Annotated in this window: 49 protein-coding genes and 7 pseudogenes (2 of these 56 running past the window's edge); 28 read left to right on the top strand and 28 right to left on the bottom strand. The window is 69.0% G+C overall.

Going from position 1 to position 55,860, the window contains the following annotated elements; genetic code table 11:
- A protein-coding gene (locus tag LRS10_RS22710; protein ID WP_257839438.1) for a hypothetical protein crosses the window boundary here: on the bottom strand, positions 1-29 show its 5' end (the start). The gene continues 1,471 nt to the left of window position 1, outside the view; 29 of the gene's 1,500 nt are visible here — the first part of the coding sequence; it begins with the start codon at positions 27-29; its stop codon lies off the left edge, out of view.
- Positions 30-278: 249 nt separating this feature from the next.
- On the opposite strand from LRS10_RS22710, the gene LRS10_RS22705 reads away from it, so the two are divergent.
- Positions 279-1,781, top strand: coding sequence for a phosphomannomutase/phosphoglucomutase (locus LRS10_RS22705; protein ID WP_257839437.1), 1,503 nt, complete (start codon positions 279-281; stop codon positions 1,779-1,781).
- Between the two features lie 115 nt (positions 1,782-1,896).
- Entirely contained in the window at positions 1,897-2,400 is a 504-nt protein-coding gene (locus tag LRS10_RS25510; protein WP_374571311.1) for a BLUF domain-containing protein, read from the top strand.
- Here LRS10_RS25510 and LRS10_RS22700 read toward each other — a convergent pair.
- Positions 2,296-4,059: a bifunctional diguanylate cyclase/phosphodiesterase gene (locus LRS10_RS22700; protein WP_257839436.1), complete on the bottom strand. Its 1,764-nt coding sequence runs from the start codon at positions 4,057-4,059 to the stop codon at positions 2,296-2,298. The two genes, LRS10_RS25510 and LRS10_RS22700, sit on opposite strands and share 105 nt — an antisense overlap.
- Before the next feature lie 553 nt (positions 4,060-4,612).
- On the opposite strand from LRS10_RS22700, the pseudogene LRS10_RS25505 reads away from it, so the two are divergent.
- From LRS10_RS25505 to LRS10_RS22655, 12 genes and pseudogenes are all read left to right on the top strand, one after another.
- Positions 4,613-4,987 (top strand): annotated as a pseudogene (locus tag LRS10_RS25505) (PAS domain-containing protein); the annotation flags it as partial.
- 77 nt (positions 4,988-5,064) lie between these two features.
- Entirely contained in the window at positions 5,065-7,116 is a 2,052-nt protein-coding gene (locus tag LRS10_RS22695; protein ID WP_257839435.1) for a PAS domain S-box protein, read from the top strand.
- A complete protein-coding gene (locus LRS10_RS22690) occupies positions 7,013-7,471 on the top strand; it encodes a response regulator (RefSeq protein ID WP_374571409.1) in 459 nt (152 codons plus the stop codon). Before LRS10_RS22695 ends, LRS10_RS22690 begins: the two co-directional genes overlap by 104 nt.
- Positions 7,472-9,327: 1,856 nt before the next feature.
- Positions 9,328-9,978: a RadC family protein gene (locus LRS10_RS22685; RefSeq protein ID WP_257839433.1), complete on the top strand. Its 651-nt coding sequence runs from the start codon at positions 9,328-9,330 to the stop codon at positions 9,976-9,978.
- On the top strand, positions 9,975-10,889 hold the full coding sequence (locus LRS10_RS22680; RefSeq protein WP_257839432.1) for a toprim domain-containing protein: 915 nt from the start codon (positions 9,975-9,977) through the stop codon (positions 10,887-10,889). The genes LRS10_RS22685 and LRS10_RS22680 overlap by 4 nt, the downstream gene beginning before the upstream one ends.
- Positions 10,795-11,478, top strand: a pseudogene (locus LRS10_RS25500) (GcrA family cell cycle regulator); the annotation flags it as partial. The gene LRS10_RS22680 and the pseudogene LRS10_RS25500, both read left to right, overlap by 95 nt.
- Positions 11,408-11,833: a GcrA family cell cycle regulator gene (locus LRS10_RS25495; RefSeq protein ID WP_374571304.1), complete on the top strand. Its 426-nt coding sequence runs from the start codon at positions 11,408-11,410 to the stop codon at positions 11,831-11,833. The pseudogene LRS10_RS25500 and the gene LRS10_RS25495, both read left to right, overlap by 71 nt.
- A 191-nt stretch (positions 11,834-12,024) precedes the next feature.
- Positions 12,025-12,975, top strand: a complete 951-nt coding sequence (locus tag LRS10_RS22670) for a DUF2493 domain-containing protein (protein ID WP_257839430.1) — start codon at positions 12,025-12,027, stop codon at positions 12,973-12,975.
- A gap of 179 nt (positions 12,976-13,154) precedes the next feature.
- Complete coding sequence (locus tag LRS10_RS22665) at positions 13,155-13,790, top strand: GntR family transcriptional regulator (RefSeq protein WP_257839429.1); 636 nt, start codon at positions 13,155-13,157, stop codon at positions 13,788-13,790.
- An 81-nt stretch (positions 13,791-13,871) separates the two neighbouring features.
- Positions 13,872-13,997: a hypothetical protein gene (locus tag LRS10_RS22660; protein WP_257839428.1), complete on the top strand. Its 126-nt coding sequence runs from the start codon at positions 13,872-13,874 to the stop codon at positions 13,995-13,997.
- A 489-nt stretch (positions 13,998-14,486) separates the two neighbouring features.
- On the top strand, positions 14,487-14,687 hold the full coding sequence (locus tag LRS10_RS25490; RefSeq protein ID WP_374571406.1) for a lasso peptide biosynthesis B2 protein: 201 nt from the start codon (positions 14,487-14,489) through the stop codon (positions 14,685-14,687).
- Positions 14,677-16,464, top strand: coding sequence for an asparagine synthase-related protein (locus LRS10_RS22655; RefSeq protein WP_374571403.1), 1,788 nt, complete (start codon positions 14,677-14,679; stop codon positions 16,462-16,464). Before LRS10_RS25490 ends, LRS10_RS22655 begins: the two co-directional genes overlap by 11 nt.
- On the opposite strand, the gene LRS10_RS22650 is transcribed toward LRS10_RS22655, so the two are convergent.
- The 8 genes and pseudogenes from LRS10_RS22650 to LRS10_RS22625 form a co-directional block, all read right to left on the bottom strand.
- Entirely contained in the window at positions 16,361-17,134 is a 774-nt protein-coding gene (locus LRS10_RS22650; protein WP_257839426.1) for a S9 family peptidase, read from the bottom strand. The two genes, LRS10_RS22655 and LRS10_RS22650, sit on opposite strands and share 104 nt — an antisense overlap.
- 163 nt (positions 17,135-17,297) lie before the next feature.
- The gene (locus LRS10_RS22645; protein ID WP_257839425.1) at positions 17,298-18,830 is read right to left on the bottom strand and encodes a hypothetical protein; all 1,533 of its coding nucleotides are present in this window, start codon (positions 18,828-18,830) and stop codon (positions 17,298-17,300) included.
- Positions 18,830-21,235, bottom strand: coding sequence for a TonB-dependent receptor domain-containing protein (locus LRS10_RS22640; protein WP_257839424.1), 2,406 nt, complete (start codon positions 21,233-21,235; stop codon positions 18,830-18,832). Before LRS10_RS22640 ends, LRS10_RS22645 begins: the two co-directional genes overlap by 1 nt.
- A pseudogene (locus tag LRS10_RS25485) lies at positions 21,201-21,608 on the bottom strand (TonB-dependent receptor); the annotation flags it as partial. The pseudogene LRS10_RS25485 and the gene LRS10_RS22640, both read right to left, overlap by 35 nt.
- Before the next feature lie 432 nt (positions 21,609-22,040).
- Positions 22,041-23,039 (bottom strand): FecR domain-containing protein, encoded by a 999-nt coding sequence (locus LRS10_RS22635; protein ID WP_257839423.1) that lies wholly within the window; start codon positions 23,037-23,039, stop codon positions 22,041-22,043.
- 11 nt (positions 23,040-23,050) lie between these two features.
- A complete protein-coding gene (locus LRS10_RS25480; RefSeq protein WP_374571400.1) occupies positions 23,051-23,155 on the bottom strand; it encodes a sigma factor-like helix-turn-helix DNA-binding protein in 105 nt (34 codons plus the stop codon).
- A gap of 14 nt (positions 23,156-23,169) precedes the next feature.
- Positions 23,170-23,556 (bottom strand): RNA polymerase sigma factor, encoded by a 387-nt coding sequence (locus tag LRS10_RS22630; RefSeq protein WP_257839422.1) that lies wholly within the window; start codon positions 23,554-23,556, stop codon positions 23,170-23,172.
- Positions 23,557-24,065: 509 nt separating this feature from the next.
- Positions 24,066-24,380, bottom strand: coding sequence for a DUF736 domain-containing protein (locus LRS10_RS22625; RefSeq protein ID WP_257839421.1), 315 nt, complete (start codon positions 24,378-24,380; stop codon positions 24,066-24,068).
- Positions 24,381-24,742: 362 nt separating this feature from the next.
- Between LRS10_RS22625 and LRS10_RS22620 the strand changes: the two genes are divergently transcribed.
- From LRS10_RS22620 to LRS10_RS22595, 6 genes are all read left to right on the top strand, one after another.
- Positions 24,743-24,883 carry a hypothetical protein gene (locus LRS10_RS22620; RefSeq protein WP_257839420.1) on the top strand — a complete coding sequence of 47 codons (141 nt, stop codon included), beginning with the start codon at positions 24,743-24,745 and terminating at the stop codon, positions 24,881-24,883.
- Positions 24,884-24,917: 34 nt separating this feature from the next.
- Complete coding sequence (locus tag LRS10_RS22615; RefSeq protein ID WP_257839419.1) at positions 24,918-25,238, top strand: hypothetical protein; 321 nt, start codon at positions 24,918-24,920, stop codon at positions 25,236-25,238.
- Positions 25,239-26,156: 918 nt separating this feature from the next.
- Positions 26,157-26,663 (top strand): ImmA/IrrE family metallo-endopeptidase, encoded by a 507-nt coding sequence (locus tag LRS10_RS22610; RefSeq protein WP_257839418.1) that lies wholly within the window; start codon positions 26,157-26,159, stop codon positions 26,661-26,663.
- Between the two features lie 848 nt (positions 26,664-27,511).
- A complete protein-coding gene (locus LRS10_RS22605; protein ID WP_257839417.1) occupies positions 27,512-27,826 on the top strand; it encodes a DUF736 domain-containing protein in 315 nt (104 codons plus the stop codon).
- A 737-nt stretch (positions 27,827-28,563) separates the two neighbouring features.
- Positions 28,564-29,088: a MobC family plasmid mobilization relaxosome protein gene (locus LRS10_RS22600; protein ID WP_257839416.1), complete on the top strand. Its 525-nt coding sequence runs from the start codon at positions 28,564-28,566 to the stop codon at positions 29,086-29,088.
- Complete coding sequence (locus LRS10_RS22595; protein ID WP_257839415.1) at positions 29,082-30,104, top strand: relaxase/mobilization nuclease domain-containing protein; 1,023 nt, start codon at positions 29,082-29,084, stop codon at positions 30,102-30,104. The genes LRS10_RS22600 and LRS10_RS22595 overlap by 7 nt, the downstream gene beginning before the upstream one ends.
- A gap of 39 nt (positions 30,105-30,143) precedes the next feature.
- Here LRS10_RS22595 and LRS10_RS22590 read toward each other — a convergent pair whose 3' ends face one another.
- On the bottom strand, positions 30,144-30,389 hold the full coding sequence (locus LRS10_RS22590) for a hypothetical protein (RefSeq protein ID WP_257839414.1): 246 nt from the start codon (positions 30,387-30,389) through the stop codon (positions 30,144-30,146).
- A gap of 263 nt (positions 30,390-30,652) precedes the next feature.
- On the opposite strand from LRS10_RS22590, the gene LRS10_RS22585 reads away from it, so the two are divergent.
- A complete protein-coding gene (locus tag LRS10_RS22585) occupies positions 30,653-31,555 on the top strand; it encodes an AraC family transcriptional regulator (protein ID WP_257839413.1) in 903 nt (300 codons plus the stop codon).
- 133 nt (positions 31,556-31,688) lie between these two features.
- Here LRS10_RS22585 and LRS10_RS22580 read toward each other — a convergent pair whose 3' ends face one another.
- Both LRS10_RS22580 and LRS10_RS25475 read right to left on the bottom strand, forming a co-directional pair.
- Positions 31,689-32,630 carry a hypothetical protein gene (locus tag LRS10_RS22580; protein WP_257839412.1) on the bottom strand — a complete coding sequence of 314 codons (942 nt, stop codon included), beginning with the start codon at positions 32,628-32,630 and terminating at the stop codon, positions 31,689-31,691.
- An 82-nt stretch (positions 32,631-32,712) separates the two neighbouring features.
- Positions 32,713-33,344 (bottom strand): annotated as a pseudogene (locus LRS10_RS25475) (serine hydrolase domain-containing protein); the annotation flags it as partial.
- On the opposite strand from LRS10_RS25475, the gene LRS10_RS22575 reads away from it, so the two are divergent.
- Positions 33,314-33,574, top strand: a complete 261-nt coding sequence (locus LRS10_RS22575) for a hypothetical protein (RefSeq protein ID WP_257839411.1) — start codon at positions 33,314-33,316, stop codon at positions 33,572-33,574. The pseudogene LRS10_RS25475 and the gene LRS10_RS22575 sit on opposite strands and share 31 nt — an antisense overlap.
- Positions 33,575-33,738: 164 nt before the next feature.
- On the opposite strand, the gene LRS10_RS22570 is transcribed toward LRS10_RS22575, so the two are convergent.
- The 13 genes and pseudogenes from LRS10_RS22570 to LRS10_RS22515 form a co-directional block, all read right to left on the bottom strand.
- Entirely contained in the window at positions 33,739-34,338 is a 600-nt protein-coding gene (locus LRS10_RS22570) for an LPD7 domain-containing protein (protein ID WP_257839410.1), read from the bottom strand.
- Entirely contained in the window at positions 34,328-35,437 is a 1,110-nt protein-coding gene (locus tag LRS10_RS22565) for a type IV secretory system conjugative DNA transfer family protein (RefSeq protein WP_257839409.1), read from the bottom strand. Before LRS10_RS22565 ends, LRS10_RS22570 begins: the two co-directional genes overlap by 11 nt.
- 31 nt (positions 35,438-35,468) lie before the next feature.
- Positions 35,469-36,176, bottom strand: a pseudogene (locus LRS10_RS25470) (type IV secretory system conjugative DNA transfer family protein); the annotation flags it as partial.
- Positions 36,177-36,215: 39 nt separating this feature from the next.
- Entirely contained in the window at positions 36,216-37,145 is a 930-nt protein-coding gene (virB11, locus tag LRS10_RS22560) for a P-type DNA transfer ATPase VirB11 (RefSeq protein WP_257839408.1), read from the bottom strand.
- Entirely contained in the window at positions 37,142-38,236 is a 1,095-nt protein-coding gene (locus LRS10_RS22555) for a TrbI/VirB10 family protein (protein WP_257839407.1), read from the bottom strand. The genes virB11 and LRS10_RS22555 overlap by 4 nt, the downstream gene beginning before the upstream one ends.
- On the bottom strand, positions 38,233-39,096 hold the full coding sequence (gene virB9, locus LRS10_RS22550) for a P-type conjugative transfer protein VirB9 (protein WP_257839406.1): 864 nt from the start codon (positions 39,094-39,096) through the stop codon (positions 38,233-38,235). The genes LRS10_RS22555 and virB9 overlap by 4 nt, the downstream gene beginning before the upstream one ends.
- The gene (locus tag LRS10_RS22545; RefSeq protein WP_257839405.1) at positions 39,093-39,773 is read right to left on the bottom strand and encodes a virB8 family protein; all 681 of its coding nucleotides are present in this window, start codon (positions 39,771-39,773) and stop codon (positions 39,093-39,095) included. Before LRS10_RS22545 ends, virB9 begins: the two co-directional genes overlap by 4 nt.
- Positions 39,774-39,960: 187 nt before the next feature.
- Positions 39,961-40,899 (bottom strand): type IV secretion system protein, encoded by a 939-nt coding sequence (locus LRS10_RS22540; protein WP_257839404.1) that lies wholly within the window; start codon positions 40,897-40,899, stop codon positions 39,961-39,963.
- A gap of 224 nt (positions 40,900-41,123) precedes the next feature.
- Positions 41,124-41,825: a type IV secretion system protein gene (locus tag LRS10_RS22535; protein WP_257839403.1), complete on the bottom strand. Its 702-nt coding sequence runs from the start codon at positions 41,823-41,825 to the stop codon at positions 41,124-41,126.
- Positions 41,822-44,203: a VirB4 family type IV secretion/conjugal transfer ATPase gene (locus LRS10_RS22530; protein WP_257839402.1), complete on the bottom strand. Its 2,382-nt coding sequence runs from the start codon at positions 44,201-44,203 to the stop codon at positions 41,822-41,824. Before LRS10_RS22530 ends, LRS10_RS22535 begins: the two co-directional genes overlap by 4 nt.
- Positions 44,196-44,534: a type IV secretion system protein VirB3 gene (locus tag LRS10_RS22525; protein ID WP_257839401.1), complete on the bottom strand. Its 339-nt coding sequence runs from the start codon at positions 44,532-44,534 to the stop codon at positions 44,196-44,198. The genes LRS10_RS22530 and LRS10_RS22525 overlap by 8 nt, the downstream gene beginning before the upstream one ends.
- A pseudogene (locus LRS10_RS22520) lies at positions 44,534-44,764 on the bottom strand (TrbC/VirB2 family protein); the annotation flags it as partial. The pseudogene LRS10_RS22520 and the gene LRS10_RS22525, both read right to left, overlap by 1 nt.
- A 69-nt stretch (positions 44,765-44,833) precedes the next feature.
- Positions 44,834-45,421 (bottom strand): lytic transglycosylase domain-containing protein, encoded by a 588-nt coding sequence (locus LRS10_RS22515; RefSeq protein ID WP_257839399.1) that lies wholly within the window; start codon positions 45,419-45,421, stop codon positions 44,834-44,836.
- 230 nt (positions 45,422-45,651) lie between these two features.
- On the opposite strand from LRS10_RS22515, the gene LRS10_RS22510 reads away from it, so the two are divergent.
- Positions 45,652-45,939 carry a helix-turn-helix transcriptional regulator gene (locus LRS10_RS22510; protein ID WP_257839398.1) on the top strand — a complete coding sequence of 96 codons (288 nt, stop codon included), beginning with the start codon at positions 45,652-45,654 and terminating at the stop codon, positions 45,937-45,939.
- Between the two features lie 9 nt (positions 45,940-45,948).
- On the opposite strand, the gene LRS10_RS22505 is transcribed toward LRS10_RS22510, so the two are convergent.
- Positions 45,949-46,425 (bottom strand): XRE family transcriptional regulator, encoded by a 477-nt coding sequence (locus tag LRS10_RS22505; protein ID WP_257839397.1) that lies wholly within the window; start codon positions 46,423-46,425, stop codon positions 45,949-45,951.
- Between the two features lie 652 nt (positions 46,426-47,077).
- Between LRS10_RS22505 and LRS10_RS22500 the strand changes: the two are divergent.
- Positions 47,078-48,174, top strand: a pseudogene (locus LRS10_RS22500) (NAD(P)/FAD-dependent oxidoreductase).
- Between the two features lie 28 nt (positions 48,175-48,202).
- On the opposite strand, the gene LRS10_RS22495 reads toward LRS10_RS22500, so the two are convergent.
- A complete protein-coding gene (locus LRS10_RS22495; RefSeq protein ID WP_257839396.1) occupies positions 48,203-49,546 on the bottom strand; it encodes a lipopolysaccharide biosynthesis protein in 1,344 nt (447 codons plus the stop codon).
- A 2,126-nt stretch (positions 49,547-51,672) separates the two neighbouring features.
- On the opposite strand from LRS10_RS22495, the gene LRS10_RS22490 reads away from it, so the two are divergent.
- The 4 genes in view from LRS10_RS22490 to LRS10_RS22475 are tightly spaced (at most 47 nt apart) and all read left to right on the top strand, a layout consistent with a single transcriptional unit that may run on beyond the window.
- Complete coding sequence (locus tag LRS10_RS22490; RefSeq protein WP_257839395.1) at positions 51,673-53,769, top strand: hypothetical protein; 2,097 nt, start codon at positions 51,673-51,675, stop codon at positions 53,767-53,769.
- A gap of 47 nt (positions 53,770-53,816) precedes the next feature.
- Positions 53,817-54,506: a polysaccharide biosynthesis/export family protein gene (locus tag LRS10_RS22485; protein ID WP_257839394.1), complete on the top strand. Its 690-nt coding sequence runs from the start codon at positions 53,817-53,819 to the stop codon at positions 54,504-54,506.
- Positions 54,503-55,264, top strand: a complete 762-nt coding sequence (locus tag LRS10_RS22480; protein ID WP_308238035.1) for a WecB/TagA/CpsF family glycosyltransferase — start codon at positions 54,503-54,505, stop codon at positions 55,262-55,264. Before LRS10_RS22485 ends, LRS10_RS22480 begins: the two co-directional genes overlap by 4 nt.
- Positions 55,261-55,860, top strand: the start of a protein-coding gene (locus tag LRS10_RS22475; protein WP_257839393.1) for a hypothetical protein. It continues 687 nt past the right edge of the window; the window shows 600 of its 1,287 coding nt (coding positions 1-600); it begins with the start codon at positions 55,261-55,263; the stop codon falls past the right edge of the window. The genes LRS10_RS22480 and LRS10_RS22475 overlap by 4 nt, the downstream gene beginning before the upstream one ends.

Genomic DNA, 55,860 nt, shown 5'->3' with positions numbered 1-55,860 from the left:
GCCCCCAACGCGCACAATGCGACCGACAAGTCGTCTAACGCTCGGCGCCTGGGCTCTGAAGCAATCATGATCGTAGGCGAGCCGCTGGTTGCGCGGCGTCGTAGCGTGTGACGTGTGCGGGCATCTGGCGAGCCTAGCCAGCATCAGACGCTTGTCTATCGTGCACCTGATGCGGATCGCAAACCATCGCGCGCCAACCCTGCGAGCGCGATAGACCTTCCGTGTGGACGCGACGTACAAGGTCACGCCTCAAGTCGCCTTAGCTTGCCGGAGCGCCGATGCTGCCTGCCCCTCGCGCCGACCTTGTCCCGAATACCTTCGATTACGAAATGCAGCCGCTGGTGAAGGCCACCGGCTTCCGGGAGTACGATGCGCGCTGGCTGTTCGGCCCCGAGATCAATCTGCTGGGCGTGCAGGCGCTGGGCCTGGGCCTCGGGACCTATATCCAGGAGCTGGGCCAGAAGCGGATCGTCGTCGGTCATGACTTCCGCGCCTATTCGCTGTCGATCAAGCAGGCGCTGACCATCGGCCTGGTGGCCGCGGGCTGCGAGGTGCTGGACGTCGGCCTCTCGGTCTCGCCGATGGCCTACTTCGCCCAGTTCGACCTGGACGCGCCGTGCGTCGCCATGGTCACCGCCAGCCACAACGAGAACGGCTGGACCGGCGTGAAGATGGGCGCCCAGAAGCCGCTGACCTTCGGACCCGACGAGATGGGCCGGCTGAAGGAGATCGTGCTGAAGGGGGAATGGGTCCAGCGCCCCGGCGGCTCGGTGGAGCACGTGCCGGGCGTGGCCGAGCGCTACATCGCCGATGCGGCCAGCCGGGCCAACCTGACGCGGCCGCTCAAGGTGATCGCCGCCTGCGGCAACGGCACGGCCGGGGCGTTCGCGCCCGAGGCCCTGCGCCGGATGGGCGTGGCGACCGTGATCGAGATGGACTGCGATCTCGACTTCACCTTCCCGAAGTACAATCCGAACCCGGAAGACAGCGTGATGCTGCACGCGATGGCCGACGCGGTGCGCAAGTACGGCGCCGACGTGGCCCTGGGCTTCGACGGCGACGGGGACCGCTGCGGCGTTGTGGACGACGAGGGCGAGGAGATCTTCGCCGACAAGATCGGGCTGATGCTGGCGCGCGACCTGTCGGCCCTGCACAAGGACGCCACCTTCATCGTCGACGTGAAGTCGACCGGCCTGTTCGCCACCGACGAGGTGCTGAAGGCCAATGGCGCCAAGACGGTCTACTGGAAGACCGGCCACAGCTACATCAAGCGCAAAACCGCCGAGCTGGGCGCGCTGGCCGGGTTCGAGAAGAGCGGCCACTTCTTCTTCAACCCGCCGATCGGCCGCGGCTACGACGACGGCCTGGTCGCGGCGGCCGCCATCCTGTCGATGCTGGACCGCAACCCGGGCAAGAAGCTCTCGGATCTGAAAAAGGCCCTGCCCGTCGCCTATACCTCGCTGACCATGAGCCCGCATTGCGCCGACGAGGAGAAGTACGGCGTCGTCGACGACGTGGTGCGCGAATACACCGACTTCGCCAACGCCGGCGGCACGATCCTGGGCCGCAAGATCACCGACCTGGTCACCGTGAACGGCGTGCGCGTCGCGCTCGAGGACGGCTCCTGGGTCCTGGTCCGCGCCTCGTCGAACAAGCCGGAACTCGTAGTGGTGGTCGAAAGCACCCAGTCCGACGACGACATGCGCCGGCTGTTCCGCGAGGAGGTGAAGCCGCGCCTCGCGAAACGGTCACAGGTGGGCGCCTACAACCAGGAAATCTGATCCCGGCGGCGAGGGCGCGCGACGCTCGCGGCCGTCTTCGCGCGCTCAAGCATCAGCGACGCTTCGCAGCTGATTCCCGTGTTGCGATGCGGAGACCTCGCAACAGGACGTTCCGATGGCCGACAACCTGTGCTACCGCAGCCGCGACGTGACCCTGAGCCATCTCGTCTATGTGAGCATCAGCCGCCTGGAGACGCAGGCCACCACCAGGGCCTTGGAAGCTTTGGTGAGCGAGGCGGCTGCGCGGAATAGGGCGCACGGCATTACCGGGGCGCTCCTGCTCGCGGGCGGAAGGTTCCTGCAGTACCTTGAAGGACCGCAGCCCAATCTTCTGAGATTGATGCAGGCGATACGACGCGACCCGCGGCACGAGGACGTGCAAATCCTGCGGTTTGGCGAGAGCGCGTCCCGCCGGTTTCCAGCCTGGTCCCTCGCCTACGCGGGGAATTCGCCGACCGCCCAACGCGTCCTGACGCTGGCGGCCGACGACGGGGCGGCTCATGGCCGAGACTGGTCAGACGACCTCGTTGGCCTCCTGGAGGACTGTGCCGATTTCCAGAGCATCGATGTCCCAGCGAAACCGGGCTTGAGCAAGTTCGTTCGCGGACGTCTCACTTAGAGGTTCGGCGAAGAGAAAGCCCTGAGCGAAACGGTATCCCTTTCGCTTGAGGGCGCGGGCATGTTCCTTCGTTTCGACGCCCTCGCTAAACGCGCGCAGACCCAAGCCGTGTGCGATGGCGCCCACGGCCCGGGCGATGACGTGCGTTTCAGGCTCGGCGCTGAAGTGCGACACGAAGCTCCGATCAAGCTTCAGGCCGTCGAAAGGAAAAGCCCGAAGGTAAGTGAGCGAGGCGAACCCTGTCCCGAAATCGTCCAGAAGGATGCGGACGCCGAGCTCCCTCAAAGAATCGAGTTGCGCTGAAGCGCTGTCGTTCGCGGCCAGGGGCACCGTCTCGGTGATCTCGATGTGCAAGCGCTCTGCGGCCAGTCCGGAGGCTTGCAGCGCCGCTTCAATAACCGAGCGAAGCTGGCCGGAGCGAAACTGGACGCTCGACACGTTCACCGACAGAAACATCTCCGGCGGCCAGGCTGCGGCCGCGGCGCAGCTGGTCCGCAGAACGAGCTCGCCAATCTGCTCGATCTCGCCGGTTTCCTCTGCGAGCTCAATCAGCTCCGTAAGCGGCGCCGAGCTGAGTTGCTTGTCCCTGCAGCGCAAAAGAGCTTCGAATCCTGCGACGTAACCGCTCTGGAGGTCTACAATAGGCTGATACGCCACGTAGAAGAGCCGTCTCAGGAGGGCGCGTTTGAGCGCAACCTTGAGCCGCCAGCGCCTCGCGATCGAGTCCGCCATGCCCTGATCGAAGATCCGGAAGGTGTTGCGGCCCTCTGTCTTGGCCCGATAGAGCGCCACATCGGCTGAACGGATCAACTCCTCGGCATCTACGGCTTGACGCGACGCTAACGTGACTCCGACGCTGGCGCCTAAGAGGATCTGCGCGCCATCGACGACGAATGGCCGCCTGAATTGAGCCAGAAGTGCTTCAGAGAGCGCTTCAACATCCGCCCTGGCCTCAATCGGCCGGAAGATCCCAAACTCGTCACCGCCGAACCGGCAGGCCGCTCCGTCGGCGCAAAACTTGCGGAGCCGCCGTCCAACCTTCTGTAGAAGCTGGTCGCCAGATCGATGGCCTAGGGTGTCGTTGACGTCCTTGAAACCATCGAGGTCAACATAGAAAAGCGCCAACAATCGAGGCTCGGCCGCGGCCAGTTCCGCCGACAGGCGCTCCAGGAACGCAGCTCTGTTTCCGAGCCCGGTCAGGGCGTCAACGCGTACCGCTCGGGTCAACCGGTTGAGGGAGCGGCGGCTTTCTGTCTCTCGCGCGTGTTCTGCGGTGACATCTCGGCTGAAGAGCACAACGTTCGAGCCGGCGGGGCAGGCTCGCACCTCGATCCATCGATCTGACCAAGGCAGATGCACCTTGAGCCTACGTTCCACAGCGGCCCCGAGAGAGCGCTCGATCCACGGGAAAAACCCGATCCTCCCACCCTCTGGCAGGAGAGAGGCCAGCAACTGCCCTTCTTCGAGAGAATTCGGCGCAACCTGTTGTTGCGCGACACTGTTATAGTACGTGAGCTTGCCACCGTGATCGATGACCATGATCCCATCGGTCGCGCTGTCCACGATTGTGCGCAGCGTCTGTAGCTCAGCGCTTTGTTCGGCGTCCGTCCATTGAGGATCTAAGGCCGCGTTGGCGCCAAGGCTGACTGGGATACTCACAAATGAACAGCGTCTACTGGCGACCGAGCTGCGTCAATCGCTAAGCGTGACGAGGGATGCGGCGTTTCGCGTCGTGTCGCTGCGGGATGAACGGGCGAGCGTGCAGGCGCGCGCCGAGCGGCGGCATAAGGCTCGCCGTCCGCGCCAGCGGTGAACGCCCGCTCGATGTCAATGCAATGGACGTCATGCCTGCCGGTCGAAGGGCTACAGCAGCAGGTCATCGCGCGTTCGTGCAGACAGAAGGGCGGCGATCCGCAGTGGGAGGCGATCATCGTGCCGGAAGTTGCGTCGAGGGCGGCCGTCTCCGAGATTGACCGCGCCGTCACCCAGCGCGCGAGCCGAGCGACTCAACGCTCTTCCACCGGCGAAACGGGCGCGCCTCGGGTCTCAATCTGATGTGTCGCGTCTCTCCTGAGGCCCCTAAGGCGGGACGCCGGTGATCGACGGTGTTCCGCACCGCTCCGCCCATCGTTCTGCCCGACGTCAGGCCCCCGCCCCGTTAGAGGGGGCGAGCAGATCAGCGAAACATGACGCCTAACCTCAGCCGGCCATCATGCAGCGCTTCCCTGCCGGGGCTTGCCAGCCTCAGCGCTCGCTGGCCGCCATCCTTGAGACCGGGAACCTAAGGTCAAGCTCTGCGCTACAGCGCTACGGAGGGGTGATGTCCAAGGCAGCGGGGGAGCTCATCGCGGCTGCGGCCGGCGAGGAAACGGCGCCGGTCAGCCCGGGCCCGGAGCAGCTGGCGCTCTTCATCGAAGGCGCGCCGGCGGCGATCGCCATGTTCGACCGCGAGATGCGCTACCTCGCGGCCTCCCGTCGGATGATTACGGACCTGCGCCTGCCGGCTGACACCCAGCTGATCGGGCGATCGCACTACGACGTCTTCCCTGACGTCCCCGCCACGTGGCGGGATATCCACGCCCGCGTGCTCGCGGGGAAACGCTGTCCGCCGCTGAGGACGCCTTCGAGCGGGCGGACGGCTCCACGGACTGGATCCGGTGGGAGATGCGGCCTTGGCATGAGCCAGACGGCGCCGTGGGCGGCGCCATGCTGTTCTCGGAAGTCATCACCGGCGAGGTGGAGGCGCGGCGCGCCCGCGAACGCACCGAAGCCGAGCTCGCCCAGAGCGAGGCCCGGTTTCGCGCAGCCGTGCAGGCGGTTCACGGCGTCCTCTGGACCAATGACCCGGAGGGGCGGATGGTCGGCGAGCAGCCCGGATGGGCGGCTCTGACGGGCCAGAGCCGAGAAGACTACGAAGGGTTTGGCTGGTCGAAGGCGGTCCATCCCGAGGACGCCGAACCGACGGTGGAGGCCTGGCTCGCCGCCGTCCGGGAGCGACGGCCGTTCATCTTCGAGCACCGGCTGAAACGCGCCGACGGGGCCTGGCGTCGTTTCGCCATCCGAGCCGTGCCCGTGCTCGACAGGGACGGAGACATCCAGGAGTGGGTCGGGGTCCACACGGATGTGACGGCCGAGCGAGACGCAGAGGCGCGACTGCAGGAGAGCGAAGCGCGCCTTCGAGCCGTTTTCGAAGCCGTGCCGGTCGGCCTCGTGATCGCCGAGGCTCCGACCGGCCGCATCGTCGGCGGCAATCGACAGGTGGAAGAGGTGTTCGGCCACTCAGTTCTGCCATCGCCGGACATCGACAGCTACCGCGACTGGGTCAGCCATCATGCTGACGGGGGCCGTGTGCTAGGCGAGGAGTATCCGCTATCGCGCGCGCTGCGGGGCGAGGCCGAGCGGCCTCGACTGGACGTCCTCTACGAGCGCGGGGACGGCCGCCAGGCCTGGGTTCGTCTCGTGGCGTCGCCGATCCGCAACGAGTTCTCGGACATCACCGGCGCGGTCGTCGCCTGTCTGGACATCGACGGGGAACGACGGGCCCGGGAGGCCTTGGCCCGCCTCAACCAGTCCTTGGAGGCGGAGGTCGCCGAGCGCACCGAGGACCGGGATCGGATGTGGCGGCTCACGACCGACCTCATGCTGGTTGCGGGCCTGGACGCCAGCATCCAGGCGGTCAATCCGCGGTGGTCGACTTTGCTGGGGTGGCGAGAAGAGGAGCTGATCGGCGCGGAGTTCATGAGCTTCGTGCACCCGGACGATCGTGAGGCGACTCTGGCGGAAGTCGGGCGACTGGCGGAAGGGGCGACCACGTTCCGGTTCGAGAACCGCTATCGTGCGCGAGACGGCGATTATCGGTGGATCTCCTGGATCGCGGTGCCTTCGGAAGGCCTAATCCACGCCGCGGGACGTGACGTCACGGAGGAGAAGGCGGCGGCGGCCGAGCTCGCCCGGGCCCAGGACGCGCTTCGGCAAAGCCAGAAGCTGGAAAGCATGGGGCAGCTCACCGGCGGCGTGGCGCACGACTTCAACAACCTGCTGACGCCGATCATCGGCAGCCTGGACATGCTGCAGCGTCGTGGCCTCGGCGGAGAACGCGAGCGGCGGCTCATGGACGGCGCGCTGCAATCCGCGGAACGCGCCAAGGTCCTGGTGCAGCGGCTGCTGGCCTTCGCGCGGCGCCAACCGTTGCAGGCCGTCCCCGTGCACCTAGGTCCAGTCATCGAAGGCATGGCGGATCTCATCAGCAGCACCTCGGGTCCGCAGATCCGCGTGACCTTCGACGTCGAGCCGGGCCTGCCTCCGGTGATGGCTGACCGCAATCAATTGGAAATGGCGATCCTGAACCTGGCGGTGAACGCCCGAGACGCCATGCCTCATGGCGGGCGCCTGACGCTAAGCGCGGAGGCGGCGACGGTCACCCGCCCCGAGAAGGACGAGCCTCGTCCCGGGCGCTACGTCCGGCTGCGGGTCGCCGACACCGGCCACGGCATGGATGAGGAAACCCTGGCCCGCGCCGTCCGAGCCGTTCTTCAGCACCAAGGGCCTGGGTCAGGGCACGGGCCTCGGCCTGTCCATGGTGCACGGCCTGGCGGCGCAGCTCGGTGGCGCGCTGACGCTGCGGAGTCGTCCGGACGCGGGCGCCGCCGTCGACCTCTGGCTTCCCGTGACGGCCGAGCGCGAACCGGTCGAGGACGGTACGGCTCTGGAGGCTGAAAGCCCCGGGGCCGGGGTCGTGCTGCTCGTCGACGACGAGGAGATCGTGCGCATGACGACGGCCGAGATGCTCTCCGAGCTCGGCTACACGGTCGTCCAGGCGGCGAGCGCGGAGGAGGCCTTGGCGCGCATCACAGGCGGTCTTCGTTTCGATGCGCTCGTCACGGACCACCTCATGCCTGGCAAGACCGGAGCCGAGCTGGCGGACGAGGTCCGCGCGCTTTCGCCGACCGTGCGTGTGCTGGTGATCTCTGGATATGCGCAGGAAGCGGGACTTCCGGCTCACATCCCGCGCCTGACGAAGCCATTCCGGCGGCGCGAGCTCGCCGCAGCTCTAATGGATGAGAGAACCTAGCGCGCGCGCTCACCGCTGGCGGACCGATAGTGAGGAACGGTGCGGCCCCGGGGGGCGTTGTCGGCTACGGGCGCCATGAATGTCGCAGGTCAGGGGATTCGGCTGCCCAGCAGCGGTGCGCGTTCTCTTCACCGACACCACTGCCCGTAGCGCCGGACCGTGGGATCGCTACTGCGAGCAAAAGCACGACCTGTGCCTTTACCTAGGACGCGGCATCAGCACCTTAAGCCGGCTGAGCTCCAGGGATCCTCGTCTCGCCGTCATCCGAATTGCTGCCATGGCAAGGTTGCGACGACGGTCAAGGTTGGTCCCGCCCCCCCACGCACAGCAGCCCTGTTTATTCATGGCCTATGCCAGGTTCACGCCCGCGTCGTCGCCCCGTCTAGCCAGGCCCGTTCGCTCGGACACTCCCGCCGTGCTGCGCCTCTAGCGCTCGTAGATGAGTGAAGTAGGTCCTGATTTGCTCGGCCTCCGCCTCGGTCAGCTGAACCTTCCACATCTGCCGTGGCGGCCGAAGGAGAACGCCCTCGACGTACTCCGGATGATCCCTGGCGATTTCGGCGAAGGTCGGGGCGTCCGGTCGGACGCTTTCCGATCCATCTGGCGTCGCATTGTGACATTCTGCGCAGACGCGTTGCACGACTTCCGGCGCCGCGACGGCAGTTGCTGTCGGCGCAGCCACACGTGGCGTCGTGGCCTGAGTTTCCAGCTTTGGCTCACACCCGGCGAGTACTCCGGCCAGGGCGATCGCGCCAAGCCATGCGGAGCGGTGGGCGTAGGTCTTCAAGCGCGTCCCCCGTCGGTTGCGAAATGATGCAGCGAATAGCGTGGAAGAGCGGTTCTGCAAGCGGTAGGCGCAGATTGACGCTACAATTTAGACGCCGTCCCCGTTGCGGCCCTCCCCCCATGCAAGGGGCGCCGTCCGCAGCTGAACCTTTCAGCTGCCGGGCGCTCTTGAGCCTAGCGGCCACGAACCGGCCCGTTGCTCGCAAGCCGCAGCGTCACTTGCTATGAGGCGTGAGTCTACAAACCTCGCCTCAGAACTGCGCTCCGCATTCGTGCAGGCAGCGCGGGCCCGTGAGAGAGCCTCGCCCATGACGCCAGCTCTGAAGACCTGCCCCAATCCCTGGTGCCGAAACAGCGATCCGGTGCTCCATAGCGGCGGCGCGGGACTCCGCTTCAAGTGCAAGACCTGCGGTGTTCACCCGCCGGGTTGGAGTTCCTGCCGATCCGAAGCGATCGACGCCTGGAACAACCGAGACCCGCTGGCGCAATGACGAGCGCTAGGTTGAGGCAGCCGTGCGAGCTTCTGCCTCAGACGCAAGGCTCACCGGCGTTCTGCCGGCTTGGGCGGCGCTGACGTGCACCGCCGCGTCTTCTCGGCGAAGGTCGACGAGCATCGTTCCCCGCCGCTGAGACAGCGGCCCTCAATTGCGCTGCGTAATATCCGTGCGGGTCCTGTCCAAGCCGTGGTCTAGCCTCAGCGTGTGATCACCGCGATCCCAGGCTGATGCGCCGGGGCGCGCTGCCAGCCACCTTTCGTCAAACCTCGCCCGACGAGGCGAGCCGGAGAGGCGGGCTCGACATAGCCCTGAACATCGCCCGGCTCAGGCGCGAGGCCGAGCACGCGGACATCGCAGCAGCCCTGCCGCCTGCGGTTCGAAGATCTCTGATCCGAGTTTCCAGCCGCAAGATTCCTTGGGCTGGACGCGGGAGAACGCCTTCCCCTAAGGCCGAGCCTGAGTCTCGGCCGACCCCTGTGAGCGGGCGCCGCCCCCGCCACGCCCCTGGGGGAGCAGGAGGAAGGCGAGGCGGTTTGACCCCACTTAGGGGGTTGTCGCCCGGAGGGCTCGATCATGCCCCGCAACCCAACCCCGAAGGCTGCCGAGGCGCTCGCGCGGCTGATCGCCTCCGGCCCGCTTGCCGTCGACGATCGCGAGGCGCTGCAGCTTGGCGCCGGCGTGAGCCCCAGCCAGGCCGCCGCGCTTATCGAGCGGTTCGGCTCCTTCCCTGAAACACTCGGCGCTTCGGCGGCGGAGCTTGAGCGTCTCGCGCCGAGGCCTCAAGCCGCACGCATTGTGCTGATGCACGACGTGGCGGCGCGCCTGCTCCGAGCGCCCTTGCGGGCGCGCCCCATGCTCAGCGGCTGGGACGCCGTGGAAGACCACCTGCGCGCGGCCCTGGCCGGCCGCGCCCGGGCCGAGCTGCGAATCCTGTTCCTCGACGGGCGTAATCGGCTGATCCGCGACGAAGTTATGGCGCGAGGGACGGTCGATCATGTGCCCGTCTATCCGCGGGAGATCGTCGGCCGGGCGCTGGAGCTCAACGCCTCCGCGTTGGTGTTGGCCACGAACCACCCCGGCGGCTTGCCGACGCCATCTGAGACCGAGGTTGAGGTGACGCGGCAGGTGGTCGCGGCAGGCCGCGTCCTGCAGATCGCGGTGCACGACCACTACCTGATCGCCGGCGACCAGGTGGCGAGCTTCCGCGCCCTGGGGCTGCTATGAGCGGGCCCCCAACCCTGGCCGCCATCGTGCGCGCGCTGGGCGGCGAGCTCTACGCCGGCGGTCGGCGCGCCAGCGTGCCGGGCCCCGGCCACAGCCCCGCGGACCGCTCGGTGTCGTTGCTGCTGAGCGGCGATCGGGTCGTGGTCCACAGCTTCGCCGGCGAGGACTGGCGCGTTGTGCTCGCCGACCTGGAGAGCCGCGGTCTCGTCGATCGCACAGGCCGGCTGATCGGATCTGCGACGGGCGGGCCGGCGCCGCCCTTGATCCCACTCGGGCGAAGGCTGGCGGCGGCGCGCCAGCTCTGGTCCGAGGCGCGGCCTTTGGCCGGCACCCTGTCAGCCCGACACCTCGCCCTACGCGCGGTGCGGCCGCCGTCGGAGGGGCTGCGGCATCATCCGGCCGCGCCGATGGCGATCTACGCGGAGGCGGGCGACCGCCGGCCGGCGCTGCTGGCCGCCATTCGCCGGCCGGATGGCGAACTTGCCGGCGTGGAGGTCACCTATCTCGCCGCAGACGGCGGTCGGGCGCGGGTCCGCCTGCCGCGCAAGACCGTGGGTCTCCGCCCTGCGGGGTCCGCCGTGCGCCTGGCGCCCGCCGGGCCGCGGCTGCTCGTGGGGGAGGGCGTCTTCACCTGTCTGTCGGCGGCCGAGGTCTTTGACCTGCCGGCGTGGGCGCTGCTCACCGCCGACAACCTGCGAAGCTGGCGGCCGCCGTCGGAGGTCGACTTCGTCCTGGTGGCCGGCGACCGGGGCCAGGTCGGTGAGACCGCAGCCTTCGAGCTGTCTGCCCGGCTGGCCGCGTTAGGCGTCCGCTCGAATGTGCGTCTGCCGCCGGCGCCCTTCGGGGACTGGAACGAGGCGAGGGCCCTGGGCGCGGGAGGGGAAGGGACGGTCGGCAATAGCCGAGGCTGATCGGGTCCGAGGTCGCAACCGACCCGAGCGACGCGATGGCAAACTGTTCCGGCGCAGAAGTGTGTGCGCTCCCCTGAGCGGCTTGGCTTCGGACGGCCGAGGCGTTCAGGATGCTTGTCGGTTGTCCCGCTGGCCGGGGTCGCCCGGGCCGAAGCCTCCTTCCTCACTGCCGAGCAGCGCCTCGCCCGCGGACCGCCGGATGTCGTGCGGAATGCGGCTCCGGTTCTCGCGCCGTCGATGCCGCAACGCACCCGGACGTCGGAAGCCGGTCTTCGTGGCGGCGCGTGGGCGGCCCCCGCTGAGCGCCGCTGGAGGTGGAGCGAGGGCCGCGGGGATGGGCCGCGGTGCGGGGACCTCGGCCGGGAGACCTACCATGACCTCACGTTCCGACGCCGCCGCCGGGCGGCGCGGGGGCTGGCCGCCTGCGGCGGTCGAAACCCTGAAGTCCTTGTGGCTGGCCGGCGATCTGTCGGCCGCCGACATCGCGCGCCGTTTCGGCGTGACCCGCAACGCCGTCCTTGGCAAGGTTCATCGGCTGGGGCTCTCCGGCCAGCGCCCGCGCGGCCCGAAGGCCGCCGGGTCTAGGGGCTCCGCCCGATCGGCCTTTGAGCGCCGATGGACAGGCGCGACGCTCCATCCGGCGGAACGCGTGCGCGACGATCCCTTGGCAGGAGCCGCGTTCGGAGACCCGGCCCGGTTGTGCGCCTGCCTCTGGCGCGCACCCCGACCGGGCCGAGCCTGGCCCCGGACTGGCGGCGACCCTCGACCAGCTGCCGCCCGGCGCCTGTCGCTGGCCGATCGGCGATCCGAAGGCGGCCGACTTCAGCTTCTGCGGTCGTCCCGCCGGCGTTCTGAGCTACTGCCCGTTCCACTGGCGTCGGGCGCACGCGCCGCCGAGTTCGTCGCGGTTCCGGCGGAGGAGAGCGTCTCCCGGACGGTCTTAGAGGCTGCCTGGGGTGAGGGGGCAGCGGGGGGCGCCTGTCGCAGGGGATGAGGAGGGTGGCTGAAGCTTCGCCGGACGCGGGACACGGCGCGCAAGGGTTCGCTGACGCCGCCTGCGGCGCCCTTGCCCGCCGCTCCGCCCCGGCGCGGGTCGCGCGAGCCTCGGCTCATCCCTTCATTCAGGAGCCCCCCCATGCGCCCCTCGCCCACCTACTTCAACGCCGCCGAGCTGGACGCCTTCGACGCCTTGACCGCCGCCCTCCAGGACCCTCGTCCGCATCCAACCGAGCCGCAGCTTCGGCAGCTCGGCCAAGCCCTGGCCAACGAACTGCTCGACACCTTGCTCGGCACGGCGCTGGAAGACCATGTCGAGACGATCTGCGAGACCTTCATCGGCGGCCTGCATGCCGCAGTTCAGCGCCTGGACCGGCAGGCCGACCGTGAGCGCGAGGCGCTCGCCGCCCTGCTCCGGGACTTCGACGGCAGCGAGGTGGCCGACGTCGACCTGCAGGAGGCCAAACAGCGGGCGGACGCCCTTGACGTGGCGGTGGCGGCGGTGGAACGCGTCCGCGACGCAGCCGCCGCCGTCTATGCCAGCGCCACAGGCGAGGTCTGGAGCCCCTGGCGCGGCTCCGTCCGCGGCGGGACTGAGACGGCCGCCCAGGCCGACGCGCGATCGGCCCTGCGCGCCCTCGAAGCCCGGCGTCGTGGGGCGGCTGAGCCCGGCGACTTCGTCGTCGCCTTCCGAGCATCTCCCCGGAGCGATGCGCCGGAGGACGCCTGCCGCATCTTCGACGCCCTCAACTGGGCCCGCGCCGAGTGGCCCCAGATGAGCCTCGCGCTGACCGGCGCCAAGGGCGGCGAGCGCATCGCGCGTCGCTGGGCGCAGCAGAACCGGGTCAAGCTGATCCTGGCCAGGCCCGACTTCGATCGCCACGGGCGCTCCGCCCCGTTCCGCGCCAACGACCAAATGATGGCGCTGCAACCGGTCTGCGTGCTGGTGCTCCCCGAAAGCCTTGGCGCGGCGGCCTCGGCCAAGGCCCCGCCGTTCGGGCCCGCCCTTAACCTGGCGGAGCTTGCCCGGCGGCGCGGCGTGCGATGCCTGCGCGTCGCCGCCAAGCCTCTCAGCGCGCCGGCCGTCTGAAGACGGGCGGGCGGCGGCGTCCAAGACGGCGCGCCGCCCGCCATTCCCTGGCGTACATTGTGAATATTGATGGGCGCCCCCGGCGGCCCGGGCCGGGAGTGGAAATATCGCCCTTGTCAGCGATATGGCGCAGTCCGCCTCCTTCCGCATCGCGCCTGTTGAGGTCAGCGGAGCAAGTGATGGCCGAGCCCCAGGCCGAACCCTTCCATATGGCGTTGGCATACCTCCGCGATCGTCTGCAGTCAGGCGACTACCGACCGGGCGCGCGCATCATCGCCGTCGACCTGGCGGACGAGTTGCGACTCAGCACCACCCCGGTCAGGGAGGCGCTATCGCGTCTAGCCGGCGAGGGGCTGGTGGAGGATCGCAGGGGGCAGGGCTACTTTGTCCGGCTGCTGAGCGCTGCGGACATTGCAGATCTGTACCGCATGAGCTTGGCCCATCTGCTCATCGCCCACGAGCCGCGGCGCACGGCCCGGACGATCGGGGCCGCGTCACACCCCACGGCGGAGGCGGTCGAACGGGCGCCCGTGTCGGCGATCGAGGAGCTCTTCCGGCGATGGGTGCTGCTCACCGGGAGCCGGATGCTCGTCTCCGCCTTCAGGGTCCTGCAGGTCCAGCTCGGGCCGGTCCGGCGGCTGGAAGCTCGCGCGCTCAGCGACCTCTCCGGAGAGGCGGCTCGCCTGATCGAAGCCGATGGTGCGTCCCGCAGCGATCGATTGACCCTCCTGCGGCAGTTCCATGGCTTGCGCATCCGAGAGGCGGAGCGGCTCGCCGCCCTTTTGGAAGCGGACGGTCGGGCCGCGCCTGAATAGAGCGAATATAGTTTGAATGCACACACCTTAGGTTGTGAACTCAACCGGTCGCCACCTCGCGACAAGAGGAAGGAGATCACCATGACCAAGCTGTTCAACCTGCGGAGCTTCCGTGTTCTGCGCATGGGCGGCGCCAAGGCGTCGACGTACGGCGAACTGGACGGCAACGCCGTTGAGATCGACGACCGTCTGTATTTCAAGCCCTGAATGGACGCGGCGCCGGCTTCGCGGCCGGTGCCCGTTCTTGCCCATGGCGCCCGTGGTGCGATCCGATGTGCATGCCGCCCTGCTCGGCGACGACGTCGTTCTTCTCGACGTCGGCGGCGACGCCTACCTCTGCCTGCCAGGCCTCGCCGGCGCTTGGCGCGAGGGCGTGACGAGCGACGGCCAGGTGCGGGCGGTAGAACTCGAAGCGGCCCTGGCGGCCGCCGGCCTCCTGTCGGCGACGCCGGCGTCTCAAGGGCGCAGACCGCTCCTGCCGTCGCCGACCGTCGCCCGGCTTGGCGGGCGGGAGGCGCATCTGTCGGTTCCCGAGGCTTGGGCCCTGGCCGGCGCCTTGTGGGACGTTTTCTGGCGCTACCGTGGGCGCCGTCTTGCGCAGGTCCTGCGCTTCGCCGCCGATCGCCGCGGCGTTCCGGCCCACGCCGACATCCACGAGATCTCCCGGCTTAGCGCCGCCTTCGAGCGCTTGGCGGTCTGGCTCCCCTTCCGGCCAAATGCCTCGTCCGAAGCTTCGCCCTTCTGTGTTTCCTGCGGCGCTGCGGGCATGACGCCGCCTGGTGCTTTGGTGTCAGCACCTGGCCCTTCGCCGCCCATTGCTGGCTGCAAGTGGGCGAGGTCGCCCTCGACGACCATCCGGATCAACTCGCGGCCTACACGCCCATCCATGTCGTCTGAGGGTCCCGAGTACCTGGCCTTCGCTTGGCCGGCGGAAGCGGCGGAGGCCAGCGCCCAGGCGGCGCGTTGGCGTGAATGGCTCCAGACCGCCGAAGGCTGGCGGCCGCTGCACTTTGAACCGGGTCTCGAGGTGTGGAGCGGTCGGCGGCGGGCGCTGGACGTGACCCCATGGGCGGGCGGCGTGGTTCTCGGCGGACTGCGGTCCTCCCGGGCTCGGCTTCCTGGGCTCGCCAGGGCGAAGGGGCCTTGGCAGGCGGCCCGCAGCCTCTGCGACGTTTGCTGGGGCCGCTACGTGGCCCTCATCCGCCGGCCGGGCGAAGCCCCCATGGTCTTCCGCGATCCCTCGGGGAGCTTGGATGCGGCGACCTGGCGATCGGGCGCGCTCGTGGCGGTCGCCAGCGACGTCGCCGGTCTGCCGCCCAGCTTCGCCCCCCATGATCTCGCCCTGGACTGGGATGCGATCACTGACTTTGTGCGTCGGCCGCTCACCGCCGTCGATCGGTGCGGCCTGATCGGCTACCATACGGTGGCGCCCGGGGCCCTCCAGCCCATGGGACGCGACGCCGCGGCCGCGGAAGCGGTCTGGCGTCCGCAGGACCATGCGGGCAACACCGCCATTCCAGAGGCCGAGGCGCGACTGCGCGACGAGGTTCTGCGATGCGCCGGATTGGTCCTCGACGACGGCCCTGCGCTGGTCGAGGTTTCCGGAGGACTGGACTCCGCGATCGTCGCCGCCGCCCTCGCCACGGCGGAGCGCCGGGCGGAGCTTACGGGCCTCAACTACTATGGCGATCGTCCGGAGGGGGACGAACGCGGCTGGGCCCGCTCGGTGTGCGCCTCGGCGGGCCTGCCCCTGATCGAGCATCCGAAGACCATCGTCCCGGTCGCGGAGGCCGACTTCGACGCCTTTGCGACCGGCCTTCGCCCCGCTTTCAACGCGCTGGATCCCGATCGCGACCGGCACACCGCTGACGTGGCGGCCGGCCTGGGGGCGTCGGCGATCTTCACTGGCAGCGGCGGCGACGCCCTGTTCTTCCAGCATCCGACGCCCCTGGTGGTGGCCGACTATCGCCGGGCGCACGGCCGGCTGTCGTGGACCGATCCGTTCGCCGCCGATGTGGCGCGATGGCTGCGCCGGTCGATATGGTCCGTACGGCGCGGCGCCCGCGCCAGGCGTCGCGGAGACGGGCCTGGCTCGGTCCTTTGGGGGCCTAGAACTCGGGAACCGGTGACTCGGGCAGCCCATCCATGGCTCACCGACATCGGAGGGCTGCCGCCGGCCAAGCAGATTCAGATCGAGTTGATCGCGGCGGCTCAGGCCGCCTCCGGGGTAAGCCGGCGCGCGACGGCGGCGGACCTGCGGCACCCGCTGCTGTCGCAGCCGATCGTGGAGCTGTGTCTGGCCATACCCACCTGGAGCCATGTCGCCGACGGGCGGGATCGCGGCCTGGTGCGCGAGGCGTTCGCCGGGCGTTTGCCCGACGCGGTGCTCCAGCGCCGCTCGAAGGGCGCGCTCACCTCCCTCTACACACGCCGGGCGGCGACGAGCCTGGACTTCCTGCGGCCTTACCTCTTGGACGGTGTGCTGGCGAATGCAGGCGTGCTCGACCGGGCCGCTCTCGACGCGGCCCTTGATGTCGACCGGCTCATCTGGCGAGCTGATGGGGCTCGGGTCATGGGCGCCGCCATGGTCGAGGCCTGGGTGAGACACTGGCAGACGCACGCGCCTGACGCGGCTCATGCGGCGCGCCGCCGGCGGCCGCCGAGCCTGGCTTGAGGTTCTCGTCCAAGAAGGCGAAGGCGCGCTGGTGATAGTCGCGGATCGCGCCCGGACTGGCGATGCGGTGCTCCTCGCCCCAGTAGACCACCAGCATGGCGTCCTTGCCCTGCCTGAAGAGGCTCGAGAACACCTGCTGGGCCTCGCTGACGGGGATGGTGTCGAGCTCTCCGTGCAAGATCAGCACGGGGGCTCGAATGCGGTCCGCCTGCAGCACCGGGCTGTTGCGGACGTAGCGGTCCACCGCCGCCCAGGGCGGCGCCCGCATGTCCGCTTGCAAGTCCTCCGTCCAGCCGGCGGAAGGGGCGACGCCGAGCCCTCCCTCGGGGAGGGCCATCCGGCGCAAGCCGAAATTGCCGTGCATGCTGAACAGGTTGGCGGGCGCGGCCTGCGCGACGACCGCGGAAAACCGGTCGGTTTGGCCAGCCATCGCCAGGGCGGCGTAGCCGCCAAAGCTTACACCCCAAACGCCCAGGCGCGCAGGATCGAAGGCGCCGCGCAGATCCGGCTGCCGGGTCGCCGTGTCCACAATCTCGAGCACGCGCTGCGCGAGGCCAGGCGCAGGCCCTTCCGCCTGATCTCCATCGGGCAGGCTCGGGATGAGCACAGCAAAGCCCTGGCCGGCCAGCAGCGCCGGCGTCTCCAGGCCGCCTCCGGTCCGGACGTCCATATAGGCGGGGAACGTCGGGAAGCTAGACCCGGGATAGGGCCAAACCACGAGTGGCGGTGGCGGCGAGTTCGGGGCGAGGGTTGGGGGCAACAGCACCCAGCTTGTGAGGGGGATTCCGCCAGGACCAGCGTGCGGCACGGCGACGACCCTCGGGGGATCGACCTCAGCGAGCCCACGATTGAGCGTCAGGAGCGGCGTGACGTCGCCGGCGGCTGATCGCCAGGCGATCTCCTCCCCCCCACCGCGGACGCCAGCGGCTGACCACCAGCCCGTGCGGGCCGGCCGCAAGCAACTTCGCGTCTGGGGCGCGGGCGAGCCACGGCGGCGGCTCCGCCGCCTCTAGCGGAAACTGCTCGCGCCGGCGCCGGAGGCCCTGAACGAGGGGAATGGCCAGGCGCGCGCCGGGTGCGGAGATCAGGCGCGGGGCGTCGTCGCGCCCAATGCGCCAGGCCCCATCGCCGGCTGGAAGCCAGAGCGCGGCATCCGTGAGGACGGAAGGCTCTGAAGGCGCTGGCGACGGAAGAGACGCGGTGAGGCCGATGGCGCGGTCCCGCTCAAGCCGGAACCACTCCGGCCGGGCGTCCTGTGGGGCGCTGGCGGCCGTGCCGAACACCACCGGCCGGCCGCTCAGCCAGCCGGCCCGGACAGCTGCGGGGCGGCCGCTCACATGTGGGCGCACCGCGAGGAGCGGCTGGACGGCGCTGGTGGACGCCTCCACCCGCAGCAGGCGGCCTGCGCTCCACGGGTGGCCGTCGGCCCGGCCCAGCACCAGCAGCTCGTCGGCGGCCGGCGCCCATCGCAGGAGCTGCGGGAGCATGTCGTGGTCCCGGGCGATCGGGCGGATGGCGCCGGTTCGCGCATCGACCAGAGACAGCCGCGTGCGGCGGGTCTCGGTCCCATGGGGCCCCTGCACCGGCTGGTCGGAGCGCAGCGGGATCAAGGGCCCGGCCGAAAACGCCGCGATCCAGCGGCCGCTGGCGGAGATCTCGAGATCAGTGAAGCGGCCAACGGCCAGGGTGCGGACCGCGCCGGTCGCCAGGTCGACGCGGACCATGCGGCCCGGCGGGTCCTGGGGCGTCTGGTCGAGATATCGGCCGCTGCCCAGCACCGTAGCGCTGACGCCGCCGTGCGCATTGATGCGCCGCCGGTCCGCGAGCAGCGGCGTGTAGCGACGCAGCCGCAAATCCAGGGGGAGCAGACCCTCCGGAGCGGTCAGCACGACCAGGGCATGGTCGCCGAGCCATTGCACGGTCTCGCCGGTCGGGTTGAGCTCCGGCGTGAGGTCCAGCCAGGTCACCTGGGCGGCGGCGATGTCGGCGACGCCCAGCCGCCATTCGCCGTCGGAGAGCCGGAACACGGCGAGCCGCTCCCCATCGGGGGAGAGCGGGCCCATGGCGTAGCCGGCCTTGGCAGTCGCGCCGTCCGCCTGGAAGAGCGGCCGCGGCGCGGCTGGCTGGCGCAGGTCGACCGCGTGCAGGCCCGTGCGCAGGATGTCGTTGCGCAGATCGTAGTCGAACGCCGCACCGCTCTCGTAAGGGCCTCTCAGCTCCAGTACCGCCCAGCGGGCGCCCAGCGCCACGCGGCCGACGGCCTCGCGGGCGAGGACATCATCGACCGTGACCGGCCGCGCCGCCGCCGAGCAGGCGAGCAGCGACACGGCCGCGGCCGCAAGGCGGCCGCAAACCAGGAGGCGCATCACCAGCTGCGGGTGAGCTGGATGGAGACGAAGCGGCCGACCACGTCCGCCGTGGCGGGATCGAAGCCGAAGCCGGTGGGGTTGTCGTAGAACGGCGGGCGCTGATCGAACAGGTTGCGGATGTTGAGGCTGACGGCCAGCCCCTCCCACAGTCCGCCGCCGACCGTCGTCCACCGCGCCTGGGCGTCGAGCGTCGTCTGATCAGCGATCGAGTGGCCCAGGAGATCGCGGAAACCGCTCATGTAGGCGCCGCCAAGACCGAGGCTCAGCCCGCCGCGGGACCAATCGAGGGTCGCGCGCGCCCGCGTTTTGGCGGGAAAGTTGGGCTGGCCGAGCATCTCGACGTACTCGGCGGCGGGTGTGATCGCCTGCTCGTAATCCAGCAGCCGCGAGCCGCTGGCGCCGACCGACATCTTCCCGCCGAACGCCGCCCAGGCGTAGCTCGCCTGGAGGTCGAGCCCGCTCACCTTCAGCCCGGCGGTGTTCACGTAGCGCATGTCGACGACGGCGCCGTACTCTGTCGGAGCGAACACCCCCTGATCGGTGGAGGTAAAGGGCTCCGCGAGGAGCGCGGTGATGTAGGCCAAATCCGCGGCGTTCGACGCGGGCGAGATGCGCCGGACGAAGGGCGAGAGACGGGGGTCGGTGAGCGCGGCCGTACGGTTGGTGAAGGCGGGTCGGTCGATCCGATCCTTGAACTTGGTGCTGAACCACGTCGCCGAGAGCTTCAGTCCCGGCATAGCCGCTGGCGTCCAGTCCACGCCCGCGGTCAGGGTCGTGGCGGTTTCCGGACCGAGATCCGGGTTTCCGCCCTGCAGGGCCAGCGAGAGGATGCGGTCCGCGCCTGAGGCCAAGCGGACGGGTCCATTGCTGCGCGACTCGGCCAGTTCCTGGAGCGCCGGCGCCCGATAGGATTCGCCATAGGTGCTCCGCACCAGGAGACCCTCGATGGGTGTCCACTGCAGGCCGACACGCGGATTTAAGGTGTCGCCGAAGTCGCTGTATCGCTCCCCGCGCAGAGCGGCGGAGAGTTCGAGGCGCGCCACGCCGGGGCGCCGGTTGGCGTCGCCGATCAGCGGCGCCCGCACTTCCGCATAGACCGCCGCGACCGTTCGCTCGGTCTGGAGCCCGTCGATGGCTTGCGGGGCGACGGTGGCCACATAGGTCGACCCGCTTCGGCGGAACGTCTCGCGGCGGACCTGCGCGCCCAGCGCCGCCTTCACCTCGCCGCCCGGGAGGTCGAACAGGGACCCGTCCGCCTGGGCGTTGACCGAGGCGACGCGGCTGCGGAACCGCGTGCGGCTGAAGCCGGAGCCGATCGCCGCCAGCGTGGCTGGGGCGTTCGCCGCCTGGCCCGCGAAGGGGTTGAAGTATCCGTCGCGCGCCGGGCTGTACTCGGTCGCCGGGCTGTCCGGCCGGTTTCCTAAGGCCTCGGCGAGTATCAGCGAATGGAGCGAGCCGGTCGTACGTCCTTCGATGATCTCCTGGGCGAAGGCGCCGTAACCCGAAGCCCGCCAGTCGCCGAACAGCGGCGCCTCCAGCCCAACCGTTCCGGACAGGCTCTCGGTGGTGGCCCGTATCTCCGGGTTCGGAAGCTCAGCGAAGGCGTACTGAATCTGATGGCTGGTCGCGCCGCTGGGCGAAACGAAGAAGGGGTTGTTGCGTGACACCGACAGGGTCGAGATCAACGGTCCGCTTGTCACCTTCACGCTGCGGAAGCTGTGCCGGAGATCCCCGGAGAGCTGCAGCTCCTGGCCAAGCTCCTGGTGCCAGGCGAGATAGGCGCTCGATCGCCTCTGGCTCGGGAGCAGATCAACACCCTGGTTCTGGTTGAAGCGGTTCACGGCGCCCGGGGCGAAGCTCGCCGGGTCCAGACCGACCCCTGGCTGGCCGCCGGGGATCGCCCAGTAAGGCGTGCTGGCGCCCGTCGCGGGATCGGCTCGCAGGATATTGCCGGGGAAGCTGAAGGTGTCCCGCCGGTCGGTTCCGCCCCAGACGCGGAGATCGGACGTGGCGGCGAAATCCCGCTCATCGGAGACCAGGGCCTCCCGGCGGTAGAGTTCAAAGCCCCCGAGCAGGCTCCCGGAGGACCAAGTCTTTCCAACCGCCCCTCCGAGAAGACCCTCCCGCGGCGAACCGCCGTCGCCCACGCCGCCGCGAACGCGAAGCTCGCCGCCCTCCAGACGCTCGCGGAGGATCACATTGACGACGCCCCCGACGGCGTCCGAGCCATAAAGCGCGGACGCGCCGTCGAGCAGGATCTCCACCCTCTCCACCGCGATCGTTGGGATGCTCGACAGGTCGGTGAAGTCGCCCTTGTTGCCGGCCCCCCGCCAGCCGTCGCCCGTTGACGAGGACGAGCGTGGCGTCGCTGCCCAGGCCTCGCAGGTTGACGCTGACGCCATAACCGGAGTTGGTGCCGAGGCCGTCGGCCCGGGTGGTCACCGTGCCTTCCGTCGACTGGCCGGCGAAGTTCTGGGGCAGCGTCTGCAGCGCGGCCGCCACGGTAAAGTGGCCGGTGCGCTCGAGATCGTTGCGATCCAGGCTGACCACCGGAGCCGCGGGGCTGCCGCCCCGAATGTGCGACCCGGTGACCCTCAGCTCCGACACGGTATGGGGCGCCGCGCGCCCGGGCTCGGTCTCAGCGGTGTGGATCGGGCCGCCGTCAATCCCTCCGAAAGGGGGCGGAGCCGCTCGGGAAGCCTCCGGGGTCGCGGGCGGCTTGGCCGGCTGCGCGGCGGGCCCTGGTGGCGGAGCTTGCCGCTTGAGCACCACCATCCGCGGGCCAACGCGGGTGGCGACAATGTCGTCCGACCCCACTAGCCGGCGAATGGCCTGTTCCGTGCTCAAGCGCCCGGCGATAGCCGGCGCAGACCGGTCCTTCACCAGTTCAGGTGCGAAGACCAGTTGATCGCCGGTTTGCGCCGACAGCGCGGCGAGGGAGGCTTCGAGCCTCCCGGCCGGAATGCTGATGGCGCGTTCAGCGGCGGCCCAGGCGGGCGAGGCGGCGAACACCGCCGCCGTGGCCAAAGAACTCAGGAGCGCCGACCGCAAGCCGGACCGGCAGATACGAACCTTCGACACAGACATTTCCCCCGCGCGATCCGCGACGGAGCCGGCCACCTCAGCCGGATCTTCTGACGTCGCGAACCGTCGGGGGCCAAGACGGAAATCAGAGCGCCACACCCTACCGGCGCACCGGAAAAAGTTTCATGCGTCGGGCGCGGAGGGGGTGGGCGGGCTGAGCTGGTAGCGGCCGTCCGGCTTCGTCGTCACCGTCAGGTCGAACAGTTCGGCGACGCCCCTGGCGAAAGCTTCGGTGTCGCCGACGTCGAAGAAGCCGCTGACAGACCGTTGTCCCAGAGCGGGGTCGGACAGGACCACGTCCCGATCGCTGTATCGGTTCACCTCGGCGACCGCGGCGGCGAGCGGCGTTTGGCGGAAGGTGAGACGCCCCGTGGTCCAGCTGGTGGCGTTGACCGCGTTCGTGGGCGCCGTCCGGATGGAGCCGCCCTGGGCCAGCACGGCCTGTTGGTTGGGTAAGAGCGTCACCGCGGTGGGTGCGCCGCTCCCGGCCACCCGGACGGAGCCCTGCACGAGAACCACCTGGACGTCGCCGTCCGCTTGCCTGCGGACGTCGAACTTGGTCCCAAGGGCGCGGACCTCGGCCGGGCCGGCGGTCACCACAAAGGGCCGGCCTGGGTCATGCGCCACATCGAAGAACGCTTCGCCTCGGGTGAGGACGATCTGCCTGCCCTCACGGGTGAACTTCACCCGCACGCGGCTGTCGACGTTCAGGTGGACGCGAGAGCCGTCCTCGAGACGAACGACCTTCTGTTCGACGTCCTTCGTGGAATACGCAGGCTGCATCTGCCCGGTAAGCACCACCGCGGTCGCCACCGCGGTGGTCGCGAGAGCCAGGGCTGACGCCGACCCGAGAGGCTTCCGCAGCCAGCCCCAGAGCGATCCCCGCCGGCCCCTCGCCAGCGCCTCCTGCGTCATCCGCATGATCTCTGGATCGGCCGCGTGGCGCCCGGAGGCCTCCCAGAACGCTTCGGCCTCCTCGTAGGCGGTGTCATTCACCGGATCGTCGCGCCAGTCGCGGAAGTCGCGCACGGTCTGGGTGGAGATGGAATGATTGCCGAGCCGGGCCAGCCACTCGGCCGCCTCTTCCTGCGCGCGCGCCCGCCGGGATCCTGGATCGCTCATTGCGTCGTCGCCTAGCCGCGATACCGCGCCATGCAGAGCCGGATCGCCTGGCTCATCCGCTTTTCAACGGCCTTGACGGAGATCCCTTGATGCGTGGCGATCTCAGCATAGGTCATGCCCCCGAAGCGGCTCAAGACATATACGTCGCGCAGGTTGCGGGGAGCAGCGCCACCACTTCGCGGTGGAAGAGCGCTTCATCCTGGTCCGGCGGGCTCCAGGCCTCCACATTCTCGCGGCCCGTCACCAGCCGCGGCCGGCGCTGCGCGTTCTCGCGCCGGAGGTAATCCTGCGCCACATTGAGCGCGATGCGCGCGAGGAGAGACTTCGGGCGCCGCCAGTCGGTCTGGCGCCGCGCCAGGCGGAGGAAGGTCTCCTGCGCCAGGTCCTCCGCCGCTTCTCTTCCGAAGCGTCGGGCTAGGAACGCGGTGACCCACGAGCCGTAGGTGCGGTAGAGCGCCGCCACCTCGACCGACCAGGCCTCAGTGCTGTCGCGGGATTTCGGTTCGGGTCGTGTCACGGCCGCCCTCGATGGAAGTCGAGGCGTACCGGCTGGTGAGCCGGGTGGAGAAAACTCCGACGTTCAGGGAGCCCGCTAGTTAGCGACGCACCGCGCGCTCCGCCTGCTGTCAGGCGTGACGGTGCGGCCGCCGCCTATTTCACGGCACCCGGCTCATAGCGATTGAACGACAGGGGTTTCCACGCCCCACCGGCGCATGGAGCGCCAGCCCGGCAAGCGTGGCGCCTTTGCGATTCTGTGACAAGGCGATCAGCAGGGAGGGGTCGGGCGTTGGAACCTGTGTTTGCAGGCCCGGTGTTTGGCGGTGCGATCGCCGCCGATGTGGCCGCTTGCTCACATCCCCCGGCTCCAGATCGGCGCCTATGTCCCGGCGCCCGACGGGGTAGCTTACCCGGGCCGCCGAGCGAAATCCAATGCCCTGAGCTGCAGGGCATCCTGCGCCCGGCCGTCGCTGTCGGTGGGGGTCAGGAGGTCGGCGGGCGACACCGGCCGCCCGCCGCGCTCATCCCTCAGGTTGGCGCGCGACCGCGGGACCAGACCAGGGCGTAGCCGTCGTCAGCGTCCACCAGGTTGGCGTAGATGGGGGCCGGGAAGCTGGGGTCGTCGAGCTTGACGGAGAGGTAGTCCCGGTTGGTGTCGCGGGCGGTCTTCTTCCACGCCGCGCCGAACTCGGTGCCGTTGGCTAAGATCCGGAAGTCCGGGGCGTTGTCGCTCTCCTTCTCGATCGGCCGCAGCTGGGCCTGCTTGACGTTCAGGCTGAGGGTCTTGATCGAACCGGCGTAAGAGCCGTCGCTGCTCTTGGTGAACGTGCCGATGGTCGCCATGGTCGTCTCCTGTCTGCTTCGGGCCGCGCCTGCCGCGGCCTCGATGGCGATCCGGAGTCGAGGTCCTCCAGGGCTCGGTGCAGCCGTCAGGCCCGCAGCGTAGCGGAGGACGGCGAGCAGGCCGGGCTTTCTTGACTCGCGAGGAATGAGCGCCAGCTCAGGGGAAGAAAGCCCGGGTCGCCGTTGCGGCGGGGACCGACCTCGTCCCAATGCGCCACAAGAGGCCGCGACAGACGCGGATCAGGTGAAAGAAGACGTAGCGCAGCGACTCATCGAGACTCCCAGCGGCGGCGGCGGCGCACTGCCGCCGGCAAGTCCGGACGCAGCTTGCCAGCAGCTCCGGGTCGCGGAACGGGAAAGATGTGAAGACAAGCCTCGACCATCTGCCAGAGAGCAAACGCCGCGAGCTCGAACGCGCGGTGGAGATCCTCTTCGCTGAATTCGAGGACGCGCTCGCCGGCCGGAACGCACCGCACCGCATCGCAAGGCCGGACGTATCCTGAAGGTGGTCCTGTTCGGCAGCCACGCCACGGGAAAATGGATCGCGATGCCGCCAGCGGCTACTTCCCGCACCACAAGATCAGCGCCGAAGAACTCGCCTGGCTCACCGAGCGGGTCGAGGTGCTCCAGGAGCGGTGCCGAAAGTGGACCCACACCGCTGGCAAGGTGGGGCTTGGCCGCGACATGTTCGGTCACAACCGGGCCGCAACAATGGCTCACAAGCTGTTCAAGGCGACAGAGGAGTCCGAAAGGGGCCCGGCCGCAGGTTCGCAACAGCGCATGGCATGGCCTTTGAAGCGAAGACCAGCAACGACGCACTTGGCATGGATTCCCCGTGCCATGGGAAAAGGTGCCTGACGATCTGAAGGACAAGTGGAGAGATGCAGGCCGGGTCCCGCGGAGAGACCTAAAACGCTATCTCTTCAAGGCGAAGAATGATCACAGGTGGCCGCTGGGCAGCGACGACGACTGAGTGGACCGCCTTTGGCGCGCCGGATCTCTTCGAGGTCGCGGTGCAGGCGCGGCGACTCCGAGCCCCGCAGCCGGCGTCCGAGGGACTACGGCTGGTCGATTGGCGATCTGAGGTGACGATCGCCAGGCGGCAGCTCACCAGTCATCAGCGTGGCGCTGCGAAGCAGGCCTATGTCAGCTGATATCGTTCCCTTTCCTCGACTGGATCGCGGGGACTTGGGATGAGCTGCTCACGAGGAAGACTCCGCCTGGCCGAACACGGCTTCATCGCCCGCGGCCGTCGCCTGTCCCAGCGCTCTTGACCGATGGATCGACGCGGAAGACCCTGGAGGTCGCGCGTTCTGTCGCAATGCCCGCGCCTGGCACCTCCGCCACGGCCTGCGGGCCGCGGCGGAAGGCGGCCTGTTGCCGGACCTCTACCTGCGCCGGTAGCTGGACACCAGCGAAGCCTCTTGGACCAGCTTCTCGCCTCCCTGCGCGGGCGAAACCTCACCTTTGTCGCCGAGCCCGGCGCGGCCTCTCTGCCGATGAGCGCTGTCGCAGAGCCGCTTCGGGCGCTGTTGGACTGGGCATGCGCAACGGCTGCCGTAAGCCTGGAGGAGGACAAAATTGGCGTGGCCGGCCATAAGGCCAAGATCGACCGTCTCGCCCACGTCTCCGACGAGGATCTTGCCGCGGCCTATGGCCGAGAAATGTCTTCAGCCTCGCGCGCGCCATGCTCCAGCAAACCAAGGCGCAGGCCGCGCTCCGCGACGAGCGCGCGGCGTTCGCGCCGGCGCTGGCCATTTCTCGCCGGCTGTGGCCATGTTCGGCGGCGTCAGCCCTGAACTGGCCGAAGGCAATGTGGCCAAGCTCTCAGGCTTTCTTGCGAAGGCCTACGGCGGCCAGGAGACCAAGAAGCTCGCGGCGCTTGTCGCCGACGCGGGCTTTCCCAAGGCTCGTGCGCCTGGAGGCCCAGCAGGTGGCCTTGGAACTGCTCGACGACCTGGCTGGGATCCGGGCAAGGGCTGGATCGACGTTCGAGCGCTGAGCGAGCAGCTTGGGGTTGCGGTGACCGAAACAATGCTCGAGACCGACCCGATCCGCGGCGTCGCTCTGGCCGGCGAGCAGATGACGCCCACAATCATCGTCGACCTGACGAGCCCGGACAACACATACGAAGAGGGGCGTCGCTTCTCTATCGCGCACGAGCTCTGCCATGTTCTCGTCAACCGCGGCCACGCCCGGCGGGCCTGGTCAGCAGCGCTCCCTGCGCCGCCAGGCGTCAGGGTTTGCAAAGTTATAATCACCATCCAGATCGGATCGAGCTGAGTGGCGAAGACCTCCTCAGGCAGTAGAAGGCTGACATGACTTTGGTTGGCCCCCCGGGTGTAGCTGTCCCAAACAAGGACCCACAGCAGGCGGCCCAGGGTGGCGCTCACCTCGGCATTGGTGGCTCCTAGGCCGCGTTGGTCCAGTCTTGTCATGACCTCGCAGGCGTCGCCGAGGGCATCCGCAGCATCCTTCAGCTTCAGCGGCGCCGACACATCGAGTTGGCGGTGTTGTAAAGCTCCCGCAGGCGATGCAGGCGGTCGCGATCCGCCTTAGCTACGCCGTCCTGCTTGAGGCGGTAGATTAGGCTGTCGACATGACGGCTCACACCGTCCCGGGCCAGGCAGCCGATTTGAGGTACCGCTCCAGCATGGAGCCGATCGGACGAAGACATCTCGAACGCCGGCCTCGCTGTAGTGCACGAGCCGCAGCGCATCGAGTCCGCCGACGGCTGCGTCGACTGCCACCAGGATCTCCTCACCTCGGGTCATTTCGGGTTCGTCCGCACACCTTCGGCCCTGCCTGCCCATTCCGCCGAGCCCCTGCCGCCTTGGGCCTACCGCGGGGCTCAGAGTCAAGCCGGCCACGCCACGGGTCTCCTGCGTCCGCCGCGCGTCTGTCGCGGCCTCTTGTGGCGCATTGGGACGAGGTCGGTCCCCGCCGCAACGGCGACCCGGGCTTTCTTCCCTGAGCTGGCGCTCATTCCTCGCGAGTCAAGAAAGCCCGGCCTGCTCGCCGTCCTCCGCTACGCTGCGGGCCTGACGGCTGCACCGAGCCCTGGAGGACCTCGACTCCGGATCGCCATCGAGGCCGCGGCAGGCGCGGCCCGAAGCAGACAGGAGACGACCATGGCGACCATCGGCACGTTCACCAAGAGCAGCGACGGCTCTTACGCCGGTTCGATCAAGACCCTCAGCCTGAACGTCAAGCAGGCCCAGCTGCGGCCGATCGAGAAGGAGAGCGACAACGCCCCGGACTTCCGGATCTTAGCCAACGGCACCGAGTTCGGCGCGGCGTGGAAGAAGACCGCCCGCGACACCAACCGGGACTACCTCTCCGTCAAGCTCGACGACCCCAGCTTCCCGGCCCCCATCTACGCCAACCTGGTGGACGCTGACGACGGCTACGCCCTGGTCTGGTCCCGCAGCCGGATGGCCAACTGAAACGGACGGCGGCGGCCTCCTTCGAGGCCGCCGCACATCTTCTGAGGAGGCGTTCGCGGGGCTCGTCGCCGAACCTTCTGCTGATCGAGCTTGGACTGTAAGCCGGTGGGGCGCCGTACGCGGCCGATTTGTGGTCGCGCGCAGCGGCTGGTCGGCGATGCTAAGTCAGGCCTGGCGAGGCTTTCAGGCGAGCTCGGCGCGCCGACGTGCTCGCTGCCGCCCAACTTGTTCCAAGGCGCTGACACTGGCGAACCGAACAAGGCGATCCGAACGCCGCCGACACGCTAACTCCGGCCACACGACTCGGCGCGCGCCAAGTGCGGGTACGCTGGACTGGGCTTGGAATCGGGGCTTTCGGAGCTCGACTGCTGCGGCCAGCCGTAGCTCCGCCCGGCTGTACCACGAACACCTTCGTCACCGAAATGGCTCTCTGTGAACTGCCGCGGGGACTGGGGCGAGCCGCTCGTCGCTGAGATTTGTCGATGTCCGGTTTCGTGGACGCTCCGACCGAGACGCCGCCGTTCGGCGGTTCGGAGCCAAGCTGACGAGCTAGGTCACAGCCCACGCTCCCATCGTCACCCGATGGCCCGGCTGGGGCGCGCCGCCCGGCGCGGCGGGGGGCGTCGCGGGGGTGCAAGTTGCGCCCTCGTGACCGCCGAGGGGAGGGGCCAATCTGCTGTGCCGCGGTCTAGGGCAGGATAGCCTTGGCGGCAGCATTGTAGACAGGAGGCCTGTCGGTGACGGTGCTCAGTGTGAGAGTGGCTGACGAACTCGCGGCCAGGTTTGACGCCGCCGCGGCTGGCGCGGGCGGACGCTCCGCCCTTCTCCACCAGCTCGTCAGGTCGGCCGCCGCGCCCGAGGGTGCAGGCGGGCCGCCGCCGCCGTCGAAGCTTCGCGATAGCCTGCGGATGATGGTCCGCCTGGCCGCGCCGGAGGCGTCCCACGTGCGCAGCGAGTCGCAGGCGATGGGCATCCCGCCCGCGACCTGGGTCGCCGGCCTGGTTGGCCGTCACGCCGGACGGGGTCTCCACTTCTCGCGGCCGGCCGAGCTTTCGATCGTCGCGACACAGGGCGAGATCCGGCGGATCGGCGTCAACATCAACCAGATCGCCCGGGCCCTGAACACCGCCGTGATCGAGGGGCGGGTGCTAGCCGCCGAGCTCAGTTCGATCGAGGCCCTGCGTGTGGAACTGCGCGCGCACATGGAGGGCCTGCGTGAGGCGTTCCACGGCAACCTCGTCTACTGGGAGGCAGGGTGGTGACGGAGTTCAGGATGGTCCGCGGGTTCGAGGACGTCTGGCGGCCGCCGAACGGCCCATCCAAGACGTGGCCCGAGACCCGATTCCGGCCGCCGAAGGACCTCCGGGCCCGCCTCGCGCGCATCGTCCGTAAGGCGCCCGAGGTGATGGTGAAGGTCACCGGCCGTACCCGCGACCCCGCACACCTCGCTGCGCACCTGACCTACATCACCCGCAACGGCGAGTTGCCGGCAGAAGGGCCGGGCGGCGTCGAGGTTGGCGACCGCAAGGCCGTTCTCGACCTCGCCCGGGACTGGGAATTCCGGAACGTGGCGGACAATCGCCGTCGCGCAAATTCCCCGTTCAGCGTGTCACTCATCCTCTCCATGCCGTCGGGCACCGAGCCGTTCAAACTGCAAGACGCCGCGCGGGCGTTCGCCGATCAGACCTTCGGCGGACGGTTCGACTATATGTTCGCGTTGCACACCGACACGCCTCATCCGCATGTGCATGTGTCTGTCTGCGCCGCGGGCGAGGAGGGCGCCAGACTGAACCCGAAGAAGGCAGACCTTGAGGCATGGCGGCAGTTGTTCGCGCGTGAGCTCCGAGCCCGTGGCATCGAGGCGGAGGCGACACCCCGTCGGGCCCGCGGCGTCACCCGAAAGGCGGAACGAACTTCGCTTCGGAAGCTACGAGAGCGAGCGGAAGCTGGCCGTGGCCCGTACGGCCGAATTCACCGAGCGGGACTAGTCGACGCCGTGCGGAGTGGGACGGGCGCGAGATCCGCGGAGCCCTGGGACGCTAGCATGCTGGCGCGCAGGCTACGCACAGCAGCGCTCTATGCTGCACAGGCCAAGCTGATGTTCACCGCTCTAGAACCCGCAGACCGTGAGCTCGGGAGCAGGCTAATCCGCTGGTTGGACCGAATGCCCTCGGCAGAGAGCCTGCGGGCGATGCGGCTCCGGGAACTCGCTACGGGCGTGCGGCGACATCCTAGGGAGGTTGGCGAAGCACGGGAAAAGGATCGCGAGCCGCGCTGAGCAATGACGGCTGCTGGCGCATGGGAGACGCCGTGTGGCCTAGGTGAACACCTGCTTCGAAAGAAGGACATCCACCTTCTGCACATGCGCTGGGCGGATGAGCAGATGGTTCATTCGCGCGACGTCGCGGAAGATGTCGCCACCTCCGCCAGCCACATGTGCATCGCGCCCGGCGATGTCGGGGAACGTCTCGAAAATGGCGAAGGTCGTGGGTGAATGGCGCACCGCATTCCACGGCCCGGTGGCGGGCTCGTGCTCGACGCAGGCTCGAATATCCCGCAGCATCTGCAGAACCTCGTCTTCGCGCCCCGGTCGCGCCTCGATCAGGATGTAAAAGGCCTTCCGACCCTCGCCCCGTCCTCGCCAGTCATGACCACGCCGCGGTGCTGTGGTGTTGTGTGCGTGGCCATGGGCGATCCCTCTGCGCGGCAATCGTTCCGGCGACGTATCCTCTTTTCGGGCAATGACGGGTTGCCAGATCCGTCGAGAACCTTGCCTAAAACTCCGACCTGGCCCTACCGTCGCGAACAGCCGGTAAGGATGGTTGCATGACCCACGCCTTGCGCGAGGCCATTCGCCGCTACACCGAGCGGCATGCGGACGCGTCGGGCGTCGCCCGAACGCCCGTCAAGGGTCTGTATCTCGTGCGCACGACCTCGACGGGAGAGCTGCGGCACGCGATCGAGCGGCCGCTGATCTGTCTCGTGGCGCAAGGCGCCAAGCAGGTCACGATGGGGAGCCAGACCCTGACTTTCAGGGCGGGGGACTCGATGCTGCTCACCGCGGACGCGCCCACCGTCAGCGAAATCACCCGGGCAAGCGGCGGCGCGCCTTATCTTGCATTGGCGCTCGACCTGGACGCGGCGGTGATCGCCGCCCTCTGCGCCGAGATGCAGGCCGCCGCCGTCCATGTCGGACCGGCGCTCCGCTTCCAGCCCACGGACGCCGAGGTGGCCGACGCCGCCCTGCGCCTGGTCACCCTTCTGGAACGGCCGGCTTCCATTCCCGTGCTTCAGGCTCAGTTGGTGCGCGAGATGCACTACTGGCTCCTCGCAGGGTGCCACGGCCTCTCCATTCGCCAGCTGGGCTCTCCCGAGAGCCAGGCGGGGCGGATCGCGCGGGCGGTGGAGATCCTCCGCAAGGGCTTCACCGCGCCGATCGCGGTGGTGCAATTGGCGGCAGCGGCCCGCATGAGCCCGTCGACCTTCCACAAGCATTTTCGGACCGTAACCTCACTGTCGCCGCTGCAGTTCCAGAAGCAGCTGCGGCTCATCGAGGCGCGTCGCCTGATGCTGGCCAAGGGCCTGAAGCCGAGCGTCGCAGCCTACAAGGTCGGGTACGAAAGCGTGCCGCAGTTCACGCGGGAGTATCGTCGCCAGTTCGGTCGCCCCCCGGGCCACGAGACCCTGCAGGCCCGCCAAGCCCACGGGGTAGCTCCAGGCCCTCCCTGATCGACATCCGGGGGTGCTCTACCCGTCAGAACCCGAACCGGCCTGTCCGCCTCAGCCGGGACGTCCGCCCGTTCGCGGGGCCGCGCCAGTCGCTGGCGCCAAGCTCCCGGCACCGATGCTCGCCAGGGCGGATCTAGTAGTTGAGGCCCCGGTCCATGAACCCGGCCATCCAGGCGGCCCAGAGGAAGCAGATCAGTCCGAACGCGACGATCAGGCTGCGGACCCGCGCAGCCCAGCCTTGCGGTGAACGGAACGCCGACCAGGCATTGCAGATACCCAGCACGGCGCCCAGCAGCGGCACGAGCGCGGCGATCTGCTGGACGCGGAGGTACCCGTCCAGGCGATCATTGTAGAAGCCGACGTTGACCTGCAGAATGGCGCGACCATCGCAGACCAGCCGGCCAGATAGACCAGGTCCGCCACGACGGCGATCCGCGTGGCGCGGCGTACGAGGCGCGGCCGGCTCGCCTCCCCGGAGGCAGGTTGCGCGCCGGGCGCGCCGATGCGGCGATGGGCCAGGCGACCGCCGTGCACAGCAGCACCAGGACGGAGAGGCCGGCGACAAGCTGGAAGAGGGTCGCGTTCCGGTGCAGTGGCGCGGCCTGGAGAATGGCGATGGGATTGCGGCCGTCGAAAATGGCGCGGCGCCCTCCGGCTTCGGTGACGAGCACCTGCCGCGTTCCGCCGCCTCTTGCCAGAGGCCGCGGGAGATCTTCCGGAAGCGCTTGGGTCCGAGCGAGGACAGGGTGATCGTCCCGTCCACGTTCGCGATCACGCGATCCTGCTGCAGCAGGTAGAACAGGCCGATGAAGCCGTTCTCGACGCGGCGCGAAATCTCGTAATTTCCGGCGATGGCCTGCGCGTCCTGCGCCGCCGTGGCGATAGCCGGCGGCGTATCGGGCGCGGGCGCCGGGACGTAGCGGTCCATGAAGAGCTCGAACAGCTGCTCGCGTGCGGCATAGACAGCGTCGTTCGCGCCCCGGCTGTTGAAGCTGACGAAGACGCCCACGCCTTCCTCGGGAAGCAGGCACAGGTCGCTGTGGAAGACCACCGTGTCGCCGCCGTGCGACAGCACGATGCGTCCGTTGCGGCGACCGTAGAAGAAGCCGTGGGCTAAGGGTGTCGAAGCCGCTCGGCGCCGCCAGGGAGGGCGCGTGCATCCGGCGCGCGGTCTCGGGCTGCAGGATGCGGGCGTCTCCGAAACGCCCGTCCTGCAGATGGGCGAGCATGAAGTTCGCCATGTCCGCGACGGTCGCGGAAAGCTGACCGGCCGGCCCCGTGCCGACGAGCTCGAACGGGCTCGAAGGCGTTTCGCTCGCGCGGTACCCCTTTGCGGCCGTCGCGCGGAACTCGGGCGGAAGCGGCTGCGGCAGCGTCGTGTGGCGCATCTGCAGCGGCGCGACGATGTGCCGTTCGACGTAGTTCTCGTAGGGCTCTGTCGAGACACGCTCGACGATGTAGCCCGCCAGCGCGGTACCGTAGTGGAGTAGGCCGGCGCCACGCCCGGCGCGAACATGAAGGGCCGACTGTTCTCTTTCAGGTAGCGCTCGGTGGTCTTCAGCTGCTTCGGATCGGTGGCGAGTACGTCCTTCAGACCCTCCTCGAACCCACCCCGGTGGGCCATCAGGTCCCTCATCGTCACCGGGCGCGGGCCGGGGGGCGATATCGTGAAGTCTAGGTAGCGGTTGACGTCGGCGTCGAGATCGTCGCGGCCGCGTTGCAGTTCGCCGCGATGGACCAGTCCGAGGTGCAGCAGGAATGGCCGAGGCTCGGGGCGACATGGCGGCAATCGGGGAGGAGCGCGGCTTCGATGTGACCACGGTGGCCAGAACCAGCCTCCAGTTGCTCGCCAGTTCCCTGAAGCCGGGGCCGCTCCGCGACCTGTTGGCGCCGCAGATGGAGCAGACGCATTCGCTTCTCGCGGAGCGGCTGGCGGCCATGGAACAGGCTGGCGAGATCAAGCTTAGGATGAGCCCGGCGACTTCGTCGTCGCCCTGGCGGAGGGGCTCACTTGGCTAGGCTTGGCGTCCGGTCGGGATCCGAAGGAGATCTCCGGGGATATCGTCGCGGGCCTCGAGTGCCTGGCCGAGGCCCCTCCTCCGCGCCCGAGCGGCGTTAGTCGATCTCGCGCCGGCGCTGTGGGTTTCGTCGTCGCGGTCGGCCTGTCGTCCGGCGACGCCGGTCTATCTGGCCCGGTGGCGAACCGGCTCGACGATGGACGGCGATGGCGTGCGCTCGGCGGCGGGGCGCAACCGGCGCTCCGCCGTCGCCAGGATGGCGGCTTGGCGCTCCGGCGGCCGCACGAAGGCCTGCACGACAGCTCTCACGATCCGCATCCTGGCCTCGGAATCTCCAACGGCCTGGGATCGTTCCGGGGGCGCCGTCAGCTCCGGAGTTGTCTTGGGTTGGCGGCGGCGTTGGAGATCCTGCTCGTCCCGTTTGGTGGGGCGATAGCCTCTCACCTCCAGTCCGGTTTGACGGGCGGTGAGCCAGACCTGCCGCCGGAACGCCGTCTCGCCCCGGACCTCAATCTGTCGCCAATTCCGGTGCTTGGCGATCGCCACCAGGTCCCGGACAAGACGTGGATCGTTGCGGTGGGCCAATAGGCGGCGGCCTTCGTCCCGAAACGCCGGCGTCCGGATCGTGGCGTCGGCAAAGAAGGCGACGCGGTCGCGGCCGTCGCGCTCGACGAGGTAGCGACGGCGGACGCGCTCGGGCACGTCACCGGCGGTTCCGGGCGCTCCGGCCGCCGCGTCGATCCTGTTCAGCGGGCTATCGGCCATGGTCGGTGAGCTCCAGTGACGTGGTCGCCGAGGCCTCGAGGAAACGGTCCACCCAGGCCTCAACGTCTTCGGCGGTCGATCCGGGGGGCGGCAGCGGCTCGAGGCCCGCACCGGCTAGGGCCTCTTCGACCGCCGCCAGGGTGGGGAGCGGCAGGTCCTCGGCTTGCATCGCGACGGTGCTCGGGGGGCAGGACGGCGGCTCAGGCGGCGCCCGGACCCGCGCCTGGAACACGGCTTCCCGATAGTGACGGATCTTGCGGCCGCGGATCGGCGGCAGGCCAGACTTCAGCGCGATCATCTCGTCCTCGCCGAGCTGGGCCACCTCCTGCGGCAGGAGCAGGGCGCGGCGCTGTTCCGACTCGCTGACGCTGCGGTGGCCGCGCGAGAGGCCGGTGGGTCGGCTGCGGGACGGGCTGCGGACGGTGGTGTAGCCGAGCCGTTCGGAGAGATCGTTGGCCAGCCGAAGCTCCTTGGTGGCGAAGGCGACCTCGACGGCGCAGTTCGCGAAGATCTCCTCGGCGGCGTCGGCGCCGTATTCGGCGCGAAGCTGGGCGGGGCTCTGGAGGACCGGGAGCAGCCGCAGCCCGTAGCCGGCCACATAGGCGAAGGCCTTGGCGAGGACCTCGGCGTGGCCGAGCCGCGCGAACTCGTCCAGCAGGACGAGCACCTGGTGTGGATGTCGGCCCGGGTCTGGGCGCTCGCGGCAGGAAACGTCGATAAGCTGCTGGAAAAGCAAGGAATAAAGTGGCGCGACGCGTGTCAGATTGTCCGGCGAGGCGGCCAGATAGATGGACATCGGCCGGCTGCGCAGATCGCGTAGGTCGAAGTCGCTGGCGTCGGTTGCGGCGCAGACCTTGGGGTTGAGCCAGAGGTTCAGCCGCGACGTGAGGGTCTGCCGCACGGAGGCGAAGGTGTTCTCGGAGGCGGCGCAGAAGTCGGTCAGCGCCCGCGTGCACGCCACCGACAACGGACGTCCCTCGTCGGCCCGCCGGGCGATCAGGGCCGGAAAGCGAAGGCGCGGATCGCCGGCGGCAAGTTCGGCGTAGAGCGCGCCGAAGGTGAGGGGGTCGTTCAGGCGTCTCGGCCAGGTACGCCGCAACGCCGACGAAGCCGGTCCGCGCGCTCTCCATCCAGAAGGGGTCGGCGTTGTGCGGGCGCGGGAACAGCATGGCGGCGATCCGCTGCAGCTCGTCGACGGCTGCGATCGGATCCGTCCGGTCGATGTGGCCGAGCGGGTTGTACCGCGAGGTGCGCCCATCGGCGGCGAGCGGATCGAACAGGAAGGTCGCCTGGCCGTGGGCCTGCCGGAAGCCGGCCGAGGCCTCCCAATTCTCGCGCTTGACGTCAAGGACCACCACCGAGCCCGACCAGGCGAGCAGGTTGGGGATCACCACGCCGACGCCCTTGCCGCTTCGGGTCGGGGCGTAGAGCATCACGTGCTCCTGGCCGCCGAAGACGAGCAGGCGACCGGCCTTGCGCCCGAGCACGATGCCTGTCTGCGCGCGCAGACCGGTCCGCGAGATCTCGGCCTCGCTGGCCCAGCGTGCCGCGCCGTGCAGCGGCCGGCGGATCTGGCTGGCGATGCCGATGACCGCGACCAGGAGCCCGCCGCTCGACGTCAGGGCCCCGATCTTCACCCAACGTCGCACCTCGGGATCGTGGCGGTAGTACCAGAACCAGGCGGGGGCGGCGGCGGGATCCACGTGGCTCGACAGGCGGCCAAGGCCCGCCAGCGCGATGCCCAGGGTCAGGACGAGGAGGATCGCCGCAAGGGCCGCTGCAAGCGCGACGAACAGGGCGAGCCTAAGCGGCCAGGCAGCCCGTGCGATGCGGTTCATGCCAGACCTCGACGATACGGAAGCGGCCGCCTTCGCGCTTCACCTGAACGACAATGTCGACCAGCATCCGCAGCAGGGGCGCCGATGTCGGCGCGGGAGAGTTCGCGGCCAGCGTCGCTCTCCCTTCACCAGCAGGGTGAGCTGCTCGAAGGCCAGGGTGGCGGAGTTGGCGTGGATGGTCGTGATCGAGCCGGGGTGCCCGGTGTTCACGTTGCGCAGGTAGAAGAAGGCCGAGGCGTCCCGCAGCTCCTGCAGGAGGATGCGGTCCGGCCGCATCCTGAGCGCGCTCTCGAGCAGCTGCTTGGGCCCCACTTGCGCCAGGCCCTGGCCGTCCTTGGCGTAGAGCAGATGGACCGCGTTGCGGTGCGGGACGATGAGCTCGCGCGCGTCCTCGATCGTGATCAGCCGCTCCGCCTCTGGGATCAGCAGGATCAGCGACTTGGCGAAGGTCGTCTTGCCTGAGCCCGTGGGCCCCGAGATCAGGATATTGCGCCGGCGCGCGACGGCCTCGGTGAAGAACGCCAGCCAGTCGCGCTGCGCGCGGGCCGCGACCAGGACGTCGTCGCCGGGCCGCGGTGTGTCGGCAGCGGGATCGGCGTCCTCGAAGAAGCCGTGGCCGCTGAGGTCAGCCAGGGTGAAGGTGGTGGGGGCCGGCTTGCGCAGGGTGATCGAGACCTGTTCGGCCGCCGGCGGCAGCACCACCTGGCAGCGCTCGCCGGTGGGCAGCGCGGTGGAGCAGACCGGGCGGTCGGCCCCCACGTCCTGCCTCGTGGCGGCGCAGGCGGCCACGGCGATCCGCCATATGGCCTCCTCGGTAAGGTCGGGCGCGTCGAACCACTGCCAGCCGTGGGCGGTCTCCACCGCGAACTCCCGCGGCCGGTTGATCACCAGCTCGATGACGCCCGGCGCATCGAGCTGCGCCCGAAGCGGGGCGAGGTAGTGGGTCAGGATCGCATTGTCGTGCGTCATGGCCGCGGCCTGAGCGCGTAGACGGAAGAGAAGTCGAGGTCCTGGGCCACCTGGATCGCGACCTCGCCGCCCTGCGGCTTGCGCAGGGTGGGTCGGATGGTCCCCGACTGCTGGATGGCGAGCGCCGGCGCGTCCGACGGCAGGCGCACGCCGCCAGGGGCCGCGTCGCTGTCGTCCAGGAGAGCGGCGGAGCCGGCGTCGACGACCGACAGAAGCACGGCAGCCCCGAAGCGGTCCCAGAAGTGGGTGTCCACCACCCCGCCAAAGCCCGCCCGCCCAAGCGCGTCGCTAGCCGGGGAGGCCAGTGCGATGGCGATGCCGTTCGGTGTGACGGCCCGGGTCCAGAGGACGAAGATCCGCGCCTGTCCCTGGCCCATGCCGGTGCGGTATTCGCCCAGCACCCGCGCGCCCTTCTCGAGCAGCACGACGGCCCCGTTGTCGGAATAGACGTCTCGACCGATCAAGCAGGTGACATAGCCCGGGGCGGTGGTGTCGAGCGCCGTCTGCAGGGTGCAGGGGATCGTGCCGCCCGCGAGGATCAGGAAGTTGCGGTCGCCGATGCGGTGGGCCTGCGCCCGGCCGATGCGCGAGGCGTGGCGAAGGCCGTCCAATTCGCTGTCGGGCGAGGGCGCCGGCGCGATGTCCGGCATCCCCGGGACCGGGTCGGCCGAGGACGCGCTCGTACGCGAGTACGCGAGGAGCGGAGCGCGGGCGGCGCTGCCGCTTGCAGGTCGTGATGGCGGCTGGGCCGATGCGGACGAGGCCTGCGGATCGATTGCCGGCACGAGCGTCGCCGTCCCTGGCGCAAGCTCCGGCGCGTGCGCGCCTGGATCGGCCAGGGTGGGCGGCCCGCTGCGCGCGGGCTCGAAGGCGACCACCTGCCGGGCCGGACGGTTCGGTTCAAGGGCCCGCTTCGGCCGCTCGGCGCTCCAAGTGGCGAGCGCCACCGCGCCGCAGCCGATGAGCAGGCCGGCGAGCCCCACCGCCTTGCCGTGCCCGCCCATCAGGCGGCCAGCCACCGGCGAGATGCCGCGGTCGAGGGGCGGATCGCTTCGCATCGCGTCGTGGGACGGGGCGTCGGGCTGGGTCATGGCTTCACCTCGGGGCGGAGGGTGCGCTCGACGTCCTGTGTGGCGGTCGCGCTCGGCGCGCCCTTGCCGTACCGGTCGAACGCCAGGTTGAAGATGCAGACCACCGCGCGGCCTCGCCGCAGGCGCAGCTGCCTTGCCGTCTGGTGGACCACCAGGAATTCACCACGCACGTCGAAGGGCACCAGCGCCTCCGAGCCGTCCTCGGCCACCGAATAGATGGCGGGAATGGCCTGGGCGCCCGGAAACCGCAGGACGGTGAAGCGGCCGTTGTCGGTCACTTCGGACGGGGAGATGTCGGCCGACCCCTGCAGCGCGTAGGCGAGGTTTCGGGGCCCCTGGAGGACGCCCCGCTCGAGCTTCAGCTGGAGGATGCGCGCCTCGAGCGCCTGGGCCTCCGCGTCGAGCGCTGCCTCCAGCCTGCGGCGCTCGTCGCGGGGATAGCGGAACTGGACGACAAAGGCGGCGCCCGAAGCGCCGCGCGAGGCGTCGCCGCCGCGGGTGGTCAGGTCGAAGGCGTAGTGGCGCAGGTCGCCGGCCGGCGTCCGCGTCGTGACGATGAGGTTGGTCGGCGCACGGGCGACGCTCGGCTTGAGGAACACCACATTGCCCTCGGGCGCCACCTCCCAGGCGGCGCTGTCGCCCAGGGCGACGTGCTGGACGGTTTCGTCGGCGGCGAAGCGGATCTGGGTGGCCGTGCGCAGGACGCCCACGATCCTCACCACCTGCTGCGGGTCGTAGTCGACCGTCCTGATGCGCGGGTCGCCGGACGTCGGCCGCAGGGTTTCCGTGGCGCCGGCGTGGGCCGCGGAAAGCAGCAGAGTGCAGGCGGCGGCGAGCGCCGTTGTCCAGCGTCCGATCATCGGACCACCTCCGGGTCGGCGCGGTAGCTCGACACCTGGAAGCCGAGCGGGTTGCGCAGCCGGTCCCCCTCGGCCATCGGCGCCTTGGTGTAGGCGAAGGCGACGGTGGCGATCCAGTCGCTCTCTTCAAGAGCCGGCCCGCGGCGGACGGCGCGATGGAAGCGGACGTTAGCCACGCCGGGCGCCACGAAGGAGATGGCGCGGATCCCGACCTGCGCATCGACGGCCGGACCGTACAGCGTCTGCGGGCTGCTCGGGCTGCTGGCGCGGAAGGCCGCGGCCCAGCGCTGCTGTTCCTCCGGGGTCGACATGATCGACACCTGACGGAAGTTCGCTTCGGCGGCGGCCGGCAGCCAGCCCTCCCGGGCCCGCACATAGGTGGCCAGGAAGGACTTCGTCACTGCCTCCTCATAGGTGACGTCCCCCGCCGAGGAGAGGCCGCGCAGCACGTCGACGGCGCCTGTCGTTCGGTCGACCCGGACGACGTAGGGCTCGACAGTCTTCAGGGGCGTCAGCACGCTGACCGCGACAGCGCCGGTCCCGGCGAGCAGCGCCGCGGCGGCTGCGATCGTCCACGCCAGCCGGGCCGAGCCGCGGGCCTGCCGCAGCCGGTCCTGATCCCAGCTGCGGGCCTCGGCGAAGTAGGTGCGCAGGTCGTCGGACGGGACGCCGCTCATGACCGGTCTCCGGAGCATTGGCCCCCGGTCCGTGCGGCGGGCGAGGGCGCCTCCGGCCCCGCCGACAGAACGGAGCCGTGCGGATTGGCCGGCCGGCGCGGGCCCGAGCAGCCGGGCGCCTCGGCCTCGCGAAATGCCGCGCACCCGCACAGGAGGCAGGCGGCGGCGAGGGGCAGCAGGACGGATCTCATGCGCGGGCTCCGACGGGACGGACGATGCCCCCTTCCCGACGGACCTGCGGACGGCCGCCTGAGCCGCGGGCGGCGCGGAACGGCGCCTGTCCGCTGAGGCCCGTGCTGGCCGCGTTGCCGAAGTCGGCGAGACCCGCGCTGGCGCCGCCGGCGATCCCGGCGGCGATGGCGGGCGTCTGCAGGAAGAAGATCGCGCCCAGCAGGCTCAGCGCGATGAACAGCAATCCGCCGGTCATTGGGTCGTCGCCGTCGATCGCGCCCCATTGGTCGGCGACGAAGGCCAGCACCATCTCCAGGAGCAGCAGGATCAGGGCGAAGAGGACGAGGTAGTTCACCGCCTGGCTCAGCCAGCCGAAGAAGTAGCGGCGGGTCGCCTCGAAGAGCGAGCAGGCGATGAAGATGGGGCCAAGCGCCACGAGGAAGGCCAGAGCGACCTTCGCGAGCGTGACGATGCCGAAGCCGAGGGCCGCGGCCAGCGCCCCGCACACCCAGACGGCGCCGCTCACCAGGAGCGGAAGCCAGTCGGTGAGCGTGGCCTGATCCGCGATCTTCTCCCCGAGGTAGGCGGCCCGGCTGAAAAACCGGTCGCAGGCCTGGCCTGCGTCGCCGACGGCTGCGCCGCCGACCGCCCGCGCCAGGGTGTCGGGAAGGGTGTGGAACAGGGGTTCGGTAACCCACTGGCCATAGGCGGCGGTGGTCGCCAGCATGTAGATCAGGCCGAGCTTCAGGGAGCGGACGGCGAAATCCGTGACGGGCTCGGCGATCGCGCCGCGCAGGATGGCGAAGCCATAGAGCAGCACATAAAGCACAAGGGCGGCGCGCAGCGGGGCCGCCACCTCGGCGATGACGTTGCCCACGCCGAACCCCAGGAATCCGTCGAGCCGGCCGTCGATGTAGGTGTAGGCCGGGCCGAAGATGCGGAACCCGCCTTCCATCAGCGGGAGCCTTCCCGGTAGCGCTCGCGCTGGGCCTTCGCGCGTAAGCGCGACTGACCCTGCCGCGCGGCGGCGGACTCCGGGGGAGCGGACGCCGCGGGCGCAGTCCTCAAGGACCGCTTGGGCGGCCTCCGGGTTGGCCTCGAAGAAGCTGGCGTCGCGCGGTGCGGCTTCACCGTATCCGGCGATGCCGGCGAAGGCGAGGAGGGCGAGTACGGCGGACCTCATTGGAACGCCGCCCGGTACCGCTGCAGGCGCGCCTGGCGCGCGGCCTTGGCCCGTTCACGCTCGTGCTGGCCCTCGAGACGCGCCTCCGCTTCTTGGGCCATGGCGAGGCCCTGGAGGCGCATCTGATCGTTGACGCTCATCGCCTGCTCGGCCGCGATCCGCGCCTGCAGGTCGAGGACGGCGCGCACGTTCGCGGCGCTGTCGAGTTGGCCGGCCAGGTGCTGCAGGCCGGTGAGCCGGTGGCCGCCGGCTTCCGCCGCGGCGCGGCCGAGCGCGAGGTCGCGGGCCGCCCGGTCGCCTTCGTGCGACAGGGCTTCGCCGAGCGCGTCGCCCGGGACGGGCGTGTAGACGCGGGACTGGCGTCGGATCGCGTCGGCGGACCGGCCGAGGTCGCCCAGCGCGCCGAAGTCGCCGCGTGCGGCGGCGGCGTACTTGTCGACGTCGGGCACGAAGGCGCGCAGCTCCGGGGCGTCGAGCAGGCCCGCCAACTGACCGGCGCCGGAGGCGCTGTTGAAGCCGTCATAAAGGCGCCGCGCCTCGGCGAGCTGGGCCTTGAGCTCCTGCAGCTGGTCCAGCGCCGTGCTCGCCTGGCGAAGCAGGCTGGCGTAGCTGGTCGGGTCGTGGACCAGCAGCTGGGCGGACGCCGGCGGGGCGACGGCGAGGCTCGCAGCCAGGCTCAGGGCAAGGAGGTGTCTCATAGGTTTCTCCGGGCGAGCTGGAAGGGCGGCATCCAGGCTTCGAGGCGGTCGCCATGCTCGGCCCGGAGCCTGTCGAGCAGCTCCACGGTCTCGGCGCGGCCGGAGAGGACCGCCAGCGCATCGTCGAGGTCGCTGAGGTCGAGTTCGGCGACGACCGAGTTCAGGCCCTGCTTGACGAGGAAGCGGTGCTGGCTGGCGTCCAGCTCCTGTCGCACCAGCTCGAACTCCCGCTGCGAGAGGCCGAAGCCCTCGACGTAGTCCCGGGCCTGCGCATGCGGGTTCGGCAGGAAGATCTTGGTCGCGCACTGCTCGAGGATCGTGTGTGCGATCGGCGAGCGCAGGACGTCGGCCGGGGACTGGGTCCCCAGCACCAGCAGCGCGTTCTGCTTGCGGAAGGTCTTGAGGCCGTCCTGCGCCAGGCTGCGGAAGGCCTCGTCGCCCAGCGCCTTCCAGAATTCGTCCACGTCGATCACCAACCGACGGCCGTCCACCAGCCGCTGCAGCCGGTGGAAGAGGTAAAGGGTCAGCGGGGTGCGCACCTCCGGCGCATCCAGCACGTGGGTCATGTCGACGCCCAAGAAGCGTGGCGCCAGCGACAACTCGTCGGCATCGCCATCCAGCGCCCAGCCCAGCGCCTGGCCTCGCCGCCAGCGCTCGAGCCGGGCGCCGATGCCGCCGACGTCACGTTGGCCGAGCAGGCTGCGGAGCGCGCCGAACGAGCGGCGTTCGACCGGCAACGGCAGGAGGGCGGCGATCGCCGCATCGATGGCCGCTTCCTCGGCCGGCGACAGCGGCCGGTCGGCCGGGCGCACGATCTGCCGGATCAGTTCGCCCAGGAAAGCGCGATCGGCGGGGGTGTCGAAGGCCGCTTTCAGCGGGGCGAAGCCGGTCGGCTCGCCCGGACGCAGCTGGAGGTAGGTCCCGCCGCAGGCGCGGACGAAGATCTCGGCGCCTCGATCCTTGTCCAGGAAGACCTGCTGAGCGCCGAACGCCTCAAGCTGGGCCAGCATGAAGTTTTGGACGACGGTCTTGCCCGAGCCGGAGGGCCCGCAGATGAAGGTGTGGCCGAGGTCGCCGACGTGGAAACTGAAGGCGAACGGCGAGCCGGCCACGGTCTTCAACGTCGTCAGTGCTGGGCCCCAGTGGTTCCCGGCGGCGCGGCCGGCGGGGAAGGTGTGGAAGGGGGCGAGGCTTGCGAAGTTGAGGCTGGTGATCGCGGCCGGCCGCAGCCGAAACCGGAAATTGCCGGGGAACTGAGCCCAGAAGGCGGCCTCGAGACCGAGGTCTTCCCGCGCCGCCACAAGGCCGCTGTCGGCGAGCAGCGCCCGGGTCTGGGCCATGTGCTCGGCGAGTTCGCGGGGACTGTCGCCGTAGACCAGAACCGAGGCCTGGTGCTCACCCATGACGAACCGGTTGGACATTAGGTCGTCGAGCGCCTCGTCGAGGCCCGCGATCTGTGAGGCGGCCCGGTCGCGAGCCGAGAGCATCTGGTTCTGCTTGCGCGAGAGAACTGCGACCGCCGAGGTCTTCGACAGGAAGCTGAAGGACTGGCTGGCCACGAGCGGGAAGGGGGCGGAAAGGAGTCCGTTCCACATCCCCGGCCGGGTGGCGGCAGGGTACTCCTTAACCCCGAACAGCGCCCCGAACCGGGCCGAGGCCGGCTCCCGGATCTCCAGCGCCTCGCGTCCGAAGATGATGCGAGTGGTATAGATAGAAGCCCCCAGATGACCGCAGACTAGGGGTGCGCGGCCGGGCTGCCCGGTGAGGACCAGGCGAAGCATCTCCAGAGGCTCGGAAAACGCCAGGCCCTCGCGCTCATACAGGCCGAGCGGCTCGGCGCCGTAGCGGGCGAGGTGCTGCACGAGGTCTGCGCCGGCGTCCTCCAATCGCCGCACCTCGTCGTCCGTTTCGAGGTTGACATGGCCGGCGCGGAGCAGGCGGCCGACCCAGGCCTGTGTCCGATCGGCCGCGTCGCGCCTGGGATGCAGGACAAGGCTCACGTAAAGTTCGTTCAAAAACAGGCGTTGCCTGTTCAGACTCCCGCGGTAGGCCCCATCGAGGTCTCGGGCGAAGTCAGATCGGAAGGCGCGTTCCGGCGGCGGTTCGGCCACCCGTCGGACCAGATGGTGCCAGATCGCCAGGCGGTCTGACGCCAGGTTGCGCCACGCGCCGTTGAGCTTGGCGTGCCAATCGTTGAGATCGCGGACGTCCGCGGTCTGGAAGCTGGCGCCGTCCAGCCGGAAGCAGGTCATTAGGGCGCCGGTGTCGAGCGCGATCACCCGCGCGTTCACATGCCGGGCGTAGGGCAGCACCCGCGCGGGATCGAGTTCGCGGCCGATCGCCTGCCGAGGCGCCGGCTGGAGAGCGGCGTCAGACATGGCCCGCGCTCCGAGGGGCCGTTTGGCGACGTAGCGGCAGCGGGGAGGGCGAGCTGCCGCCCCACAGGCTGCCGTTGCGGGCGCGCCCCTTCGTTTCGGCGAACAGGTAGAGGACACGGAAGGCGTTGGGGTCGGCGCGGCAGATCGCCTGAAAGACCAGGTGCAGTACCGGGGCGACCAGGAGGTAGAGCAGCGAGCCGCCGCCGAGGAAAGCCACACAGGAGACGATGAGGTTCACGCCCATGGCCTCCAGGGGGACGCCGAGGATCAGCGCCGGCCGCGTGCAGGCCAGAAACAGGATCTCGTCCTGGAGGCGTTCCACAGGGGGCATTAGCCGGCTCCGCCCGTGATCATGTCGACGATGGTGGAGGCGCCGAAGATGACGATGATGCCGATGACCACGGTTCCCGCGCGGCGGAGGTCAATGTGGCCGAACATCCAAACAATGCCGGTGATGATTACGGCAAGCACGGCTAGTCCGCGCACCACCCCGCTATTGAGCATCTCGATGATGTTCTCGATGAAGGCGCCCAACTCGCCGCCAGCGGTCTGGGCCAAGGCAGGTGAGGCGGCGGGGGAGGCTGATGGCCAGCGCGAGCAGGCTCCGCCGGACGATGCAGTGCGGCAGTTTCACGGCAGGCTCCGTTCGGGCGAGACAACGAAGGCGGTGCGGCCGCGGGCTCGCGCAAATACGTCCCCGCCATCCGACGGAGGTACGAGCGCAGCCACTGCGGGACGGCTTGGCGAAGCGGTCGCACCCGCTGCCGCCAACACGCGGGCCACGTAGCCGTTGGCCAGCCCCTGGCTGGCGTCGCCGGTGTTGTAATAGCTTAGCGCGACCTGCAGTGCGGCTTGGCCATTCCCATAGCGGGTTACGCCGCGGGCGTATCCTTCCGCGAGCACTTGTGCGGCCGCCGCCAGGTTTCGGCAGGGATCGAAAGCCGCCCTGACGCTCAACCCAAGGCGCGCCAGATTGCGCACGTTTATCTGTCCGAGACCTAGGTCGACATTGCGGCCAGCGGCGATCAGGGCGCTCGCAGTCGCGACCGCTTCCTCGAGACTCCGGGCGGAACGGCGCGCGCCGCGCTCCGGGCCATTCACGCCGATGGCGTAGGGGTTCAGCCCACTCTCTGCCCTAGCCACCGCGACAAGTGTCGAGGCTTCTACGCTCGGAGCGCATTGCAGGGCGAGCGCGATGACGGCTTCCGGTGACAGCATGGTCGGGTCCTTTCGAACCCTAGCCTGGCCCCGTCGCCCCTTGACGGCGAGGGTGTAACCTCCTCCCGCTTGAGGCTGCGCGCCATTTCATGGCGCGCCGCACGCATGTCGAGGCGGGCACGATGACTTTATTTGAGTTGTAGGGGCAAGCCAGGAACGCGGCACCCTCTGTTTCATTCGCAGGGTCAGACAATTGATGCGGGTACCCGCAAGATGCTGAGGAGTCTGCGATGGAAACGTCATCTGGCGATCAACCCCAAGCTAAAATAAACGCTGTCCAAGCGAGCAACATCGACCTGTCGCCGCGGCAAATTGAGTGCCTTTATTGGGTTCAGGAGGGAAAAAGCTCGCGCGATATCGGCACGATACTCGGCGTCTCGCACCGCATCGTCGAGCGGCACGTTTTCCGCGCCTGCAAGAAGCTCGGTGTGAGAACTCGGTTACAGGCGGTTATCCGCGCGCGAAGTCTCGGCGTCCTCGATGACGCGTCGCAGGAGCCGGGGCAGAAGTTGGATTAGCGCCCTAGGTCATCCGAGTCCGAGGCCCCCCAAGCCTTCGTCGAACATCCACTGCTCGAGATCGGCTTCATACTCCTCGGCGCGTTTGCCGAGGAGTTCGAAGCCGCGCGTGAAGGTCAGCAACAAGGACCTGGGATCGAGCACGCGTATCGCCTGCGGCCTTCCGCGATGGAAACGTCGCAGGGCGACAAGCATCAACGAGGCCGCATGGTTCTCGGCGGTGGACATCGCGAAGTCCACGGAGCCAAACTCGACAGCCAAGACGATACCCCACGGATCGGCGTGCACGATATCAGCGAAGCGGTGGATCTCGTCCAGCTGCACTCCGTAGTAGCCGGACTCCCAACGCTGATAAGTCCGCAGACCCTTTCCCATGGCTCGAGCGACTTCGACCGAGCGCAAGCCGGCGCGGCGTCGAAAGGTCTTCAGGATACGAGAGAGGGTCGCGCGGCGCGACGCCGCATCCTGATCCCGCAGGACATCCATGACGCCACGCAATCAACCGGAGCTTGTCTATAGTAGGTCACACCATTTGTGTGTGTGTGTCAAAGACGGGCATCGCTCGACACACTCTCAGCGCGCGGGAGGCGCAAATCAGAGCGCGTGGACGTTCATCGCCGTTAGCACGCGGTGCGAGCCGTCGCCGCGGGAGGCTTATCCGGGAACGCAGCAGCTGCTTCCTGCGGGTACTCGATCTTAATCTAGAGCACGCGCCGCGCGGCGATTTCGCAGCCCTCCAGGCCTCGCGCCCTGACGTTGGAGCCCATCGCAGAGGCACTATGGCGCTTGCGTTGGAGTGCGTTCGGGCCTCGCTCACGCCGGTGTCGGAAGGGCGGTGGTCCGGGGCGCGTCCTCTGAGGCCGCTGCGGCGCGTCGATTGAAAACCCATTCCCCGCACCCGCTTTCGATCGCTCTGAGCAGCGCTTGGGGGGCGAACGGCAGCTAGCCGAATCGGTCTATGCGGCAAGGCCTGCCGGGGTCGCGGCTGCGGAGCGGGATCGCTGTCGCCCGCGCTGGAGCGACTGGGCCGCCGTCCTGCGAGGTTTCGCTGGGGCGTCATCGGGACAGGGCGCGTACGAGGGGAAGGTCGTGGTGCGCGGCGGCTATCCTGCGATGATCGACACGCTAGGATCTGCCTATGGAGCTTGATGTTGTGGTGGTGGGCGCCGGCGCGGTTGGCTTGGCCGTGGCGCGAACGCTCGCAATCTCCGGACGACAAGTGATGGTGCTGGAGGCGGCGCAGACGATCGGCTCGGGCGTTAGTTCACGCAGCAGCGGTGTCATCCATGCCGGCATCTATTATCCGCAAGCGAGCCTCAAGGCGCGTTTTTGCGTCGCTGGATGTCGAGCGCTCTATGCCTTCTGCGCGCGGCACCGCTTGCCGCACCGCCGCTGCGGCAAGCTCATCGTCGCTACCGCGCCCCGTCAGGTAGCTGCGCTCGAAGCCATAGCAGCGCAGGCGCGCGGCAACGGCGTGGAAGGCACTCGGCTGTTGAGCGGCCAAGAAGCGCGGCGGTTGGAGCCGGCGCTTCGGGCTGAAGCGGCGCTGCTGTCGCCTGATACAGGCATCTTCGACCCCCATGACTATATGCTGGCGTTGCTCGGCGACGCGCAGACACACGGCGCTGAGGTTGCGCTGGCCGTGACCGTCGCGGGCTTGGCCAGGGGGGGGCCGGCTGGGCCATCTTCATCCAGGGCGAAACCCGGCCTGTCGCCCACGCCAGAACGATCATCAACGCGGCAGGCTTGGGCGCTCACGCGTTGGCGGCGCGGACGGAGGGACTGAGGGCGCAGGACAGGCCGCCGCTGCACTACGCGAAGGGCAGCTATTTTGCGCTGCACGGGCGGGCGCCCTTCCAGCATCTCATCTATCCGCTGCCGGAGCCTGGCGGGCTCGGCATTCACCTGACCCTGGACCTCGGCGGCGGCGCGCGGTTTGGCCCTGACGTGGAGTGGGTGGGGGAGCCGAACTACGATGTTGATCCTCGGCGCGCCTTTGGGTTCTACAGCGCAGTGCGGACCTATTGGCCAGAGCTGGCTGACGGCGCCCTGCGCCCAGACTATGCGGGAGTGCGGCCGAAGCTAGTGAGACCAGGAGCAGAGCAGGATTTTTGGATCTCAGGTCCTGCCGAGCACGGCCTGCCGGAGCTTATCAATCTCTTCGGGATAGAGTCGCCCGGCCTTACGGCCTCGCTTGCCATTGCAGACTATATCGCCGACCTCCTGGCCGACTGAAGCGCCAGAGTGAGAAGCGCCACCCGGGTCACGGATCGGCGAAGACTTCAGGAACCCTGCGGCGGGCCAGCACCTGTTGGCCTAACGCAGCAGCCGCCCAGGCGGCTGCGGTCGTCAGAGCCGCCCCCGGAGCGCCTGTTGTGGGGATCACGATTACCGCGCCCAGCAAGCATATGCAGAGCTGCACAAGGCTAAGTTGCGTAAGCGTGCGGCCATGACCGGTCATCCCTAGCAGAACGTCGCGGCCGGCGCAGAAAACGACGGCGAATTGCGCTAGCGCCATGATCTGCAGAGAGATTCTCGCCTCGGGCATATCGGCGTTGAGAAGGCGCAGGGTCAGCCCGGGCGCAAGCAGCAGGAAAAGGATCGGCGGCAAGCAGAGGCCCAGTGCGCTGCGTCTGACCTGCTGCAAATCTTCCCAAACCTCCGTGAACGCGCCACGGCGATGAGCGGCGGCGATCCGCCCCGAAACCATGTAGCCTAGGCTCGTGACGACATTGCTCGTTAACATGGCGAGGCGCAGGCTAACGCTAAAGCCGCCGAGTACGGCGGCGGAAACGTGCGGGGCCAGGGCAAGCCCAGGAAGGGAGGCCAGTACCGCACCCATGAGTTCGACCGGATAATAGCTGCGCGCAGCCTTAGCGAGGGGAGGGAGCGGGTCGTTGGCGGCGGCTTCTATCGCGGTGGCCGGCGTCGTCACAGAGACCGTCCGCCACCGCGCGCCGACAACAAGCAGGGTCCACGCCGCCGCGACGACCTGGGCGCCGACCAGCGACCACAGGAGGAGTTCGAAGGTCGCAAAATCCCGCATTGGCCAAGAGAGCGGCCCCAGGTTGGGCGCGACAGCGGCGCTCGCTAGAGCGGCGAGCATCAGCAGCGGGGCCAGCGCATTCATGAGGAATTGGCCCCAACCGCCCCGATCCAACCCGATCAGAACATATCCGCCAACAATGGTGACGAGATGGAAGGGCAGACTGAACGCGGTGACTTGGAGAGGCGAGCTTAGCGTTGGCTGCCGCAAAGCCCCCGCCAGAGGCTCGGCCGCGCAGTACAGAATAAGGCCGCACGCGAAGCCGCTGAGAAGTGCGAGGCCGATGGCCTGCACCAGGGTCCGGCGGGCGAGGTCGGTTCGGGCGAGCGCCAGGTCGGCCGCGAGATGACGCGCCGTGGGCCGCTCCACCCCCAGTCGCCCGGCGGTAGAGACGAGGGACTGGACGGTCAGGCAAAGGAAGAAGACGCCGAGCGGAGCCGGTCCCAGCAGGTGGGCGGCCAGAGCGAAGAGTCCGAACTTCCCGGCCACTTCTAGGCCCCGAACGCCGACGCCTGAGAGCAGTCTTGGCGCCGCGGCGGCGAGTTGTTCAAGCGCGCGCATGGGATGCTGCGGCTGATCCTGAAGGCCGCCCCTTCCAAACCTTGCAGGCTTTGCTGCTGGCGGAATTGAACCGCAGGCGACCCTTCACGTCCAAGAGCGGCTGAGGTCTTTAGTGGAGCTGAGCGTGCGGGGGCGACTGGCGTTCGCGAGCACGCTGCTCGAGAAAGGGCCGCAAGGCTGCACGACGCAGGGGATCGGGCGCCGCGAGGCCACGGCGAACGCGCAGGCCCTGGGTGCGGGCGTCTGACGTCCTTGGGCTGAGGCACCGGTCTTGCGGCATCTGAAGGGTCGGCGCGAGGCTGCGAGCGGCGACCACTCCCAGGTCTGGACGCCGTATGTCGAGCGGACGAGCGGGGCCGCTGACCTCGTCCAGGCGACGGAAGATTTGGCCGAGCTCGCCTTCGGCAGCCGGCCCCCTCAGCGATGCGGGCGCCGCGGGCTGCGTCGAAGGCGCCTTCAGCAGCCGCACGCAGGCGTTCGCTGGCGTGGTGAGCGTATCAACCCACCGGGGATGATCCTGCGCAACCCTGACCTGACAGAGACCGTAGACGGACGCGGCAATGCGCGGCGAGGCCGCACCGCAGCCGTCCAGGGCGCGCGGCTCTGCTGCCGCGGTCCAGCTCCTGCTAAGCTGGACCTTCGGAAGGCTGTCCTGGCCTGACCAGCGCCGGTATTGTGAAGCGGCTCCGCTTGGCGCTTGCCCAAGGGGCTGAAGAGCGCCAGACACACAGGGTTCAACCAAAGGCGAAACCTTGGTTTCGACGCGGCTCTCCGCGGCTGCTAAGGTGATCTTGACTGCCGAGACTTCGCTAACCTGAGGAGCTTCGCTGGGTGTCAACGCCCGGGGGCGCGCACGAAGCCGCGGTCGTTTCGGGGCTATGGGACCCGCGTCTGGAATCGGCTGGATACAATCGCGAACGTCGTTGATGACGAGCGGCGGCGGCGGCGGCGATGTCAGCTGGGAAGCTTCAATTTCGTGGCCTGAAGAAGACAGCTCCTCGACCGGCGGCCTCGCCGCCGCGGGCGTCCCCCTCCGCGGCATCGCTGACCAGCGGGGTGGCGGCGGCGGACCCTCGCGAGGACTCCCGCGCCGCCGTTCGTGCGCATTCCTCTGCGACAGGTCCGCCGTCAGCCGCGGGCTTGGCTGAGATCCGGGCAGGAGACTCTGCCGGCCGCAGCATGGCTGCTGGGCTGTCTGGCGCGATCATCGATTGCAGCGCTTGCAACGTGGCGACGCCGGCCGCCTCCGTTTCCGGCGCGACGCGCGCCTCTCGTGCGGCGAGCGCTTTACTCGTGGCTGTGGCCGGCTCCAAGCCTAACGCGCTCTCGGGGCCGACGCCGCGCGCCGACGTTGTGCTGGCATGGCCGCCCGCAAGCTCCGGATCATCAGGAGCTGGAGCCGGCGCTTGGCGCAACAACCGCCGCATGAAGGCGGACCGCGAGGGCGAGCCGCCGCGACCCATTCCGTTTGCTGGCCCTGGGTCCAAACGCGTCGCGGCAGCTCCCGTGTCGACGACGATCTTCCGAGCCTCAGGCCGCTGGCTCTCGGACCCGCGGTCCGTGCGGGAGAGCTCTGCCGGTGCGCCGTCGCCAGGAGCCGCCGCTGCGACAGCGGAGCCATTGTTGTCATGCTCGATGGCCGCCGCGCCGGAGAGCAACCATTCGCGGAAAGCGTCTTGTCCGAATTGCGTGTCGAGCTTCGCCCGAAGCTGGCAGGGCAGGGCTAAGCGAGGCGGCTCCAGCACAGGTGTCGCGAGGGGCCGCCGCGGGCGCACGCCCAGCAACTGCTCGACCAGCCGCCCAAGCCAGGCGCGCAGGCGAGGCGACCAACTACGATCGGGCAGCTCTAAGCGCCGCCAAGGCGCTCGACTGCGCAGATCCGCTTCTGCTTGATCCAAAGACCCGCCCCTGGCGACATCCCGCCTATTTTATCCCTCAGTTTAGTTAAGCCAAGGTTTCTCGGCAACCACCTCGCGACCAGGCTTTTGAGTAATTGTTGCTTTGTCTGCAGGAACGCGCTGCGACATCCCAGCGCGCCAGGATGTTTTCGTTAAGATCTGCGATGTAGTAGAGGAGCTAAGACACCGCGCCCGTGGGGGGCTGCCCAACAATGTGTACCTAAACGAATGCTTCCGGGCGTGCTGGCAAAACCGCCGGTTGTGGACATCGGCTTGCGATCGGCGCCGGCCGAGGGGCCTGCCTGGGCCATCCCTAACCTTCGGGACGTCCTAGTTCAGGTCTTCTATAATGGGCGCCTCATCCGGCTTTGCCTGTTGATTGGTCTAGTGCTCGGCCTTGGCGTAGGGGTCATGGCTGCGAGGCGGCACGGGGCCGAAGCAGTGTTGATGGTCACGGCCAGCCCAGAGACCCTAACCGAGAATCTGCTGGGCTCGGCGGGTCTCGCGCCGGGCTTGCAGCGGACCGTCCGATCCGACGTCGAGATCCTGCGTAGCGAACCCGTGTTGCAGGCTGCAGCGCTGAAGCTTGAACCCAACCTCGCCGCCGCGCGGGGCGGTGACCGGGTTCTGGCGGCGGCCGAACTCCGCAAACGATTGCTGGTGGAGACTCAGCCGGACAGCAATCTTATCCGAGTAAAGCTCGCCGCCGCCTCGGACGCCGCGGCCGCCGAGGGCCTCGATGCGGTGCTGGACGCCTATATGGAGCAACGGCGCCGAATTTACGCCAACGCGGCGGCAGAGCTGCAGGAACAAGAGGTGCGGCGCTATCAACGCCTGCTCAGCGAGACGGAGGCCCGAATCAAGGCGGTCGAGTCTCGGTTCGACGTCATCGACATCGACCAGGACGTGACCCTGCTCACCACTCGGGCCGATGCGCTTGGCCAGCGTCTGGACCAGGCGCGGGAGCGCGCCCGTGCGGTCGACGGCGAGCTGGGCACCGCACGGGCGCGATTGGCTCGCGCGCCGAGCCAAGTCTTCGAAAGCCGAGAGAGCTCCAACGCCCGTCCAAACGACGAAGCGCGGAACACGCTGCTGAAGCTGAAGCAAGAGCGGGCGCACTTGGCGTCGCAGTATCAACCGACTTGGCCGGCGATACGCGAACTGGACGCGAAGATCGCGGTGGTTGAACAGCAGATCCGCAGCAATTCGCAGGCAGACACCCTGACGCAGCGGCAGGTGCGAAATCCGGATCTCGATCAGCTGAACAGCCGACTGTCGGCGCTGAGCATCGAGCGCGCCGGTCTAAGCCAGCAGATCGCCGATCTGTCCGACCAAACCCAGCGCCTTCGGGCACGCACCCAGACCATCCGCCAGGCCCAGGACACCTTGCGCGGCCTGCTGCGCCAGCGGGAAGTGCTCGAAGGCGTTTACAAGCAGCTCTCCCTCGAGCAGGCCAGCGCCAAGCTGCAGAACGACGCCGTCGCGACACGGCAGGCCACACTTCGCGTCGTGCAGCCGCCCACAACGATGAGGCGGAGCCTGAGTTCGGCCCTCATCCTGGCGGCGGGCGGCCTGGTGGTCGGGGTGTTGGCGGCCGGGGTCGCCACACTCGTAGCCAGCTTGATGCGTCAGGAATTCATCGATCCGGTCGAGGCCGAGCGCGCCCTCGGCCTGCCGGTGATTGCCGATGTGCCGCGAGCCGCGCTTGAGGCGTCGGATGGGCCGCCCGACCTGCGCGACCTTGGGGCGGCGCTGGCGGACGGGCGTCGGGACCTTCAGGTCTTGCAGATTTCCAGCCCTGCCGACCCAGCGGCGGCGGCGGCGGCGGCCCTCGGTCTGGTGCGCCAGTTCGCCGAGGGCTGGGGCCGTCGCACACTGCTCATCGACCTGGAAGGCGGCGCCTTCGCCGACTCGGCGCGCGAAGCCGAGGCGAGCGCCGAGATCGTCCTAGCCGGAGGCGTTTGGCAGGTCTTGAAGCTCCGTGGGCAACCGCTCTGGGTGCTGGCGCAAGACAATCACTCGCCGGCGGCGGCCTTGGTGGATCCCATCCGGCCCAACGAGAACCTGCAGGAAATGCTCGCGCGGCTGCGGGAGCATTTCCAGACCTTGGTGGTGGTCTCGCCTGCCGCCTTCGGCGACTATGGCGCGCGCCGGTTCTATCCTCTTGCCGACGCCCACCTGCTGGTGCTGCGCGCGGAATCGACCCGTGTGCTGAGCGCCCGCCGGCTGAAGGAGATCGTCGAGGGCGCCGGCGGCGTGTTCCTCGGCCTGGTGTTCCTCGATCGCCGCTTCCACATTCCGCCATGGCTTTACCGATGGATCTGAGCCGTTCGACCCGCGCTCGCGGGGCTGCGCCTTGGTTGGGGCTGCTCATGGGCGCAGTTCTGGCCGCCTGCTCGACGACACAGTCGATCTCCCCCGTGGAACAGGACCCGGCGGGATTTGCAGCCTGGACTACAGAGCCTGCGGAATACCGGCTGGGAGCCGGCGACCGGTTGCGCGTGGAGTACCGGCTAACCCCGGAAAATAACGGCGAGCTGATCGTTGCACCCGACGGCTATGTCGCTAGCGCAGTGACAGGAAGGGTCAGGGCCCAAGGCCTGCGGGTCGACGAACTGGAGGCCGCGCTCGTTGCGGCGGCCGGACGCCATCTGATCAACCCGGAACTGGTTGCCAGCCTCACGGAAGCGCGCGCTGCACGCATCGTCGTGGGAGGCGCCGTGCAGAAGCCGGGCGTCTACCCGATCCCGCCACGCGCCACCGTGCTGGAAGCGGTGATGCTCGCCGGCGGGCTGCAGCCGGAAAGTCGCATGGACGAAGTGGTCATTCTACGGGTCCGGGCGGACGGGCGGCCAAGTCTTAGGACCATCGACCTGCGACGGTTCGTTTCGCGCGGCGCCGCCAGCGAGAATATAGAATTGCGCTCAGAGGACCTCGTCTTCGTACCCCGGACCCGGATCGCGGAGATCAACCTTTGGGTCGAGCAGTACATAAACCGCACCTTGCCATTCGGGCGCTCAGTGAACCTCACGCGCACAGTCGGCGGCGGCTATACTCCGTGACCCCTTTCTCGCGCAGCTTCCTGGGCGTTCGCTTCGACGTCATTGATCTCAATACGGCTGTCGCCCAAGTATCGGCCGCTGCCCGGCGGGATCGGCCTTTCCAGTATGTCGTGACCCCGAACTCGAAGTGGATCGTGCGTGCGCACCGCGGAGATGCGCGCGCGGCGCCGGCGTTCGATGGGGCCTGGCTCAGCTTGAATGACAGCCGGATCGTCGAGCTGCTGGCTCAGCGCTTGTTCGGATTTCGTCTTCCCACGGTGACGGGCAGCGACTTGGTCGCCCGCCTGTTCCAAGGCGTCATCACGCCCGCATCTTCCATCGTGCTCGTTGGGGGTTCAGCGGAACTCGAGGCGCGGCTGCGGCGTCTGTACGGCGTGCGCGACATCCGGCGCTTCGATCCGCCGATGGGCCTCTATGAGAATGACGCCGCCCTCGACGCCGCAGCGCGATACGTCTGCGAGGCGCCGGCGGACTATGTTTTTCTCATCTGCGGGATGCCTCAGGCGGAGATGATCGCCGAACGTGTCGTCGCTCACGGCGGCGCGAGCGGGGTCGGCCTGTGCGTCGGCGCCGCGCTGGAATTCCTTGTCGACTTGCGCCGCCGCGCCCCGCCGGGCTGGCGACGCGCGGGATTGGAATGGCTGCATCGGTTGATCGCCAATCCGCGCGGTCATGCCCGGAGGGTCTTCATCGAATCGCTGCCGGTCATCTTGGTCGCCGCGCAGGCGCGCTGGGTGCGACGGTCCTCAGCCGAATGACCATGACGTCCGAGGGCGCGCGGGCGAATGTGCCGTTCCCGACGGTCCCTGAGGCGGGCCGGCTGGCTGGCATCATCCTGCTGGTCGCGTTGCCGCTCTTCGCCCAAAGCTTCCAATATACGGTCGAACTCCCGCTGCTTTATGCGCTCTCGAAGGGTTGGCCGCTGCTGACCTTGCCCCTCACGGTGATCGGCCTGGCCCGGGTCAGCTTTCCTGGCAGGGCGCTTGCTCTGATAACCTTTCTTTGGATCTATGGGGTGACGCCCTGGATGAGCCAGATCGTCCTCGGCAACACATTTCCCGGGGCGGCCGCCTCGACGGTCAAGGTCTGGGCTTTCGCCTATCTGTTCAGCCTCCCAGCCTTGCTGGTCTGGCTGAGGCCTTCCGCGGACACCCTGCGCCGCGTGGCGCTCACGCTCGGTGTCGCCACCTTCCTGCTTCTTGTCGGCCTTTGGCTGACCCTCCCGCCCAGCGCCTATCAGGCCAACACAATCGAGGCCAAAATCCTGCTTTGGGATCCTGAGCGCGGACCTCGGATCAACCTGCCGATGTTCTTCGGGCTGCTCCTCCTCTTCACCCTCAACCGCCATATGTGG

The organism is Phenylobacterium sp. J426 (assembly GCF_024699945.1).
Taxonomy (GTDB): Bacteria; Pseudomonadota; Alphaproteobacteria; order Caulobacterales; family Caulobacteraceae; genus Phenylobacterium.
The sequence above is the reverse complement of the archived record's forward strand: the minus strand, read 5'-3'. Positions and strand labels throughout refer to the sequence as shown.

Excerpts from the sequence above, each read along its gene's own strand:
- LRS10_RS22705 (WP_257839437.1), top strand. The coding sequence starts at position 279 with ATGCTGCCTGCCCCTCGCGCCGACCTTGTCCCGAATACCTTCGATTAC.
- LRS10_RS25510 (WP_374571311.1), top strand. The coding sequence starts at position 1,897 with ATGGCCGACAACCTGTGCTACCGCAGCCGCGACGTGACCCTGAGCCAT.
- LRS10_RS22695 (WP_257839435.1), top strand. The coding sequence starts at position 5,065 with ATGCGGCCTTGGCATGAGCCAGACGGCGCCGTGGGCGGCGCCATGCTG.
- LRS10_RS22685 (WP_257839433.1), top strand. The coding sequence starts at position 9,328 with ATGCCCCGCAACCCAACCCCGAAGGCTGCCGAGGCGCTCGCGCGGCTG.
- LRS10_RS22680 (WP_257839432.1), top strand. The coding sequence starts at position 9,975 with ATGAGCGGGCCCCCAACCCTGGCCGCCATCGTGCGCGCGCTGGGCGGC.
- LRS10_RS22670 (WP_257839430.1), top strand. The coding sequence starts at position 12,025 with ATGCGCCCCTCGCCCACCTACTTCAACGCCGCCGAGCTGGACGCCTTC.
- LRS10_RS22665 (WP_257839429.1), top strand. The coding sequence starts at position 13,155 with ATGGCCGAGCCCCAGGCCGAACCCTTCCATATGGCGTTGGCATACCTC.
- LRS10_RS22660 (WP_257839428.1), top strand. The coding sequence starts at position 13,872 with ATGACCAAGCTGTTCAACCTGCGGAGCTTCCGTGTTCTGCGCATGGGC.
- LRS10_RS22655 (WP_374571403.1), top strand. The coding sequence starts at position 14,677 with ATGTCGTCTGAGGGTCCCGAGTACCTGGCCTTCGCTTGGCCGGCGGAA.
- LRS10_RS22650 (WP_257839426.1), bottom strand. The coding sequence starts at position 17,134 with ATGGACGTCCGGACCGGAGGCGGCCTGGAGACGCCGGCGCTGCTGGCC.
- LRS10_RS22645 (WP_257839425.1), bottom strand. The coding sequence starts at position 18,830 with ATGCGCCTCCTGGTTTGCGGCCGCCTTGCGGCCGCGGCCGTGTCGCTG.
- LRS10_RS22640 (WP_257839424.1), bottom strand. The coding sequence starts at position 21,235 with ATGGCGTCAGCGTCAACCTGCGAGGCCTGGGCAGCGACGCCACGCTCG.
- LRS10_RS22635 (WP_257839423.1), bottom strand. The coding sequence starts at position 23,039 with ATGAGCGATCCAGGATCCCGGCGGGCGCGCGCGCAGGAAGAGGCGGCC.
- LRS10_RS25480 (WP_374571400.1), bottom strand. The coding sequence starts at position 23,155 with ATGACCTATGCTGAGATCGCCACGCATCAAGGGATCTCCGTCAAGGCC.
- LRS10_RS22625 (WP_257839421.1), bottom strand. The coding sequence starts at position 24,380 with ATGGCGACCATCGGCACGTTCACCAAGAGCAGCGACGGCTCTTACGCC.
- LRS10_RS22615 (WP_257839419.1), top strand. The coding sequence starts at position 24,918 with ATGGATCGCGATGCCGCCAGCGGCTACTTCCCGCACCACAAGATCAGC.
- LRS10_RS22610 (WP_257839418.1), top strand. The coding sequence starts at position 26,157 with ATGTTCGGCGGCGTCAGCCCTGAACTGGCCGAAGGCAATGTGGCCAAG.
- LRS10_RS22605 (WP_257839417.1), top strand. The coding sequence starts at position 27,512 with ATGGCGACCATCGGCACGTTCACCAAGAGCAGCGACGGCTCTTACGCC.
- LRS10_RS22590 (WP_257839414.1), bottom strand. The coding sequence starts at position 30,389 with ATGCTGCGGGATATTCGAGCCTGCGTCGAGCACGAGCCCGCCACCGGG.
- LRS10_RS22585 (WP_257839413.1), top strand. The coding sequence starts at position 30,653 with ATGACCCACGCCTTGCGCGAGGCCATTCGCCGCTACACCGAGCGGCAT.
- LRS10_RS22575 (WP_257839411.1), top strand. The coding sequence starts at position 33,314 with ATGGCCGAGGCTCGGGGCGACATGGCGGCAATCGGGGAGGAGCGCGGC.
- LRS10_RS22570 (WP_257839410.1), bottom strand. The coding sequence starts at position 34,338 with ATGGCCGATAGCCCGCTGAACAGGATCGACGCGGCGGCCGGAGCGCCC.
- virB11 (WP_257839408.1), bottom strand. The coding sequence starts at position 37,145 with ATGACGCACGACAATGCGATCCTGACCCACTACCTCGCCCCGCTTCGG.
- LRS10_RS22555 (WP_257839407.1), bottom strand. The coding sequence starts at position 38,236 with ATGACCCAGCCCGACGCCCCGTCCCACGACGCGATGCGAAGCGATCCG.
- virB9 (WP_257839406.1), bottom strand. The coding sequence starts at position 39,096 with ATGATCGGACGCTGGACAACGGCGCTCGCCGCCGCCTGCACTCTGCTG.
- LRS10_RS22545 (WP_257839405.1), bottom strand. The coding sequence starts at position 39,773 with ATGAGCGGCGTCCCGTCCGACGACCTGCGCACCTACTTCGCCGAGGCC.
- LRS10_RS22540 (WP_257839404.1), bottom strand. The coding sequence starts at position 40,899 with ATGGAAGGCGGGTTCCGCATCTTCGGCCCGGCCTACACCTACATCGAC.
- LRS10_RS22535 (WP_257839403.1), bottom strand. The coding sequence starts at position 41,825 with ATGAGACACCTCCTTGCCCTGAGCCTGGCTGCGAGCCTCGCCGTCGCC.
- LRS10_RS22530 (WP_257839402.1), bottom strand. The coding sequence starts at position 44,203 with ATGTCTGACGCCGCTCTCCAGCCGGCGCCTCGGCAGGCGATCGGCCGC.
- LRS10_RS22525 (WP_257839401.1), bottom strand. The coding sequence starts at position 44,534 with ATGCCCCCTGTGGAACGCCTCCAGGACGAGATCCTGTTTCTGGCCTGC.
- LRS10_RS22515 (WP_257839399.1), bottom strand. The coding sequence starts at position 45,421 with ATGCTGTCACCGGAAGCCGTCATCGCGCTCGCCCTGCAATGCGCTCCG.
- LRS10_RS22510 (WP_257839398.1), top strand. The coding sequence starts at position 45,652 with ATGGAAACGTCATCTGGCGATCAACCCCAAGCTAAAATAAACGCTGTC.
- LRS10_RS22505 (WP_257839397.1), bottom strand. The coding sequence starts at position 46,425 with ATGGATGTCCTGCGGGATCAGGATGCGGCGTCGCGCCGCGCGACCCTC.
- LRS10_RS22495 (WP_257839396.1), bottom strand. The coding sequence starts at position 49,546 with ATGCGCGCGCTTGAACAACTCGCCGCCGCGGCGCCAAGACTGCTCTCA.
- LRS10_RS22490 (WP_257839395.1), top strand. The coding sequence starts at position 51,673 with ATGCTTCCGGGCGTGCTGGCAAAACCGCCGGTTGTGGACATCGGCTTG.
- LRS10_RS22485 (WP_257839394.1), top strand. The coding sequence starts at position 53,817 with ATGGGCGCAGTTCTGGCCGCCTGCTCGACGACACAGTCGATCTCCCCC.